The organism is Neobacillus sp. SuZ13 (assembly GCF_030123365.1).
Taxonomy (GTDB): Bacteria; Bacillota; Bacilli; order Bacillales; family Cytobacillaceae; genus Neobacillus.
In genome coordinates, this window is record NZ_CP126107.1 from 5,485,857 (window position 1) to 5,543,527 (window position 57,671).

Annotated in this window: 47 protein-coding genes (2 of these 47 cut by a window edge); 14 read left to right on the forward strand and 33 right to left on the reverse strand. The window is 38.8% G+C overall.

Features of this window, described 5'->3' with window-relative positions:
• Both QNH17_RS27080 and QNH17_RS27085 read left to right on the forward strand, forming a co-directional pair.
• Positions 1 to 861: the 3' portion of a DUF1835 domain-containing protein gene (locus QNH17_RS27080; RefSeq protein WP_283876416.1), read on the forward strand. Its footprint begins 192 nt before the window's first position; only the last 861 of its 1,053 coding nucleotides appear in the window; its start codon lies beyond the left edge, outside the window; it ends in the stop codon at positions 859 to 861.
• A 390-nt stretch (positions 862 to 1,251) separates the two neighbouring features.
• Complete coding sequence (locus tag QNH17_RS27085) at positions 1,252 to 1,428, forward strand: hypothetical protein (protein WP_283876417.1); 177 nt, start codon at positions 1,252 to 1,254, stop codon at positions 1,426 to 1,428.
• A 57-nt stretch (positions 1,429 to 1,485) separates the two neighbouring features.
• Here the strand turns inward: QNH17_RS27085 and QNH17_RS27090 are convergent, their stop codons facing one another.
• The 6 genes from QNH17_RS27090 to QNH17_RS27115 form a co-directional block, all read right to left on the reverse strand.
• Positions 1,486 to 2,052, reverse strand: a complete 567-nt coding sequence (locus QNH17_RS27090) for a DUF4256 domain-containing protein (protein WP_283876418.1) — start codon at positions 2,050 to 2,052, stop codon at positions 1,486 to 1,488.
• A gap of 356 nt (positions 2,053 to 2,408) precedes the next feature.
• On the reverse strand, positions 2,409 to 2,624 hold the full coding sequence (locus tag QNH17_RS27095; RefSeq protein WP_283876419.1) for a DUF3006 domain-containing protein: 216 nt from the start codon (positions 2,622 to 2,624) through the stop codon (positions 2,409 to 2,411).
• Between the two features lies 1 nt (position 2,625).
• Positions 2,626 to 3,468 carry a ComEC/Rec2 family competence protein gene (locus QNH17_RS27100; protein ID WP_283876420.1) on the reverse strand — a complete coding sequence of 281 codons (843 nt, stop codon included), beginning with the start codon at positions 3,466 to 3,468 and terminating at the stop codon, positions 2,626 to 2,628.
• A gap of 337 nt (positions 3,469 to 3,805) precedes the next feature.
• The gene (locus tag QNH17_RS27105; RefSeq protein WP_283876421.1) at positions 3,806 to 4,723 is read right to left on the reverse strand and encodes a VOC family protein; all 918 of its coding nucleotides are present in this window, start codon (positions 4,721 to 4,723) and stop codon (positions 3,806 to 3,808) included.
• A gap of 127 nt (positions 4,724 to 4,850) precedes the next feature.
• Positions 4,851 to 5,825 (reverse strand): GGDEF domain-containing protein, encoded by a 975-nt coding sequence (locus QNH17_RS27110; protein ID WP_283876422.1) that lies wholly within the window; start codon positions 5,823 to 5,825, stop codon positions 4,851 to 4,853.
• 340 nt (positions 5,826 to 6,165) lie between these two features.
• Entirely contained in the window at positions 6,166 to 6,570 is a 405-nt protein-coding gene (locus tag QNH17_RS27115; RefSeq protein WP_283876423.1) for a GNAT family N-acetyltransferase, read from the reverse strand.
• A gap of 592 nt (positions 6,571 to 7,162) precedes the next feature.
• Between QNH17_RS27115 and QNH17_RS27120 the strand changes: the two genes are divergently transcribed.
• Positions 7,163 to 7,777 carry a DUF421 domain-containing protein gene (locus QNH17_RS27120; protein WP_283876424.1) on the forward strand — a complete coding sequence of 205 codons (615 nt, stop codon included), beginning with the start codon at positions 7,163 to 7,165 and terminating at the stop codon, positions 7,775 to 7,777.
• Positions 7,778 to 7,942: 165 nt separating this feature from the next.
• Here QNH17_RS27120 and QNH17_RS27125 read toward each other — a convergent pair whose 3' ends face one another.
• A complete protein-coding gene (locus QNH17_RS27125) occupies positions 7,943 to 8,911 on the reverse strand; it encodes an SIS domain-containing protein (RefSeq protein WP_283876425.1) in 969 nt (322 codons plus the stop codon).
• Positions 8,912 to 9,133: 222 nt separating this feature from the next.
• Between QNH17_RS27125 and QNH17_RS27130 the strand changes: the two genes are divergently transcribed.
• Positions 9,134 to 9,862: a UTRA domain-containing protein gene (locus QNH17_RS27130; RefSeq protein ID WP_283876426.1), complete on the forward strand. Its 729-nt coding sequence runs from the start codon at positions 9,134 to 9,136 to the stop codon at positions 9,860 to 9,862.
• A 194-nt stretch (positions 9,863 to 10,056) separates the two neighbouring features.
• On the opposite strand, the gene QNH17_RS27135 is transcribed toward QNH17_RS27130, so the two are convergent.
• The 9 genes from QNH17_RS27135 to QNH17_RS27175 form a co-directional block, all read right to left on the reverse strand.
• Positions 10,057 to 11,025 carry an SIS domain-containing protein gene (locus tag QNH17_RS27135; protein WP_283876427.1) on the reverse strand — a complete coding sequence of 323 codons (969 nt, stop codon included), beginning with the start codon at positions 11,023 to 11,025 and terminating at the stop codon, positions 10,057 to 10,059.
• A gap of 53 nt (positions 11,026 to 11,078) precedes the next feature.
• Positions 11,079 to 11,921, reverse strand: coding sequence for a fructoselysine 6-kinase (locus QNH17_RS27140; protein WP_283876428.1), 843 nt, complete (start codon positions 11,919 to 11,921; stop codon positions 11,079 to 11,081).
• 13 nt (positions 11,922 to 11,934) lie between these two features.
• The gene (locus tag QNH17_RS27145; RefSeq protein WP_283876429.1) at positions 11,935 to 12,657 is read right to left on the reverse strand and encodes an amino acid ABC transporter ATP-binding protein; all 723 of its coding nucleotides are present in this window, start codon (positions 12,655 to 12,657) and stop codon (positions 11,935 to 11,937) included.
• The gene (locus QNH17_RS27150) at positions 12,644 to 13,306 is read right to left on the reverse strand and encodes an amino acid ABC transporter permease (protein WP_283876430.1); all 663 of its coding nucleotides are present in this window, start codon (positions 13,304 to 13,306) and stop codon (positions 12,644 to 12,646) included. The genes QNH17_RS27145 and QNH17_RS27150 overlap by 14 nt, the downstream gene beginning before the upstream one ends.
• Before the next feature lie 99 nt (positions 13,307 to 13,405).
• Positions 13,406 to 14,224: a transporter substrate-binding domain-containing protein gene (locus QNH17_RS27155; RefSeq protein ID WP_283876431.1), complete on the reverse strand. Its 819-nt coding sequence runs from the start codon at positions 14,222 to 14,224 to the stop codon at positions 13,406 to 13,408.
• A 350-nt stretch (positions 14,225 to 14,574) separates the two neighbouring features.
• The gene (locus tag QNH17_RS27160) at positions 14,575 to 15,804 is read right to left on the reverse strand and encodes a Zn-dependent hydrolase (RefSeq protein WP_283876432.1); all 1,230 of its coding nucleotides are present in this window, start codon (positions 15,802 to 15,804) and stop codon (positions 14,575 to 14,577) included.
• 17 nt (positions 15,805 to 15,821) lie between these two features.
• Positions 15,822 to 17,306, reverse strand: coding sequence for a sodium:solute symporter family protein (locus QNH17_RS27165; RefSeq protein ID WP_283876433.1), 1,485 nt, complete (start codon positions 17,304 to 17,306; stop codon positions 15,822 to 15,824).
• Complete coding sequence (locus QNH17_RS27170; RefSeq protein ID WP_283876434.1) at positions 17,306 to 17,506, reverse strand: DUF3311 domain-containing protein; 201 nt, start codon at positions 17,504 to 17,506, stop codon at positions 17,306 to 17,308. Before QNH17_RS27170 ends, QNH17_RS27165 begins: the two co-directional genes overlap by 1 nt.
• Positions 17,503 to 19,131 (reverse strand): amidohydrolase, encoded by a 1,629-nt coding sequence (locus QNH17_RS27175; protein WP_283876435.1) that lies wholly within the window; start codon positions 19,129 to 19,131, stop codon positions 17,503 to 17,505. Before QNH17_RS27175 ends, QNH17_RS27170 begins: the two co-directional genes overlap by 4 nt.
• 160 nt (positions 19,132 to 19,291) lie before the next feature.
• Between QNH17_RS27175 and QNH17_RS27180 the strand changes: the two genes are divergently transcribed.
• From QNH17_RS27180 to QNH17_RS27195, 4 genes are all read left to right on the forward strand, one after another.
• Positions 19,292 to 20,875 (forward strand): PucR family transcriptional regulator, encoded by a 1,584-nt coding sequence (locus tag QNH17_RS27180; protein ID WP_283876436.1) that lies wholly within the window; start codon positions 19,292 to 19,294, stop codon positions 20,873 to 20,875.
• 514 nt (positions 20,876 to 21,389) lie between these two features.
• Entirely contained in the window at positions 21,390 to 22,742 is a 1,353-nt protein-coding gene (locus QNH17_RS27185) for an aspartate aminotransferase family protein (protein WP_283876437.1), read from the forward strand.
• Positions 22,743 to 22,790: 48 nt separating this feature from the next.
• Positions 22,791 to 24,305 carry a CoA-acylating methylmalonate-semialdehyde dehydrogenase gene (locus QNH17_RS27190; RefSeq protein WP_283876438.1) on the forward strand — a complete coding sequence of 505 codons (1,515 nt, stop codon included), beginning with the start codon at positions 22,791 to 22,793 and terminating at the stop codon, positions 24,303 to 24,305.
• An 85-nt stretch (positions 24,306 to 24,390) separates the two neighbouring features.
• Entirely contained in the window at positions 24,391 to 25,275 is an 885-nt protein-coding gene (locus QNH17_RS27195; RefSeq protein WP_283876440.1) for a nitrilase-related carbon-nitrogen hydrolase, read from the forward strand.
• Positions 25,276 to 25,295: 20 nt separating this feature from the next.
• On the opposite strand, the gene pdxR is transcribed toward QNH17_RS27195, so the two are convergent.
• Positions 25,296 to 26,690, reverse strand: coding sequence for a MocR-like pyridoxine biosynthesis transcription factor PdxR (pdxR, locus tag QNH17_RS27200; RefSeq protein WP_283876441.1), 1,395 nt, complete (start codon positions 26,688 to 26,690; stop codon positions 25,296 to 25,298).
• Between the two features lie 124 nt (positions 26,691 to 26,814).
• Here pdxR and QNH17_RS27205 point away from each other — a divergent pair, with 124 nt between their 5' ends.
• From QNH17_RS27205 to QNH17_RS27215, 3 genes are all read left to right on the forward strand, one after another.
• Positions 26,815 to 27,426 (forward strand): FMN-binding negative transcriptional regulator, encoded by a 612-nt coding sequence (locus QNH17_RS27205; RefSeq protein ID WP_283876443.1) that lies wholly within the window; start codon positions 26,815 to 26,817, stop codon positions 27,424 to 27,426.
• A 421-nt stretch (positions 27,427 to 27,847) separates the two neighbouring features.
• Entirely contained in the window at positions 27,848 to 29,365 is a 1,518-nt protein-coding gene (locus QNH17_RS27210; RefSeq protein WP_349632554.1) for an MFS transporter, read from the forward strand.
• 446 nt (positions 29,366 to 29,811) lie between these two features.
• Positions 29,812 to 31,158 (forward strand): family 8 glycosyl hydrolase, encoded by a 1,347-nt coding sequence (locus QNH17_RS27215; RefSeq protein ID WP_283876446.1) that lies wholly within the window; start codon positions 29,812 to 29,814, stop codon positions 31,156 to 31,158.
• A 257-nt stretch (positions 31,159 to 31,415) separates the two neighbouring features.
• Here QNH17_RS27215 and QNH17_RS27220 read toward each other — a convergent pair whose 3' ends face one another.
• The 10 genes from QNH17_RS27220 to xylA all read right to left on the reverse strand — a co-directional run bounded on the left by QNH17_RS27220 (position 31,416) and on the right by xylA (position 47,337).
• On the reverse strand, positions 31,416 to 32,387 hold the full coding sequence (locus tag QNH17_RS27220; RefSeq protein ID WP_283876448.1) for a Gfo/Idh/MocA family protein: 972 nt from the start codon (positions 32,385 to 32,387) through the stop codon (positions 31,416 to 31,418).
• A 35-nt stretch (positions 32,388 to 32,422) separates the two neighbouring features.
• A complete protein-coding gene (locus QNH17_RS27225) occupies positions 32,423 to 33,595 on the reverse strand; it encodes a sugar ABC transporter permease (protein ID WP_481858553.1) in 1,173 nt (390 codons plus the stop codon).
• Positions 33,592 to 35,112, reverse strand: coding sequence for a xylose ABC transporter ATP-binding protein (locus QNH17_RS27230; protein ID WP_283876449.1), 1,521 nt, complete (start codon positions 35,110 to 35,112; stop codon positions 33,592 to 33,594). The genes QNH17_RS27225 and QNH17_RS27230 overlap by 4 nt, the downstream gene beginning before the upstream one ends.
• Positions 35,113 to 35,295: 183 nt before the next feature.
• Positions 35,296 to 36,384 (reverse strand): D-xylose ABC transporter substrate-binding protein, encoded by a 1,089-nt coding sequence (gene xylF / locus QNH17_RS27235; RefSeq protein WP_283876450.1) that lies wholly within the window; start codon positions 36,382 to 36,384, stop codon positions 35,296 to 35,298.
• 140 nt (positions 36,385 to 36,524) lie between these two features.
• Positions 36,525 to 37,238: a DsbA family protein gene (locus tag QNH17_RS27240; RefSeq protein WP_283876451.1), complete on the reverse strand. Its 714-nt coding sequence runs from the start codon at positions 37,236 to 37,238 to the stop codon at positions 36,525 to 36,527.
• 120 nt (positions 37,239 to 37,358) lie between these two features.
• Complete coding sequence (locus QNH17_RS27245) at positions 37,359 to 40,991, reverse strand: glycoside hydrolase family 3 C-terminal domain-containing protein (protein ID WP_283876452.1); 3,633 nt, start codon at positions 40,989 to 40,991, stop codon at positions 37,359 to 37,361.
• Between the two features lie 687 nt (positions 40,992 to 41,678).
• On the reverse strand, positions 41,679 to 42,719 hold the full coding sequence (locus tag QNH17_RS27250) for an aldose epimerase family protein (protein WP_283876453.1): 1,041 nt from the start codon (positions 42,717 to 42,719) through the stop codon (positions 41,679 to 41,681).
• 257 nt (positions 42,720 to 42,976) lie between these two features.
• Complete coding sequence (locus tag QNH17_RS27255) at positions 42,977 to 44,347, reverse strand: MATE family efflux transporter (RefSeq protein ID WP_283876455.1); 1,371 nt, start codon at positions 44,345 to 44,347, stop codon at positions 42,977 to 42,979.
• An 89-nt stretch (positions 44,348 to 44,436) separates the two neighbouring features.
• Entirely contained in the window at positions 44,437 to 45,936 is a 1,500-nt protein-coding gene (gene xylB, locus QNH17_RS27260; RefSeq protein ID WP_283876457.1) for a xylulokinase, read from the reverse strand.
• A 69-nt stretch (positions 45,937 to 46,005) separates the two neighbouring features.
• Positions 46,006 to 47,337 carry a xylose isomerase gene (xylA, locus tag QNH17_RS27265; RefSeq protein WP_283876460.1) on the reverse strand — a complete coding sequence of 444 codons (1,332 nt, stop codon included), beginning with the start codon at positions 47,335 to 47,337 and terminating at the stop codon, positions 46,006 to 46,008.
• A gap of 420 nt (positions 47,338 to 47,757) precedes the next feature.
• On the opposite strand from xylA, the gene QNH17_RS27270 reads away from it, so the two are divergent.
• Together QNH17_RS27270 and QNH17_RS27275 are read left to right on the forward strand one after the other, a co-directional pair.
• Positions 47,758 to 48,900: an ROK family protein gene (locus QNH17_RS27270; protein ID WP_283876461.1), complete on the forward strand. Its 1,143-nt coding sequence runs from the start codon at positions 47,758 to 47,760 to the stop codon at positions 48,898 to 48,900.
• Positions 48,901 to 49,279: 379 nt separating this feature from the next.
• Positions 49,280 to 49,537 carry an aspartyl-phosphate phosphatase Spo0E family protein gene (locus tag QNH17_RS27275; protein WP_283876462.1) on the forward strand — a complete coding sequence of 86 codons (258 nt, stop codon included), beginning with the start codon at positions 49,280 to 49,282 and terminating at the stop codon, positions 49,535 to 49,537.
• Between the two features lie 160 nt (positions 49,538 to 49,697).
• On the opposite strand, the gene QNH17_RS27280 is transcribed toward QNH17_RS27275, so the two are convergent.
• Together QNH17_RS27280 and QNH17_RS27285 are read right to left on the reverse strand one after the other, a co-directional pair.
• The gene (locus tag QNH17_RS27280) at positions 49,698 to 50,000 is read right to left on the reverse strand and encodes a hypothetical protein (RefSeq protein ID WP_283876463.1); all 303 of its coding nucleotides are present in this window, start codon (positions 49,998 to 50,000) and stop codon (positions 49,698 to 49,700) included.
• A gap of 213 nt (positions 50,001 to 50,213) precedes the next feature.
• Positions 50,214 to 51,176: a bile acid:sodium symporter family protein gene (locus tag QNH17_RS27285; RefSeq protein WP_283876464.1), complete on the reverse strand. Its 963-nt coding sequence runs from the start codon at positions 51,174 to 51,176 to the stop codon at positions 50,214 to 50,216.
• A 223-nt stretch (positions 51,177 to 51,399) separates the two neighbouring features.
• On the opposite strand from QNH17_RS27285, the gene QNH17_RS27290 reads away from it, so the two are divergent.
• The gene (locus QNH17_RS27290; protein WP_283876465.1) at positions 51,400 to 52,503 is read left to right on the forward strand and encodes a 5-methyltetrahydropteroyltriglutamate--homocysteine S-methyltransferase; all 1,104 of its coding nucleotides are present in this window, start codon (positions 51,400 to 51,402) and stop codon (positions 52,501 to 52,503) included.
• Positions 52,504 to 52,563: 60 nt separating this feature from the next.
• Here the strand turns inward: QNH17_RS27290 and manA are convergent, their stop codons facing one another.
• The 4 genes from manA to QNH17_RS27310 form a co-directional block, all read right to left on the reverse strand.
• The gene (gene manA / locus QNH17_RS27295; RefSeq protein WP_283879612.1) at positions 52,564 to 53,511 is read right to left on the reverse strand and encodes a mannose-6-phosphate isomerase, class I; all 948 of its coding nucleotides are present in this window, start codon (positions 53,509 to 53,511) and stop codon (positions 52,564 to 52,566) included.
• Between the two features lie 93 nt (positions 53,512 to 53,604).
• Entirely contained in the window at positions 53,605 to 55,425 is a 1,821-nt protein-coding gene (locus QNH17_RS27300; protein ID WP_283876466.1) for an ABC transporter ATP-binding protein, read from the reverse strand.
• A gap of 7 nt (positions 55,426 to 55,432) precedes the next feature.
• Complete coding sequence (locus QNH17_RS27305) at positions 55,433 to 57,187, reverse strand: ABC transporter ATP-binding protein (protein WP_283876467.1); 1,755 nt, start codon at positions 57,185 to 57,187, stop codon at positions 55,433 to 55,435.
• 283 nt (positions 57,188 to 57,470) lie between these two features.
• On the reverse strand, positions 57,471 to 57,671 hold the end of the coding sequence (locus tag QNH17_RS27310; RefSeq protein WP_283876468.1) for an ROK family protein. It continues 666 nt past the right edge of the window; only the last 201 of its 867 coding nucleotides appear in the window; its start codon lies off the right edge, out of view; it ends in the stop codon at positions 57,471 to 57,473.

A 57,671-nucleotide genomic window follows, 5' to 3' on the forward strand; every position in this document is an offset into this window, starting at 1 on the left:
CCCATTACCACTTTTAATAGTGAAGGGAATTATCAAAATGTACATATCACTTTTGGATACCAGTATTTAAAGCCAATTTTAAAAGAGATGGGGATACATGAAGAAGAGCCAATCATTTCGATTCATGACAACTTTGCCATCGCACCAATCATGAATTTACATAATGAGAGTGGTCAAAAAACAAGATATGAATGGATAAAAAGCAGCCTGCGTGGTCTCGAGGAAGAGATGGATGAATATATAGAAGAAGTTCAAAAGGCTTTCATTCAAATTCACTCTATTCCTAAAGATGTACCCATTACCATCTGGGTTTGTGACAATGCCCATGAACAAACCGGTCTCCTTTTTGTATTGTTCTTGTTAAAGGAAAGAACAAACAAAATTACCATCTTCAATACAGCAAAGCTTTATCGTGAATTGTTTAAAGCGAAAGCAAAAAGATATACCCCCTTATCTTCTGGGGAGATCCTTTCAGAAGAATTAAGCGCCCTATTCAAATATGGACAGGAAAAGCAACTGTTTTTAACAGAGGTGGAACGTAATCAATTTGAAAATCAGTGGGTATCTCTATCGGAACACGATGGCACGTTAAGATTATGGAAAAATGGAGAAATAAAGAGTGTTTCAGAAGATTATTTTGATGAAATTATCATTAAAATGGCCCAAAAAATACAGGGCAAGCGAAAGAAAAAAGTATTTATTCCAGCGATGCGAATAATCGGGGAAGTCTATGGACGTATAGAACAATATGTCGGAGATGACTTTTTGGAATACCGGCTTAGAAAATTAATCGAAAAAGGTGCTTTTGAATATGAGGGAAGTTTAGAAGCTATGCGATCCTACAGTATTAAATTAACTTGAGAAACGAATGGGGGAGCCTGTAGTTTCCTTTCGGATTATTTTCTAATTAATTTCCAGTAAATGTCGTAAGTTTTGTAAAATACGTCATAAGTGTCCTGAATTATGTCATAAATCTCAAAAAATATGTCATAAGCGCATCCCGTCCGAAGCGTTTTCCAGTTAATATCCAGCAAATGTCGTAAGTTCCGTGAAATACGTCATAAGTGTCCTGAAACATGTCATTAATCTCTTAAAATATGTCATAAGTGTCCGAATTTATGTCATAAATCTAAATAGTATGTCCTGTAACCAATTAGAATGCCACCAGAACCAAGTATAAAAAACAAAAATAGTGTCAATTCTTTTAGAAAAACATAAAAAGTTTGCTAGAGGAGTTGGAGTATCGGGGACATGAACAATCTAACAAATATTTATCATGATCTTACTGCCATTAAGTCGTTGGAATTAGAGAAATGCAACCACGAACTGAATAACAATCATAATGAAACCATAAAAAAAGCATTAATGGTTTATCGAACAGAACTGCTAGAATGCTTAGAAATGTACAATCGTTATTTAGATAAATAAACATCCCCAGGCTAACCAAAGCCTGGGGATGTTTTTAATTTAGCTGGCAGTGCAAATTTAAACCCTTAGCGCGCCGCGGAAACCCCTTGCAGCATAGTAGGATTCTGCTCCATTGTGGTATACAAAGACAGTATCGTAGCGGCGATCACAAAAGATGGCCCCTCCAAGTTTTCTAATATTAGCAGGTGTCTGCACCCAACTCGACGTTTTCAGATCGAAATTTCCAAGTGTCTGCAGCTCCCGGTATTGTTCTTCCGTTAAAAGTTCAATGCCCATGGCAGCGGCCAAATCAATTGCGCTATTTTCTGGTTTGTGTTGTTTCCTTGACTCCAGCGCTTCACGGTCGTAACAAAGACTTCTGCGGCCTTTAGGGCTTTCCGCCGAACAATCATAAAAAATGTATTCGCCTGTCTTTTTATCATGGCCAATAATATCCGGCTCACCGCCTGTTCCTTCCATTTCACTAAGCGACCACAATTTTTCAGGATTAACTTCAAGCCTAGCTTGTACTTCAGCCCATTCAAAACCTTCATGTCGGTTCATGTGCTTCTCAAAACGGGCTTTCAACGTTTTTAGTAGTACCTCACGTTGTTCTAGTGACAACTCCATATTTGTCTTTATCATATTAGTTCCCCCTTAATTTTACTGATCATTGTAATAAGGACTAGACAGCTCATTCGTTTAATTAATTCCACAAAAAGAGCATTGATCCTTCTTAAAGATTAACGCTCCGTTACCTAAAATACAAACTCATCTAAATCTGCCGCACTAGAATGGCCTAAAGCCGATCAATCTTAATATGTAGAAGTGAATGTCTAATTAAATAGAATGAAGCCAAAAGTGGACTATGGATAGGGACCATTTTAGGTTTATACTTCCCTTTTTTAGTATCTACCTTAAATAATCCTCCTTCCGCTAACATGCACGTTAGCACAAAAAGAAAAAAGAAGCCCTTCTCTTAATAGAAAAGGACTTCACCATTAATCTTCCCACACATCGTCCATAAGCTCTTCAATCTCTTGCCTTAGTTTATCAGTTTCGTCCTTTAGGACTTTAACTTTTTCTCCGTTAATTTCAACAACATCACCAACAGCTGCACTTTTAGGGAAAATGGATTTAGGAAAATCTTTAGTCTTTCCATCGATTTCAACCACTGCAAACTTTCCTTCAAAACGGTCAATGATACCTTTAACCATTTTATTTCACCGTCTTTACACTAATTTTCGAACCGTTAGTAGTAAAAATGATATGTCCACTTTTATCGGTCCGATATGTTTTTACCTTCATTGCATTTAAACGATTAACTACCGTGCTGGTAGGGTGTCCGTAACTATTTTTCCCTACACTTAGTACTGCATAAGATGGTTTGACAGCTTTTAGAAATGCATCACTGGTCGAAGTTTTTGCACCGTGGTGACCTACTTTTAATACATCTGCTTTTAAGGTTTGTTTAGATTTAATCATATCGGTTTCAGACTTAACTTCAGCATCACCCGTGAAAAGGAACGATTTTTTTCCATAAACCAGTCGTAAGACAGCACTCCAGTCATTCAAATCACTCTTACTATACGCTTTTACTGGAGCAACAAAGGTAGCAGATACACCTTTTAATGGGAGTTTCACACCTTTTTGAGCAGTCTTAATTTTGACACCTTCACGCTTCACAGCTGTTAAAAACTCTTTGTATGCAATGGATGTATGACTCACTTTTGGAGCGTATACTGATTTCACTTTAAATGCTTTCAGAACTTCATCCAATCCACCGATATGATCTGCATCTGGATGAGTTGAAATCATTACCTCAATGTCGTTTACTTTTTGCTTTTTTAAGTATGATACTACATCACTGCCATCTTTATTACCAGCGTCAATAATAATGTCATCACCAGCAGCCGTCTTAATATAAATAGAATCACCCTGTCCTACATTTATAAAGTGAACCTTCATATCTTTTGTTGCTGCCTCTGTTGATGAAACACCGTATAATAGACCGACTAATAATGTTAGTGCTGAAACGATTTTAATGATTTTTGTTTTCATCATCATGCCTTCTTTCTAATAAATTCTAGGTGAAAATAAAGTACTTTATGCTTAGAAAGTTGATTTCATTTCTAGTATGTTCTATTTGATGACAACATTATTTTAGCCAGCACCCCTACTATTGTAAGGTGAAATGATGATTCAATCATTGGTAATTTATTGTCATTTATGGAATAAGTAACTATCCATGTCAGCCATTCATACAGGACTTCACGAAAATGGTTCATGGGCGGTTGAAAAACAAAAAATCCGGCTAGGCTGCCGGATCTTAAAAGTTCAATAAACATCTTATGTAAAATTGTTATCCATTCAAGGAGGCATTTCTCTGAAATAATCCTCATTCTCCCTTGTATGCTTCCCGTAATTCCGCAAGATCAAATTTCTTCATTTTAAGAAATGCTTCCGTTAGGCGCGCAAGTTGCTCTGGAGTGCCTTTGCCCATCATCTCGTCCATCTCAGTCGGCACAATCTGCCAAGATAAACCAACTCTATCTTTCAGCCAGCCGCATTGCTCAGCTTCAGGAACAGCAGAGAGCCTTTCCCAGTAGTAATCAATCTCTTCTTGTGTGTCGCAGTAAACCATAAATGAGAATGCCTCGTTAAAATTGAATTTGTGCTCATGTGCGCTATCCATTGCGGAAAACCACTGATTTTCTAAGCTAAAATCAGCGAACATGATGGTTCCTTCTTTGTCCGGCTCCATGCCTTTAGGATATCGGACGATAAGTCCCTGCTTAGCGTTCTTAAATATCGATAAATAAAAATTAATTGCCTCTTCCGCGTTGCCGCAATTATCTCCGACAAACAAAAGTGACGGTACTAATGGAGGCCGCTCTTCCCCTTCTGGATTGGTAAGCATTAACTGCCAGGACAAACCAAACCTATCCTGAATCCAGCCAAATTTCTCACTGAACGGATACTTATCTAGTGGCATTAAGGCTGTGCCGCCTTCGGACAATTTGTTCCAAACCTCATCTAATTTTTCTCCCGCGTCCTTATCTCGCGATGGGTCAAAATTTACGATGAAAGATACCGATGGATTGAGTTTGAAATGAGGCCCTGCGCTAATTGCCATGAACTTCTGTCCCCAAACTTCAAACGAGACAATATCAGAGTCGCCTGATGGAGTATCGTGGATGGTGGTTATATTCGTAATTCTCGAGTCTGGGAATATGGAAGTGTAAAATTCGGCTGCTTCTTTTGCCTCCTTGTCATACCATAAATGCGGAACGATTTTTTGATTGGTTACCGTCATCGTTCTTCCTCCTTAATTTTATTTAATCCAAAATTCAGTATAAAATGGTTATCATTCCTATTCATTTTTACCATTTTCATCCTGTTGTTAAACCTTTCAAAAGCTGCTACCGCTCCCTCCATGTTAACTACCCAACATTTGAATAAACTATTTGATTTCTTCCATTATCCTTTGCCTCATAAAGCAGTTTATCTGCCATTTTTACTAACTGATCTGGACTTTCACCGTTTTGTTTACAACTTCCAAAACTCATGGTTAAAGAAAAGGGTTCTCCTTCACAGTAAAAAGTATGGTTAGCAACTGATTGTTTGATTTGAACTAGGATCCTGTTCACTTCAAATTGTTCCTTGGTATAAAGAATGATAGCAAACTCTTCTCCACCATATTGGAAAACTTTCCCATGATTTACTGGAATAACAGAAGTAAAAATCGCCCCAATTTGACGTAACACTTTATCTCCCATCACATGTCCATATTTATCATTAATACATTTAAACTTATCAATATCAGTAAGAGTAAGGTAAAATTCTAAATCATTCACTAAATCTTCTCGCAAACATTCCTGAAATGAACGGTGATTTAGTAAATTCGTAAGATAATCACGAGTTGCAACTTCGACTAACAAGTTTTTTTCTGAATAATGCTTCCTTTCTCTTGAAACAATAATTCCGCCTAAACCACCGATCAGGAACAAAAAGAGTACATGGCAGAAATAATTGATGATACTATCAAAAGAGGAGATATCTGAGACTTGTTTGAAAAAAATGATAGAATACACCGAGATAAATAGAATAGCAGCAATGATACCACCTAGAAATCTCCAATAAACAGCAATATGTAAAATAATTAAATACGCCAATGGAAACAGCGGGCTTTCGATTCCTCCCGTTAATGGAACAAGGGCAGAAAAAGCAATAAAGTCAAAGAACGGTCCACATTTAGCCATAAATGTGTACGCCCTCGACCCTTCAGGTGACTTATGTAAATAATAATCTGAAACACCCATATAGATGAATCCAAAAACAACCAAAGAGACAAATAAGGTAAGTTTTATATGATCTGGATTTTCAACATATTGAAAAGTGAAGACAGCAATTGACACTACTAAAAAAAACCAGCGCAAAGAAGAAAATATAATTTCAAGTGCATGGTCTGCGTGATAAGTCTTTTAATAAAAATTTCACTTCATCCACATCCTGCTAAACATTTTCTTTTTTCTTAATTATAAAGCAAAAGATGGAGTAATCTACTAAAATTTATTAAATATTTTGAATTTAAGACAAGAATGCCCTCCCTGATCGGGAAGGCTTTTTTATCGTTACACATCCTGTAGCTAAGGTTCCAAGTCAATTTAATTCATTGAGCTATTCGGTACACCTAAAGTTTTTTCCATTACAACAGTTTTCACTAAAAACCCATTTGGATTCGTTACAACTTCCTCTTTAGAAATTAAATAACCCAGAGACCGGGTACAAACTAATATTTTTAGGTAATGACACTCGAACACGGCAAGCCATTTTTCTTTTAGAATTGTCATAAGCATATTGTTCAAGCCAAGATAACATAGCCTTTGCTATTCCTTTACCTCTTGCTGAGGGTATCACAGATACTCGCGAAAAATATAAAATACCCTCTTTCATGGTAAACCTGCAGGAGCCTAGAGGCCTCCCATTTATCGAACATAGCAAAGCTTTCTCTGAATTACTCTTAACCATAATTTGTAATGCTTCTAACGATTCATTAATGGCACTCGAAGGAACTTCAAGTGATCGATATTCTTCAAATGCTTCTAGCATAATCCGGTATACAACAGGAACATCCATTTCTTTTGCGATTTTAATCTCCATTTTCATAACCCCTACTTAAGCTAAAGTTAGAAACTGTGTTTCTTATATTCAATTTTAAAAAAGTAACTGTTTTTCGACATCAACTATGTTAGATATCTTAACAAAGTAATTAACCAATCCTTAAGTAGGTCTTGTACTAGTTCACGTTTTCTAGAAAAAAACAGAAAAAAAATGTTGTTTATGCTACTACCGTCATTATTCGACACTCATTCGACTAAATACCATATAGGCTATACTATTCAAACGTTTGATTGAAAAAGCTCTAAGTATTGATTTATAAGAATCCCCCCTGCAATGTACGTACAAAGATTGTCGAAGAACTAATATATTTCGCAGGAAATAACCCATCTTTTTACAAAATAAGATGGGCTTCTCGTAAACTTTCAGTATTCTATTTAATTCCCGCCAATTCGAACCTATACAAACGTTTAATTAAAATTCACCTCAACCCGTGCCATTCCTATATATATCCGATCAAACGGATGAAAAGAATGTCGATGGATGACCATATTCAAATCATTTAACTTATAAATGTAATGACTTTTTAGCATTCTAATCATAGGACATTTAAAACTATAATAAGGGTGATTAGGTGGATCTTTCATTTATTTGGCAATCTTTCGTTTTAATTTTGGCCGGTATTTTACTAATCAGAATTTCCGGTCGTAAATCAATCGCACAGATGACACTTTCGCAAACTATCCTTATGCTATCGATTGGTACAATCATTGTTCAGCCGATTGTTGAAAAAAGTATGGTAAAGGCAATTGGAGGTGCAGCGGTTTTTGTGGCAACAGTCTTGGTTGTTGATTATTTACAACTCAAATTCAATGCCATTGAAAAATTTATCACGGGTAAAGCCAAAGTGGTGATTGCGAATGGGGAAATCAATCAGCAAAATTTAAAAAAGCTCCGCCTAACTGTCGATCAATTAGAAATGAGAATGCGAAATGTAGGGATATCTAAAATCGGAGATGTGAAATATGCAACGATTGAACCGAATGGATTACTTGGGTACGAATTGAATGATGATGCTAAGCCTTTAACTACGGGAGAGTTTAAACAACTAATGAACACCTTTTTTGCTAAATCCCTAGATTCAAACCAGATGATATCTCCTAAGAATCAAGAGGCCACAAGCAGCCCATCAAGCATTTTTGAGGAACTTGAGGGTAAGCATAAAATTAATCCTGAATATTTACAGTAAGCCAAAAAGATTTTCAAGAGAGTCCGTACTTATCGGTTGAGGGATCAGGTTAAGCACCTGTCCTGATAAATAGCCGGAGAAATTCCGCTTATTTTCTTTTATGTTACAAAAAAGCAAGATACTGGTATTAACCAGTATCTTAAATAATTATACAAACATATCAGATTAGTATTCTAATTTCCACATGTATCTTCTTTTTGTGAGTGGATGATTTCTAACTATAGCTAATTGTTCTGCATACACACGTAATACACCTGAAATTAAGATTGGGTTAAAGTAATCCACCACTTCTTTTTCAATGGCAGAACCTAAGCCAAAGTCTTTTGCATCTACGACAGTCGTTTTAGCATCGAATCTATTTAGGAACTCAAGTGCGCGGGAATCCATCTCCCTTGTTCTTCCATCATTCATCAATAAAATGAATGGCACATCTTTGTCTACGATTTCGAATGGACCATGGAAGAATTCTCCATCGTGGAACGTTCCAGAGTTAATCCATTGCATTTCCATTAGTAAACAGATGGAGAAAGAGTAGGCTACTTCATGAGTTGCACCGCTGCTCATTACATAAATGACTTGATCATCTTTATAAGCATCTGCGAATGCGACTGCTTGTGGAACCACAGAGGATACAGCCTTTTCGATTAAGTCATAGATTTTAGAGAATCCATCTAACATTTTGTTGTAGTGCTCATATCCCTCAAATTGATTTAGGATTTCAACCGCTAGGCCTAATACCTTGGTCATTTTCTCCATTTTTGCAGCATAATTAGCTGCCCAGCCGTGGTAAACTACATAATCCGCATCTTTTGTAATGGCAGAACCATTTTCATACGTAACAGAAATTACATGTGCACCTAATTCCTTTGCTTTTGTAGTAGCAGCAACAGTTTCTGGAGTAGATCCTCCTAATGAACAAGTAATAACAATGCTGGTGTCATCCACGGATACTGGAGTAGCATAATTGAACTCATTTGCAGTGAATAAACTTACACGAAGTTGTTTCGCATTAGCATCAAGGAAATATTTTGCAGGATATAATTCTGCTTTTGAAGCACCACATCCTACAAAAAAAACACTCTTTATTTCCGGTTGTTTTTCCTTAATTTCTGAGATGATATAATTTAATTCCATTTTCCATCCTCCATTAAGTTATATTATATAATATGACGTTATATAACATTATATTAATGCCCAAGTTTATAAATGTCAACAATAATTCTGAAAATTAGAATATAAAATTGGAAGGATATATTTTAAGAATATTAAGAAATAACAAATCAAATTTATACCATTAAAAACATTTTTGTTATATAATATTATATAATGACTTATCGTTTGAAAGGAACATATATAATGAAATTAAACAATTCCATTTCAACACCTTTATATGACCAATTAAAACAAATAATTAAGGATTCTATTTTGCAGGAAGTTTATAAACAAGGTGAGAGGCTTCCTAACGAAACAGAATTATGTGAGATCTATGGTGTCAGCCGAATAACAGTTAGAAGAGCTATTCAGGATTTGACGGAAGAAGGACTTTTAGAGCGCAGACAAGGAAAAGGTACATTTGTCATGCGGACTAAACTGGCAAGGGAACTAGTTTCAGTTGATGGCTTTACTGACTTTAACAAGCAACTAGGAAAAAATCCTTCAAAGCGGATTCTTGTTTGCGAGGAAATTAAAGCTAATCCTATCATTGCGGAATCCCTGAAAATTCCCATTGACACACCTGTATTAAGACTCGTCCGATTAATGTTTATTAATGACTACCCTTTTACCATTGATGAAACACATTACTCCTTAGAACGCTTCCCTGATTTAGCCAGTCACTTTCTTGAGAATGTTTCTACCTATGATGTCCTGAAAAAAATATATAACGTTAATCTGAATTCCAGTTCTACCCATAAAATCATTACAGTTGTCCCGGCTACAGGTCATGAAGCAGCATCTTTAGATTGTGAAATTGGTGATACATTATTTAATATCGATAAAATCGTTTACGATGAAAACAAAGTCCCTATTCATACTTCTAACTTTAAAACACGGACGGAATTAATTGCTTTAACCATCACAACTTAAATGGATCTGTATACTTCTCTGTCAATGGCAGAGAAGTTTTTTTATTACCAAGGCTTTAAGCTTGCCAGTTGATTTCCGCTCCAGCCAACATGTGGCGCAAAATCAAAAATCACAGCAATTACCAAAAAAAAATATAAACATGAACAAAACAGGTATCGTTTAATACGATACCTGTTTTGCTCATGTTATTTAGATTAATATTCAAGTTTCCACATATATCTTCTTTTGGTTAGTGGATGGTTACGGGCAATTGCCAATTGTTCAGCATAAACACGGATTACTCCTGTGATCAGCATTGGGTTGAAGTAATCGACTACTTCTTTAGCAATGACAGAGCCTAAGCCGAAGTCCTTCGCATCGACCACTGTTGTTTTTGCATCAAAGCGATTGAGGAACTCAAGTGCTCTTGAATCCATTGCTCTTGTGCGGCCATCATTCATCAATAATAGGAATGGTACGCCTTTGTCCACGATTTCAAATGGTCCGTGGAAGAATTCACCGTCATGGAAGCTTCCGGAGTTGATCCATTGCATTTCCATCAGTAGGCAGATAGAGAAGGCATAAGCTACTTCATGAGTTGCTCCGCTAGACATTGCATAAATGACTGGCTCATCTTTATAAGAATCAGCAAATGCCTTTGCTTGTGGAAGAACAGTCGCTACAGATGATTCAATTAGATTGTAAATTTTTGCGAAGCCATCCTGCATTTTGTTGTAGTGCTCATAGCCTTCATATTCGTTAAGAATTTCAACCGCAAGGCCTAACACCATTGTCATTTTTTCCATTTTTGCTGCATAGTTTGCTTCCCAGCCATGGTAAACAACATAGTCTGCATCTTTCGTGAGGGCAGAATCTTCAACATGTGTAACTGCGATTACGTGTGCACCTAATTCTTTTGCTTTCGCAGTCGCTGTTACGGTCTCTGGAGTAGTTCCGCCTAAAGAACATGTAATGACGATACTAGTTTCATCAACAGAAACTGGCGTTGCATAGTTAAATTCATTTGCTGTATATAGGCTTGTACGAAGATGTCTCGCATTTCCTTCAAAGAAATACTTTGCAGGATATAAATCGGACTTTGATGCACCGCATCCTACAAAAAATACACTCTTGATATTTGGCTGTTTTTCCTTAATTTCTCTTATGATGTAATTTAATGACACTTGTTTCTCCTCCAATAATCTTTTTTATACAAAAACTTTACATTAATGGTTCATCACACATATAACTTTCCGTATCCAAAGGAACCGTCAACCAGGCATTGCTGGGATGAGAAATCAGCTGCTTTCTCCAGGCTCTTTATAATGATTTGATCTTGGTTTAAAATTCCTTCTTTGATTTGGCTTAAGTAGTTCATCATAAAGCAAGTGATGAAAGAATCGCCTGCTCCCATTGTGTCAATTGCTTTAACATGCTTTGGTTCCTGCACGTAGAATTTGGCACCATCAAATAATAGAGCTCCTTTTTCACCCATGGTGCATAGCACCAATTTGCAGCCCATCTTTGTCACCTTTAACATAAGATTAAGCATCGCATCTGTCTTTAGATGACTGCAGGAAAAATAGGCATAATCCACAAATGGAACAATTTCATTTACTTGATTTTCGGTAAAATCGGAAGAAAAGTCGAAGCCGATGGGAACACCTAACTCTTTAATCCTTGGTAATTCCGGTTCTGTAAATCCATAAAGGCCCGTGTGCACTAAATCAAATTCTTTGATATAGTTTAAATCTTCAGCTGTTAAATTTAATCCATGTTCTCTTAATACACCACAGCGGTTGCTTCCTAAAAACACCCGATCACCGTCTTTTAAGGTAACTCTTGCACAGCCGTTCTCTCCTTCATAAACCTTACAATGACTGATATCCAATTCAATTTGCCGGATACTTTCCTGTACATGTGCTGCTTCTTGGTCCGTACCAAATGCTCCTAGAAAAGCCGCATCCACTCCAAGCCTTTTGGCATAAACGGCAAAATTCAATGCATTTCCTCCTGGATACATGGTACGAATGTGTTCATATTTATCTACGACATTGTCACCTAATCCAATTACTTTCATCATTAAACCTCACTTATAACACCTTTGATAAGAAATCAATCGTCCTGGGGTGCTTTGGATTTTCGAAAAATTCCTTCGGGGTATTTTCTTCCAAAATCTTTCCTTGATCAATGAACAGAATACGATCGCCCACTTCTTTTGCAAATCCCATTTCATGTGTGACTACGACCATGGTCATTCCTTCTTTGGCAAGGTCTTTCATAACAGCCAAAACCTCTCCAACCATTTCAGGGTCCAAAGCAGATGTAGGTTCATCAAATAACATAACCTCAGGCTTCATCGCAAGCGCTCTCGCGATAGCAATCCGCTGCTGCTGGCCCCCGGACAATGAAGATGGATAAGCATCAATCTTTTCCAGCAGGCCTACCTTTTTTAATAGTTCTACCGCTAAGTCCTTTGCTTCAGCAGGCTTCATTTTCTTTACTTTTATTGGAGCATGGCAAATATTTTGACGAACCGTTTTGTGAGGAAATAGGTTAAATTGCTGGAACACCATCCCCATTTTTTCTCTCACTTTGTCAATGTTGATATTTTTAGCTGTAATGTCTTTCTCATCTATTAAAATACTTCCACCTGTTGGAGTTTCCAAAAGATTAAGACATCTTAGGAAAGTACTTTTACCTGAGCCTGACGGACCAATTACAACGACTACTTCACCCTTATTAATCGTGACATCGATCCCTCTTAAAACTTCATTTTTTCCAAACTTCTTGTGCAAATCCTTAACGATGATCACTAGTCTTCAACCTCCTTTCCACAACTCCTAGTAATCTCGACAAAGTAAATGTCAGTACTAGATAGCCAAAAGAGGCAACGAGGATTGGTTCCAAACCTAATGCCGTATTTCCTCTAACGATGGTTGTTTTATACATAAGCTCTGCCACACCGATAACAGATACTATAGAAGAATCCTTGATACTTCCAATAAACTGATTGCCCAGGGCAGGTAAAATATTTTTAAATGCCTGAGGCATGATAATATCGAACATTGCGAGCCTTTGATTCATCCCCAAACTTCTTGCGGCCTCCATTTGACCCTTGCTAACTGCTTCAATACCAGAGCGAATCGTTTCAGAAATATAAGCAGCTGCATTAAGCGATAAGGCGATCGCACCTACCGCCAAATCAGGAATATCACTGCCGCTAAATAAAGCAGGTACTCCAATATAGATAATATAAATTTGGGCAAGAAGCGGTGTGCCTCTAATAAATTCTACATAGATGTCCCCAATAAATTTCACGGTTTTAAATCTGGAGCGTCTTAAAAGGGTTAAGGCAACACCCAGGATACTTCCTAAAACTACCGCAATCAGCGCAAGGATGATCGTTATGTAGATCCCTGTTAAAAAGAATTGATAATACGTTCCAAGGAATGAAAAATTCAATTGACTCCCCCCTTTGAATCTGGCTTCACGAGTGCCGAACCGATAGGGTACATGTGTTAGCAAAAACGATTATCCTTGTATCCTATCGGGGCAGCCATATTAATTTTGTTTTACTTTCGTCATTGCGTCTGTTAACCACTTTTCATAATCAGGTTTTGTTCTTTCAATCGTCTTATTAATTGTATCCATAACTTCCTTATCTGTACCATTAGGCATGGCAATCGCAGCTCCAGCTGTATCGTCATCAAATAGAAGTTCAGTTAGCGCTAATTTAGGGTTACTCTTAACAAGAAGTGTAGCAGTTGGGCGATCTACTAGGACTGCGTCGACTTTGTTAGCTGCTAAATCCATCGCTAATTCAGTTGATTTTCCTAATAATTTTAACTCCGCATTTGGAAATTCCTTTTCAACGATTTGCTGTTGTACAGAAGATTTAATCGCAGCAATTTTTGCTTTCTTCAAATCGTCATTTGATGTAAACTTGTCCAATTCTTTTTTACGGACTACCATTACGTGTCTATCCTTATAGTACACATTAGTGAAGTCTGCATTTTTTTCTCTTTCCTCGGTTGGACTGATAGCCGAAACAATCATGTCAATTTTTCCTGCTTGAAGAGCGACTAATAAACCATCGAAATCCATATCTTTAATTTCATATTTAACACCTAAATCTTTTGTTACTTCGTCGATTAATTTAATATCAGAACCAATAATTTTATCCTCTCCACCATCAACCGCATGGAACTCATAAGGAGGTGTAGCAGCCATCAAACCAACAACAATTTTCCCTTTTTCCTGTAGTCCTTCAAGTCCTTCCTTTGCCTTTGCTTTTTCAGTGGTTCCACAGCCTGCCAATGAAATAGTAAGAACTCCAGCTAATGCCATCCCTGTTATTGATTTCAAGATTCCTTTTTTCATATTCCTCTTCCTCCTTAGTATTCCACTTCAATTTTTTTACTATTATAAAATATTAATATATTCGCAAAAACTGATAACGTTATATAACATTATATTAATGACTCCATCGAATAAAGTCAACTAAAATTCTGAAAATTATCAATTAAAAGTTATGTAAGCGTTTGAATCAATATGTGTTTTCTCCCGAAAAAACATAATAAGTGCTCAAACAAAACTTCGATTGTAAGGGATAATCATAAATTCTTTGGATATAGAGAAAATATTAGTAAAATATATTATTTCTTACTTAATAACAAGAAAAAAAGGTTCAGTCCCCCGCTACAATAACTAGCAGGGGACTGAACCTTTTTTTAGAGGATATCTACTTTTTCACAGCTTAATTTTAATACACTATTAAGCAAAACATTAGCACCTTTAGCGCAGTCTTCATATGAAGTTAATTCATCTTCACGATGACTGTAGCCATTTACACTTGGTACAAAAATCATTGCCGTTGGTATATAAGAGGCGATAAATTGGGCATCATGGCCAGCGCCGCTATACATTCGATTTTCTTGATAGCCTAACTCTTTGCAAGTAGATTCAACAGCATTGATTACTTCTTCATTAAAGTCTACTGTATCTCGATCCCATAGAAGGGTTGATTTGATTGAACATTCATTTAAATTTTTTGGTAAATGCTCCACGATTCTACTTACTTCGGCAATAACCTCAGGAACCTGATGTCTTGCCTCTAAAGTAAAGGTTACCTCTGAAGGAATAACGGTATGGATATTTGGATAGGCATTGATCCTTCCGATTGTGTAAACAAGATCCGAATCCAGTCTTTGTAGTTGTTTTTGCATATCTGCAATCATATTTGCAGCAGTGAACATTGGATCTTTGCGCATGCTAATCGGTGTGGTACCTGCATGATTGGATTCTCCATAGACAGTGATTTCATAGCACACCATTCCTAGTACACCTACTACCACACCTATATCTAAGTTTTTCCTTTCAAGTACAGGTCCTTGTTCAATATGCAATTCGATATAAGCGCTAGCTTCTTTTAACCGATTCTTCTCAGAGCCTTCGAAACCGCTTTCATTTAATGCTTGAGCAAATGTAATGCCATTTTTATCTGTTGAAGCGAGCATTTTTGTTTTATCAAACTTTCCGGATAACACACCGGAAGCCATAAGAGATGGCTCAAACCGAGCTCCTTCTTCATTTGTAAAATTGACAATTGTAATTGGATAATCTAACTCGATATTTTCATCTTTTATCGTATAGACCGTCTCTAAAGCAGTTAGGACACCTAGCACACCATCGAAACGCCCGCCTTTGACAACAGAGTCTAAATGAGAACCAATTACAATAGGCGGCAAGTTTCGTTTTCCTGGTAAGGTCGCATACATGGTCCCCATATCATCGTAAGTTACGGTCATTCCTATTTCTTCACATAGTGTTTGGAATTTCTTACGTGCTGCGATATCTTCAGCAGATAATGATAGCCTTGTTACTCCGTTGTTATCTGTTTTGCCAAACAAACTAAATAAATCGATTAATTTTTCAAGTCGGTTCGCATTACACTTTATCACAAGGATTCCTCCTTTAATTATTTTGCCATTTCTTCTACTACCTTGGAACTTTCTCTTGCTACAAATGTGTTAGTTAGTAAACTTACACTTACTCCTATGAAAATATTAATAGCAATGGCTACAAAACCAATGTTGATATCATTAATGACACTTGGAATATTTGGGAAAATATTGACTAATTTAAATGCAGTGACTGAATTAAATAATACGATGGAAACACCTGTTATAATGCCGGCAATCGCTCCGTACGCATTCATGAACTTTGTATTAAAGAATCCGAAAATCAGCGCAGGCACTAATTGGGTAATTAAACCATATGACATGATGTTTAGAATAGCCAAAGCTTCTCCGCCGAAAATACTGAAAATATAAGCAGTTAAAATAATGAATAAAACAAATAATTTAGATACGGTTAGTTGCTGACGATCGCTTGAATTTGGCTTAATTAACTTATAAAAACCTGTCATTAACCCGACTGCACCAGACATGACCATCACGGATACCGGTACTAACGCCGTAAGTACGCCAGCCCCGCCAACAATTCCCACAAACCAAGGATCGAATGTTTGCATCGTGAGACGTAACAGTGAAAGGTCACCATCAGCACCTTCTAAACCAGGTACTTGAATAATCGCTGAAAATCCAATAAAGAAAGCAAATAAAATTAAAATCGTATACAACGGCAGCGTGATCGCGTTTTTCTTTAATGCACGCTCACTTCTAGCAGATAAGACTACACTAAACGACTGTGGTAATAGGTAAAAACCAAATGCATTTAATACGATGGTAGAAATAAACCATGACTTACTGAAGCCTTCAGATGCGAAGGTTAATACTTCCGGTTTAGCGGTTTGAAGGGCTTCGAATAAAGGCTTGATTCCGCCAAAATAGTGATAAGGAATATAGATACCTAAGAATACAATCACAAATAAAATCATGATATCTTTTAATACGGCATTCCAAGCAGATCCATGGATACCAGAGACCGTAACATAAATCGTCACAATCGCTGCACCGATTGTAGAAGCCATTAATGGTGAAATAGTTCCATAAGAAGCTTCTGATACGATGATTCCTAATCCTTTTAATTGGATGACGATATATGGGATGAGCGCGATTAAACCGATGAAAGCGACGACCAAACCAAGTGCTTTACTGTTATAAGTTTTCATAAAATATTGAGGCTGTGAAATAACCCCATGCTTGTTCGCAAAACGCCAAATTTTAGGAACCATCCAATAAGAAAGCACATAAGCCAAGCAAATATAGGCTGGAACATAGTAAGCTGCTGCACCTTTTGAATAAGCCCAGCCGCTGCCCCCTAAAAAGGTAAAGGTTGTGTAAACTTCACCTGCAATGAGCAGGAATACGAAGAGTGTGCCGAATCCTTTATTCCCAACCGCGAATTCATTGACGTTCATTTCTTTTCCACGGGTTGCTCGAATTCCTAAGTATAAAGCGACGATAGCTACAAGAAAGATAATGACCAAAGCACTGTTCATTACACTTCACTTCCTTTATTTGCAGGATCTAATTTATACACGATGAGCAGAACAACCGATGATAGAATCATCCATAATACAATCCAAAATAGTAAGAATGGTAACCCTAATATATACGGTTCAATACGATCAGCTACTGGCAAAAGGACACACATTCCAATGAAAGGAATAATCAGTAAAAGCTGCGCATACTTTCTCACTTAATTCCCACTCCATTCCTATTCTTGTTTTTTTCATAAACCATTTCACCATCTAGCATCGTTGCATCCACTTTAATTTCGGTTATCTTTTCGATAGGACTGTTTAATAGAGAAGTATCTAATATCACTAAATCTGCCAATTTACCTTCTTCAATGCTGCCTTTACTCTTTTCATCAAAGCTTGCATAGGCCGCGTTATACGTATACATTCGGATCGCATTCATTAGTGACACTTTTTGTTGCTGTCCAAAAGCAGTACCTTGTCGGGTCAACCTGGCAACGGCCGTGTAAATGCCTACGAATGGGTTAACGGTTGTTATCGGTGCATCAGAGCCTGCGGCGGTGATGATGCCTTGGTCCATTAAGTCCTTCGCTGCATACATATAATCAGTTCGTTCACCATAATTGCGGATATAACTTTCCCCAAATTCATATGGGAAGGAAGGATTGAGAATTGGAATAACATTTAGTGCCCTAGCTTTTTCTTGCAAGTCGGGCGGACATATTCCTAAATGCTCTACACGATGGCGATGATCATCATGCGGATGTTCATCTAATAATCGTTCAATCACACCCAAATATTGCTCAATCGCCTTATCTCCCTGGGCATGTACGGTAATTTGATAGTCATTTTGATGGGCTTCGGAGAGGATGGAATACAGTTCATCTTCTGTATACATCAAGTAACCGTAATTGTCCCCATCACTGGTATAAGGCTCACGCGTAGCGATGGTCGGTCCTGTACTGCTGCCATCAGTAAATAGTTTGGCAGGTCCAATTTTGAAAAAGTCATTGCCAGTATGAGTCATGACACCAGCCTTTATCATGTTTTTCGTAAAGTTTTCGCAATCGTTTAGACTAGCAATCACGGCATAAGTCCTGACTTTTAGCTGCTTTTTATTTGAAGCCTTTTGCATGATTCTAAAGGTGTTTTCGTCAAATCCTCCTGCATCATGGACACTTGTAATTCCATAAGCAAATAATTGTTCTTGCGCTTTTGTCAGCGCATCAAACAATTCTTCATCACTATAAGTCACATATTGATTAAATTGTAAAAAGGCATTTTCGATAAGGCGGCCTGTAAAACTGCCGTTGTTGTCTTTTTCTATGGTTCCGCCTTGAGGATCAGGTGTAGCGGCATCAATATCGGCTAACTTTAAGGCAGCTGAATTAACAATGCCGATATGCCCGCAGGTACGGGTAATGACGATCGGGTGTTCTTCTGTTAGTTGATCAAGTTCCTGAATGGTGGGATAACGTTGTTCTTCTACCATTAACTCATTGAATCCAAAAACGCGTATTACTTGTCCACTTTTCGCCTTTTGAACAATGCCTGCTAGTTTTTCTAATAGCTCTTGAATCGAATGAATCGAGGGTTCTTTACAGTTGAGGTGCATTAATGTATTGCCGTATAAAAATAGATGCATATGAGCATCAATCAGACCTGGTAAAACAGTCCTTCCATGCAAATCAATGACTTTTGTTGAGGAGGTAATACGTTTTTTAATTTCTTCTGTTGTTCCTACTGCTGCAATTTTGTTATCTTCTATCAAACATGCTTCAAAAACTTCGTTTCTACTATTCACTGAAATGACTTCACCGTTTAATAGAGCTGTCTGATTCATTGGTTCACTCCTTTTTTTTAATTTTTAGATAATAACAAAAATAAATATAACATAGCTTTTTAGCCGCTCGGTATGAACATAATGTAAAGAAGTTTTCTTAACCGTTTTACATTATGTTATATTATTCTTTGTAAGCGCTCTTTTTTAGGGGAGGTTTAAAATGTCTTATTCGCTAACGGTTCAAGATTTATTTGATAAAAAACATTTTCAAAACGTGGAAATGATAGCAGGTCATGGCGGGGTTTCGAATACAATCAAGTGGGTTCATATACTAGAATCGAAAGAGATCACTAGTTTAATAAAGGGCAACGAATTAATTTTAACGACTGGAATTCAACTCATAGAGGAAAAGACTCTATTCAATTTTGTAAAACAACTGATTGAAAAAGAAGCAGCCGGATTATGTATTGAATTTGGTGAACATATTCAATCCGTACCACATCAAGTAATCGAACTGGCTAATTTACATCTTTTCCCCATTCTTGTGTTTAGCGAAGTCGTTCCCTTTATTGAAATAACACAAGAAATACATAGTATATTAATTAATCAACAGTATGAAATGATCAAACGGTTGGAGAATTATTCTCAAGAAATCAACAAATTAACCTTAAAAATCACTCATTATGAACATATTTTATTGAGACTTAATAGATTTTTAAACATGAATGTTGCCTTTATCATAAACGGTCAGCAGCCATTTTTTATTCCAAATGAAAAACACCAGGTATATAAGAACTTAAGAGACAATTATGAAACAAAGGGGAGTTCAAGGCATTTTGCCAAATGTGAAGTAAATATATTAGAAGAACGTTATGGGGAAGTCTGTATTTTCACCGAGGATCGCACGATCAATGAATTTGAATTGTTAGTATTAGATCGAACGGTTATTGCCCTATCACAATATTTGTTACGCAGTTTATATATAGAAGAGAAACAAAATATGCACTCTCGCATGTTATTAGAGGCTTGGTTAGGTGGAACGGTTGAAGATTCCGTAATCGCTTCATTCCTAAAGGAACAGAGTTTTCACCATTTATTAAATTGCTCTTACTTTGTATTAATCGATCAGATAAAGAAATCAAAAAAAGAAAATGATTTAAATTATTACAAATTATACTCCCGGAATGTTTTTGAAAAAAAAGGATTTGTCTTATTTCTATTAGAAGAAAAACAACGGCTCATTTATATTATTGCGGATATCTATGGACATGATCTAAAACACCGGATTATCGAATGCATTGAGAAAATCAAGGACTTTAGAAAGAATCATAAATATATAGATATGTCTGTCACTACGGCGGTCGGGCAGATTGTAAAACAATATAAATTAGTCCATCAAAGTTACGAAACGGCACAGGATACCATGTTAATCCGAAGTAATGCTGCCCATCTTTCTTATTTTTATGAAGATCTGTACTTACATCAATTAGTTCTTCAGCTGCAAAAAAATAAAGCCATTATGGATTTAGCCAAAAGATATTTAGAGCCCCTTTTTGAATACGATGCTAAAAATAATGGGAATTTGATTACAACATTACAGGTTTATCTACAGAATAATTGTCAGAAAAATGAGACTGCTGAGAAGCTATTTATTGTTCGTCAAACCTTATATCATCGTTTGTCTAAAATTGAAAGCTTAATAGGCAGTGATTATATGCTTCCGCCTAAGCGGCTTGTTGTTGAATTAATGCTGCTCGCTACTCAATTTAATTTCCAGTCTGCAGATGTAGAGAATCTCTCTTAAGAAAGAGGGATTTTTTTCGTACAGGCTCTGTTAAAGTTGCCTGTTGATTTCCGCTCCAGGCACGAGCGGTTCGCGGGCGGTCCGGCGAGCCTGTCCAGCGACAGCGCCTAGCCCCTCGAGGTCGCTTCGGTCCTGTCGCTGAAGTCAAAGAACGACTTCAACGTCAAGCCCTCCAGCGCTTGTCGGGGCTGAACAAGGCGCTTCCGCTTTTCCTTCTCCTCGTGGCTGCGCTCCTGCGGGGTCTCCCCTGCCCCGTCCTCCCGCAGGACATTGAATTTACTTCCTCGAATCCGCCCACGCACGAAGGAAATGCGATAGCATTTTCGAGGAGTCTTCGTGCCTTCCGCTCCAATCAACAGGGTGCCAAATAAACACTTTGACACAGCCTTTTAAAAAAAAGTTGTCAATATGTGAAACATCTTTCGAAAACGTTTTACATTATGTCTGATGATAATAGGAGCGTAACCCTTCACAATAAAGACAGACGAAACAAATTGTAAAGGAGTGACTCAGGATGGGTAATGTTCAAACGGGTGAAAATTTAGTCACGAAAGATGAGAAATATCTTTGGCATTCAATGAAGCCGTATAACCCGCAAGCTACTTCTATCATTCAAAAAGCGGAAGGTGCTTGGCTGACAGATATTGAGGGCAAACGTTATTTAGATGCCATGTCGGGGTTATGGTGTGTAAATGTTGGTTATGGAAGAGAAGAAATAGCAAAAGCGGCCTATGACCAACTTCTAGAGAACAACTATACACCATTAACAAATGGGCATCCTACAGCGATTTTACTTGCTGAAAAAATCAGCGAATTATTAGGTGGAGATTATGTAGTATTTTTCTCCAATAGCGGCTCTGAGGCAAATGAAACAGCATTTAAAATCGTTCGGCAGTATTACCAGCAAAAAGGTCAAGGCAGCCGTTATAAAATTGTATCTCGTTATCGCGCCTATCACGGGAATTCCATGGGAGCACTTGCGGCAACAGGGCAAGCAGAACGGAAATATAAATACGAACCATTAGCACCTGGATTTATTCATGTAAAAGCGCCCGATCAATATCGCTCCAATGAAGATGGATTTAAGAATCCAAGCGATTTACCTTCTGTTAAAGCAGTAGACGAAATCATGACATGGGAACATTCAGAAACCATTGCGGCGATGATATTGGAGCCGATTATTACAGGCGGCGGGGTTATTATGCCTCCGGATGATTACTTAAAGGGTGTAAAAGAAGTTTGCGAGAAGCATGGTGCCTTATTAATTGTCGATGAAGTCATTTGTGGCTTCGGACGGACAGGAAAAGCCTTTGGCCATCAACATTATGGGGTTCAGCCAGACATTATTACCATGGCAAAGGGACTTACCAGCGCGTACATGCCACTTTCAGCAACGGCAGTAAAGAGAGAAATTTATGAGGAGTTTACGAAAAACGGCAATTATGACTTTTTCCGGCATATCAATACATTTGGAGGCTCTCCAGCAGCATGCGCAGTGGCGTTAAAAAATCTAGAAATTATGGAACGCGAAAACTTATTTGAACAATCTACTGAAATGGGTGCGATTTTAATAGAAGAATTAAAAGCTAGAATTTCGCAGCATTCTCATGTTGGTGATATTCGCGGAAAAGGATTGCTTGTTGGAATCGAGCTAGTCGAAGACCGTGAGACAAAAGATCCTTTAGCTGTAGAAAAGGTCAATCAAGTGATTGCTAAGTGCAAAGAGCAAGGATTAATTATTGGAAAAAATGGTGTAACTGTTGCAGGATATAACAACGTGTTAACCTTATCTCCACCATTAAATATTACGTTAGAGGAAAAGGATTTTATTCTAGCAAAATTAGTTCAAGCAATTGAATCATTATAACCAAACGAATCAAGGAATAGCTTTTTAAATCGAAAGGAGAACGGATAGATGACAAACATTACTGATGTGAAAGAACTTACACATTTTATTGATGGAAAAATGATCAAAGGTGAGAGCGGCCGTTTTTCAGATGTGTTCAATCCGGCAACGGGCGAAATCATTGCGAAAGTACCATTAGCTTCCTCCAATGAAGTGAAAGATGCTATAAAAAAAGCAGAAGCCGCCTTTCCGGCATGGCGTGATCTCTCCGTAGCAAAGCGTGCAGAAGTTGTCCTGAATTTCCGAAACCTACTAATGGAAAATAAGGATAAAGTAATCCAATTAATTTGCACCGAAAGCGGGAAAACAGAAGAAGACGCAATGGGTGAAATTACTCGTGGATTAGAATCAGTAGATTTAGCAATTAATGCGCCACATTTTATGAAGGGTGAATATTCAGTGAATGTAGGCGGACAAATTAATGCCTATTCAGCTAAATATCCACTTGGTGTAGTGGCCGCCATCTCTCCTTTTAATTTTCCAATCATGGTGCCATTAGCGCAAACAAGCATGGCAGTAGCCGTTGGAAATGCGGTGATTTTAAAGTCGTCTGAGCGTGTACCTATGACCGCTTTATATATTTGTGAATTATGGAAAGAAGCAGGACTTCCAGATGGTATTTGGACAGTAATCAATGGTGATAAAGAGGCAGTAAATGAACTACTAGAAAACCCAGCAGTCCAGGCCATTTCCTTCGTTGGGTCTACACCAGTAGCACACTATATTTATGAAACTAGCGCTAAATATGGCAAACGTGTGGTTGCCCTAGGCGGCGGAAAAAATAATATGGTCGTTATGCCAGATGCTGATTTAGAACAAGTAGCGAATGCTTTCATCAGTGCAGGATATGGTGCGGCTTCACAACGGTGTATGGCCATTTCTACCTTAATGCCGGTCGGACAAGAAACAGCTGATCGCTTGGTAGAAATTTTAAAAGAAAAGGTTGACCGCTTAAAAGTAGGAGCTTTTACAGACGGCGCAGATTACGGCCCAGTTATTTCCTCGCAAGCAAAAGAAAGCATCCTAAAAGCAATCGATCTCAGCGAAGAAGAAGGTGCAACACTCGTTTGTGATGGACGTAATAAAGAGATTACCAAAAATAGCGAAGGATTCTTCCTCGCCCCAACGTTACTTGACCATGTGAAACCAGGAATGAAAATTTATGAAGAAGAAGTTTTCGGTCCTGTTCGTAATATTGTACGTGTTGATAATTTAGAGGAAGCAATCAAGTTAATTAATCAGCAAGAATTAGCAAATGGTGTAACCATCTATACCAATAATGGGCTGGCAGCTAGAAAATTCACTACTGAAATTGATGTAGGAATGGTCGGTGTAAATGTACCCATTCCAATTCCAGTAGGCTTTCACAATTTTGCTGGTTTTAAGGGTTCAAGATTCGGCGACGGGCAAATGTTTGGCCCAGACCAAGCACGGTTCTATACGAAGACAAAAACAGTTTCAGAACGCTGGTTATCATCAAGTGATAATAGTGATCTATCTTTTGCATTCCCTAGTAATAAATAAGAATAGTGCCTGTCACTCCCGACAATATGCGGGTGGTGTCAGGCACTTTTGTTAAAAAAACACAATCTTCCCAGGGGGGCTAAAGTTGAAACAAGTAAAAATTAGTGCATGCCAATTCCGTGTAGAAAAAGTAGATTCCTTTGAAGCATTTGAAAAACAGGTGCTGGAACTGATTGATCAAGTTCCTGCCGATACAGATTATGTCCTATTCCCAGAACTTTTTACAGTAGGACTCCTCGCAAGTTTCCCGGATGCAGATCAGTTAACCGCCGCTGAATTAACCAAGATAGATAAGTACACAGTTCAGTATAAAGAATTGTTCCGTCGTCTTGCACAAAGCAGACAACAAATCATCATTGCCGGCTCTCACCTGGAAAAGCGGGAAGATAAATATTTTAATATCGCCTATATTTTTGATCAAGATGGGTCTTATGTAGAACACAAAAAAACGCACATCTTTCCTGCTGAGGCAAATTGGCAAACATCCGAAGGCGATACTCTAGAGGTATTTTCTATTGGTCCTGCTAAAATCGGGCTGGCGGTTTGCTATGAAGCGGAAATTCCTGAAGTGTCCCGAATTTTAAGTGTAAATGGAGCGGAAATCATTTTCTGTCCATCATACACATTTACGGAAGCAGGATTCTGGCGGGTACGCCACTCGGCACAGGCACGCGCAATCGAAAATCAAGTATATTTTGTTCACTGTCCGACTGTAGGTGAGCCTGGAGCTCCCCTGCCCAATGGCTTTGGCCGTTCCTCCATACTAAGTCCCTGCGACCTGGCTTGGACGCCCAACGGAATTGTGGCAGAAGCCGAGACAAATAAACATACCGTAGTCACAGGTACCGTTGATATTGATGAACTCTATAAAAATAGAAAAACTGGTGCCGCCACTACCTTTGTTGATCGCTCCCGCCGTGAAGATGTTTATTCAAAATATGAGCCCTACAAATCCATGAGTCTAATCTAATGGGTCTGACCCCCACTGCTTTAACATGATGGGGGTCTGACCCAAGCCTTTTTTAAAAGCTCTACACCTAATTGTATTTCCTCACAAGTAAGATTACTGAAACCGAGCTTAATTATTGCTTCATCAGAATGATTTTTTATGAAATAGATGGAGGTAGGATACACTTTAACCCCATAAATGGAAGCTTGCTCGATTAACCACTCTTCAGAATGATTTAGACGGACCTTAACTAAAACGTACAAACCAGACTGTTCCCCAATAATGGAAATAGTTTTGTTGAAGTGCTTGATTAATTCTGAAACTAAGCACTGCATTTTCCGCTTATACACCAGCCGCATCCGTTTAATATGGCGATTCCATTCCCCCTCCTCCATAAATTTAGCCATTGTCAGCTGGCTAATAAGGGAAGTGGTACTCTCGAAATGTTTAAATCGGTGTTTATAACGGTTTAAAAGTTTCTGTGGCAGCACCAGATAACTTAGACGGATTCCTGGAAGAAATGACTTTGAGAAATTCCCTAGGTAAATAACCTTTGTTGAATCAATGGAAGCCAGTGCTGGAAATGGCTGCTGTGTATATCGAAATTCACTATCATAATCGTCTTCGATAATAAATCCATGTTTCTTATTAGCCCAATGAATAAGCATTTGCCTTTGTTGAATAGACATACTTACTCCAATTGGACTGTGATGGGAGGGTGTTACATAGATTAACCTTGAAGTCATTTCTTCTAATTTTGAAAAATCAGCACCTGATTCATAAACTGGTAAAGTTTCAAGCGTGAAACTATGAAATTGAAAAGCCTCCCTTGCCCCATCATAACCTGGGTCCTCTACAATAATGCTAGTGAACTCCTCCTTCAGGATTTGTCCGAGATAAATCAGCATTTGTTGGGTACTGCTGCCGATAATGACCGCATTTGGATCTGTTTTTACCCCACGGGATTGGAGTAAATATGTGGAGATTTGTTCACGCAAGCACAGTTCACCAAAGGGTTCCCCGTATCGAAAGCTCTCCTGTAAGGCTAAAACTCGATTGGCTATTCTCCTCCAAATTTTCAGGGGGAAATGGCTTTGATCTACGGCTCCTGCTCGAAAGTCAATTAGGCCTGGTGTCACCGACTTTGTCTGTTCTTTATTAGGAAGAACGATGGCATCTTGAAATAAAAGAGGCTCTAATTCATTCACAATATACCCTTTTCGACCCTCACCACGAATATATCCTTCAGCTACAAGCTGCTCATATGCCATTAATGTTGTATTCCGACTTACTTGCAGGGAGTCTGCGAGCCCGCGAATGGAAGGCAGCGGGTCACCAGCTGGTATGTCGCCACTCTCAATAAATAATTTAAACTGCTCGTAGATTTGTTTGTATTTGGGCGAATCATCCTTAAAAGCAAAAATGGTATTTTTCATTTACAATACACCCTTGACATGTTCTTTTATTCATAATTGTACCTTTTTATATGTCAGTTGGCATTATAAAATATTTTATATGAATACCGCCAATTACAAAGCAATAATGAAGGAGGAGCTAATCGTGTATATTCCTAAACATTTTAAACTAGAAGACGAAGAAATGATTTATGATTTTATCGAAAAATACGGCTTTGCGACTTTATTTTCCCAGCATAACGGAGAACCCTACGCTACCCATCTTCCCCTCACATTAAATAAAGATGAGCGTTCCTTATATGGTCATTTTGCCCGTCCAAACGAACAATGGAAGGATATTGAGGGCCAACAAATTCTTGCGGTTTTCCAAGGTCCTCACTGTTATATTTCACCTTCTTGGTACGAAACGATGAAGGCCGTACCTACTTGGAATTATGTGTCTATTCATATATATGGAAAGATGGAGATTGTCGAGGAACCAAAAGTAATATTTGACTCTTTAAATGACATGGTAAATAAATATGAAAGTCCAAATAGCTTATACAATTTAAATGATGTAGATTCTCAATTTATCGAAGGAATGAGCAAAGGGATTATAGCATTCAGAATAAACATTTCAAAAATTGAAGCAAAAGCTAAATTAAGTCAAAATCATCCCGCGGAACGACAAGAGTTAATTATTAAGCAACTAGAAAGAACTTCCCAACAAGATAATATACAAGTTGCATCTCTTATGAGGAGAAATCTACAAAAATAAAAGTTAATTTAAGTGATTGCGCCGATTTCAAATTGAATCGGCTTTTTTAATATCGATAACAGCAGTCTTCAGAATTTAGGCTGTTCCCTCACTTAATTATTTTTATTATTTCGAAAAAATTTTTAAACTTGTATATTGTTCATTTAAAAAACATGTGTTAGTATTGATTCAAGCTTGGTTTATCCGGTAAACAAACTAAGTTTATATAATTTTTTTTAAAATACTTCTAGATAGGTAGTGAAAGCAGCAATTCACATTAAAAAGGGTATCCAATTTTCTAACCATCTCTGAAAGCGGTTAACGCTAATTCCTTGGCTAAAAAAGATTTAAAAGACTTAATTTTTCCAGAGACTATATTACCAATATCTACTAATGTAAGCGGATAAGTGATTTATAATTTGGCTAAAAAGGAGATTGTGACATGGCTTTAATGGAATCAACAGTTAAACAAATGAACAAAAACACACAAAACATTCAACATAACGAGTACCATAAGCTCAGCCTTTCTGAACGGATTGGCTACGGTCTTGGGGACTTTGCCCAAAACCTAGTATTTGGTACAGTCGGAGGATTCCTAGCTCTCTATCTGACTACCGTTAATGCCATTGGTACGGCAGCAGCTGGATTCATCTTCTTGTTTGTCCGTATCGTCAACGTATTCTGGGATCCGATGGTTGGTACCTACGTCGATAAACATACATTCAAGAACGGAAAATATCGTCCTTGGCTTCTGATTGCGGGTATTCCACTTATTATCTTATCAGCGATGCTCTTTGTTCCAATTCCAGCAATTCGTGGTTCAGTACCAATTGCCTTTATCACTTACTTCCTGCTTGACTTGGTTTATTCCGTCGTTAACATTCCTTACGGTTCGCTGAATGCTTCACTCACACGTGACCCTGAATCCGTAGATAAAATCACAACTACTCGTATGATGTTGGCTAACATTGCTAACCTTTTGGTTTACACACTGTTTCCAATGTTTGTCCAAATGGCAGCCCCTTTAGATCGTTCGGCCAAGGACACAGGTTTCTTTGGTCTCAAGCTTAACATGGGTACTTATACGGATGTTTCTGCAAGTCACGCTTGGTTTGGCGTTTACATGATTTACATGGTACTTGGTGCTGTGGCGCTGTTCTTCTGCTACCGTCTTACAAAAGAACGTGTTGTCGCAACTGCGGAACAATCTGCAGAAGTGAAAGCTACCGACCTGTTCGTTGAATTGAAGAACAACAAACCACTCGTTATTCTAGGTCTATTCTTTATGCTTGCTTTCACATTCATGTTCTTCATGAATACAGTGAATGGCTTCTTTAACCAATATACGGTCAATCACTCAGACTGGATGGGTGCAGTAGGTCTCATTGCCTCCATTCCTGGTATCGCTTTCCCACTCTTCTGGCCAAAATTGAGGAAAATCTTTGGTAAAAAGGGATTCTTCCATTTCTTCCTTGGTATGTTTGTTGTTGGTGAAATCCTTACTTGGGTATGGTCGTTAGATGGCATGCATGATTCACTCCTACTTGCCTATGTTTCAACCTTCATCAAACAATGGGGTCTTACTTCAGCAACTGGTTTCATGTGGGCACTCGTTCCTGAAGTTGTCTCTTATGGCGAAATGAAGTCTGGCAAACGTAACGCTGCTATCATCAACGCAATCATGGGTCTCTTCTTTAAGATTGGCTTCACTCTTGGTGGTGCCGTTCCGCTCTGGTTCCTTGCGGCTTACGGTTTTGATGGAAATGCGGCGAAGCAAACGGCAAGTGCGCTTTCCGGGATCAATATAACAGCTATCTGGATTCCAGCAGCACTTGCTATTGTTTCGATGATTGTTATGGCTCTTTACCCGCTTTCAGATAAAGACGTGGAAGATATCAATAAGCAACTCGATGCTTCTCGTGCCAAAGCAAAAACTATCAGAACTGTGAGTCACAAATAGATACTATTAAAAATACAAACCCACTCAAATGAAAAAGAGTGGGTTTGTTGTGTTTACCGACCCTTATAGCGAGAATCCCTCCGCATTAAAACTATCCTTTCAAGACCCATTTGCTTTTACCAAATCAAAGTTTGCAGAACCATGATCCTCTATTTATTTTACCTTGGCAACTAAACTCAAATCCTTTGTAATATTTCATCTAGCAGCACTTCTTCTATTCTAATATTTTCCAGACTTTTAGACTATGAGAATTCCAAAGAATATGATTCGAACTTCCCATTGATAAAAAGATTCAGAATTATTAAAATGATATAGTACTTTACTTAGTTTATACATTATACAAACCAAGTAAAATGAAAGCGTTTTTGTCGGAGGTGATAGTTTACATCATTCATATTTAAAACCTAAATTATTTTACAAATAAAAATTTTATGGAGGTGTTTGGCGTGCGTAAGATAGCCAAAATAGGTGTTTCAATTCTTTCAGCAGCTGCTTTACTTGTCCCTACAAATGCATTTGCATCAGATTTAACCACAGTACAAAAAACATCCTGGGGAATCGGAAACAATCCGCAAGGAGCTTATCAAACCGGAGTGTATCCTAATTTGCTTGCCCAAGCAGGATATACACAAAAAGAAATTGACGCAAGAATTAATGCCGCTTGGGAACAGTTGTTCAATGGCAATCCTGGATCAGAACCCAATCGCTATGATGGTCAAGCTATATACTACCAACTTACTCCTGACATGGCGTATGTGGAGGATATCGGAAACCAAGATGTCCGTACCGAGGGAATGGGCTATGCCATGATGATTGCATTACAGCTCAATCATCAAAAAGAATTTAACGCCTTATGGAACTATGCGAAAACATACATGCAAATTAAAAGTGGACCGACAAAAGACTTTTTTGCCTGGCACACGAAACCAGATGGTACCATCCTCAGTAAGGGTATTGCCCCCGATGGTGACCAATGGATTGCTGCGGCACTAGCTTTTGCTTCAAGTCGTTGGGGAAATGGAGAAGGGATATACAATTACAAAAAGGAAGCAAAACAAATTTTGCATGCAATGTGGCATAATTCCGACACCGATGGAGTGGATATGTTCGACAGAAAAACATACTTGTCTACATTCTCACCGCCAGGTGCAATCGGATTTACAGATCCATCATACAGTTTGCCGGCATTCTATAGGATCTTTGCTTCAGTAAATCCGAATGACAAAGATCTCTGGGAGAAAGCCTATTTAGCAGGTGAAAAACTCCTAGAAAATGCGGCAGACCCGAGGACGGGGTTGGCTCCATGCTACTCTAATTTCGACGGAACACCTTTTAAGGCGCCTTGGGAAGGGCCAGGCCCCGATGGATATAGTGACAACTTTAACGAAGACGCTTGGCGCGCCATTGCAAATGCAAATGTTGACGCAGCGTGGTTTGGAGTAAAGCCTTGGCAGACTAAATATTCCAACACACTACAAAACTTTTTTGAGAGCCAAGGAATGGACACCTATAATAGCCGGTACCATCTCGATGGGACCCCTATAAATACAAATTTGGTCTGGTATGAACCACAGGTACACTCACCGGGTCTCGTGTCAATGAATGCAACGTCTGCCATCTCAGCAACGAATCCCAATAAGATGGAATTCGTTCATCAGCTCTGGGAAACTGATATTCCATCCGGTACCGCACGCTATTATGATGGACTTTTGTACATGCTGGGAATGTTATACGATAGTGGCAAATTCCAAATTTGGTGGTCCCCAGTTGATCACCGGGATTCATCCAACTAGTTATTTATTTTCAACAATCAAAAATAATCTTTTAAAGAAAAAATCGTGTGGAATGTTTTTCATTCCACACGATTTTTTACTATATACTTCCCCTCTTTTACCTTAATCTATTTCTATGCTCTATTTTGGCTGACATAAAAAATGATTTTAAAAACAAAAATACTCACTTTTTGGGGATACCAAAAAGTGAGTTCCGCATGTTGATTTCGTGACCACCATGATAAATAATGGCTGTCATAGTAACGAAAATCAGCATCTTAATTTATTAGGGCTTGGTAACATGCATCAATCACACGCATATTTCCTATCATACTTTCTCCGGTATACATAATAGGCGAATCTTCCAATATGGCATTGGAAAAATGCTCGATTTCCGTCAAATATAAATATCCATGAATTCTTTCAATTGTTTCAACTGAATCGTTTTGAACAATAATGATACCTTCGCCGCCATTAATATCCGGACGGAAAGCTCTCGGGACACTGATTCTACCTTTTGTTCCGATAATTTCATATTCATTTCTAAAAGCCATGTCAAAGCTGCAATCAAAAATCGCTTTAACCCCATTTTCAAGCTTTAATACACACAACGCTGACAGATCAACCCCAGTTTCAGAATCCATTTCTCCATGGACTTCGACTGCTTCTGGTTCTGAATCTAAAATAAAACGAATCGCGTGAATACAGTAGCTTCCAATATCATATAGGCTTCCTCCGCCCTTTTCCTTATCCATTCGAATATTTCCGTCTTTTTGTTCCAGAAGAAAGGAAAAGGATGATCTCATGAGTTTAACTTCTCCGATTTTCCCCGAAGCAATAATTTCCTTAACCCGTTGATGCTGTGGATGAAACTGATACATAAACGCTTCCATGAATTTAACATTGTTTTCACGGCAAACATTGACCATTTCGGTTGCATCTTCAGCATTTAAAGCTGCCGGTTTTTCACAAAGAACATGTTTTCCTTTCTTTGCTGCTTCAATTACCCAATGTTTATGTAAGTGATTGGGAAGAGGGATATAAACAGCATCAATTTCTGGGTCGTTTAACAGTTCCTCATAGCTATTGTATAATTTGGGAATACCGAATTCTAATGCTGTTTCACTTCCGCGGCCGCTGGAACTTGAGATTGCTGCCACTTCAGCATTTTCAGCTTGAATAATAGCTGGAATTACCTGCGTTCTGGCAATTTCAGCCGTACTTAAAATCCCCCAACGAACTTTTCGCATGTCCACCCCTCCTAAAAATATTGTTAAAAAATGAATTATCTTTTTTGGTTGGATACATCCATCCATACTGCAAAAATTAAGATAAGCCCTTTCACAATATATTGCCAAAACGCCTCGATGTTCATCATACTCATACCATTATCAATACTTGTCATGATTAGCGCACCAATAATGGCACCAACGATTTTTCCTTTACCACCCATCAAGCTTGTACCACCAATAACACAAGCTGCAATGGCATCTAATTCATATGATGTTCCTGCACTAACAGTTGCTGCATTCAATCGGCTTGTTAGTAATACTCCTGCTACACCAGCCAAAGCTCCCATTAAAATAAAGACATATAAAAGATTTCGTTTTATATTTATTCCTGATAGTGCGGCAGCTTCCACATTACCCCCAATTGCATATGTGAATCTACCAAATGATGTCTTATGGGATACAAATAGAAATATTCCAGCTAAGATAACAACAATTAACATTGGTACAGGAATTCCAAGGTAGCGGTTAAGCATATAAGTGACGAATAAAATACAAACGGAATAAACCGTGATTTTTCCATAATCAAGAAAGGCAGGAGAAAGATTTAAACCTAAGGATTGCCGCTTTGCTCTTGAGCGTATTTTTGAAATGAACAAAAGAACAACTCCAATGATGGCTAAGATATAACCAACAACATATGGAATAAAACTGTTCCCAATTTGACCAAAACTGCTGCTTAATGGTGCAATTGTTTGTCCTTTACTGATTCCAATCAAGATCCCCCGGAAAATCAACATGCCACCCAGTGTAACAATAAACGCAGGTACATTACGAAAAGCAACCCACCAGCCCTGCCATAATCCGATGACAGCACCCACAATAATTGCTGCTAGAACAGCAGTTACTGTATTAGAACCGTGCCATACTTGTAACATTGCTGCAATACCACCGGTTAAACCTACGATTGAACCAACGGACAAATCAATATGACCGGCAACTATAACCAATGTCATTCCAACGGCCAGAACAGACATAACAGCCATTTGGGTAAATAAGTTTGAAAGATTTCGTGATGATAAGAATTCACCACTGGTAAAAGCTCCAAAGATTATCGCTATCACAACAAGCGCAATGATTAATGTGTAGGATTGAATATCAAATTTCATTTTAATTCCAGCTGCTTTTTTTACTTGTGGTTGATTATTTACAGATACTTGACTGTTCACAGCTTTATCCCTCCAGTAGCACGAGCCATTATTTTTTCTTGTGTAGCTTCATCACGGCTGAATTCTCCCGTGATTTCTCCCTCAGACATGACAAGAATTCGATCAGACATTCCAAGTACTTCCGGCAATTCAGAAGAAATGATGACAATACCTACTCCTTGCTCGGCAAGTTCATTGATAATTTTGTAGATTTCGTATTTGGCGCCAACATCAATTCCTCTAGTTGGTTCATCCAGAATAAGAATTTTAGGATCATTTAGAATCCACTTACTTAAAACTACTTTTTGCTGGTTTCCTCCACTTAATTGACTTACTTTTGCCTCAAGATTTGGTGCTTTCAGCTTCATTTTTCTAGTAATTTCATCTGCTTTCTTAACCTCGAGTGCGCTATCAATAACATTAAGTTTTATAACTTTATTAAGAGCGACTAATGTAGAGTTCTTCGCTATATCCATTCCCAGAACAAGTCCATATCTTTTTCGATCCTCTGAAACATAGGCTAAACCAGCTTGAATCGCATCGGCAGGTTTTTGGATATTGGTTTCTTTCCCATTGATCACTACCCGGCCCTGCTTTTTACCTGGAAGACCTCCAAATAAACTTGTAAATAACTCCGTCCTTCCGGCACCCATCAATCCTGAAAAACCAAGTATTTCACCTTTTTTCAATTTAAATGAAGCATTATTTATTATCGTTCTGTTTGTATGTTTATCAAAAACTGAATAATTGTCCACCTCTAACACTGTTTCGCCAATCATGCGCGGCTCATAAGGAAACAATTCAGTGAGTTCTCTTCCAACCATTTTCGCGATAATTTTATCTTCATTCATCTCTGAAATTGGGTATGTACCGATTGTCTGACCATCGCGAAGGATTGTTACACTATCTGCTAAAGCCATCACTTCCCCAAGCTTATGTGAGATATAAATACATGTAACACCTTTAGATCTTAAGTCCATCAAGATTCCTTTTAATATTTCAACATCGCTTTCTGTCAGCGCCGCAGTCGGCTCATCCAAGATCAAAATATCAGTATTGTGAGTTAATGCTTTAGTAATCTCGATTAATTGCTGTTTTCCAACCGTTAATTGATTTACCTTGGTTTCAGGATCGATATCCAAACCAATATATTGGAGCCATTTTTGGGCTTCGGTATTAATCTTGTTCCAATCAATTACTTTTCTTCTCATTAAGTCATGACCAAGGAAAATATTTTCCGCTACAGACATTTCTCCTACCAGTGCCAATTCCTGATAAATAATGGAAACACCGGCCGATTGTGATTCTTTAATCGATTTAAATGAAACTTCTTTTCCACTTATCAAAATCTTGCCGCTATATGTTCCGTTGGGATATACACCGCTTAATATTTTCATTAATGTTGATTTCCCAGCGCCATTTTCACCACATAAAGCATGGATCTCTCCTTTACCCACTGAAAATGTTACATTGTCTAACGCTTTAACACCTGGAAACTCTTTCGTAATGCCTTGCATTTGGAGCGCAAAAGCTTCCATACCAAGTAACCTCCTAAGAAAAGCACAAACGCCTTTTTCAAAACCTCTTTTCAAAAACCTGTGTCAACTGATTAAAAAGAGAAAGACGCTCTCAGCTAGATAGTTTCTTCAAAACTTTAAATCTATTATTCTTTAATAAGAAGAAGGGGGTTATAGCTCCCCCTATCTTCTTTTTTCACAGGATTATTTTTTTTCCGGACGCTCATTTTCTGGAACGTTTTTGTAAACATCCTCATAAGGATGGAAATCATCTTTAATAATTGTGTCCATGACGTTATCTTTATTGACCATAATTGGATCAAGCTTGATAAATGGAACATCAACTTTCCCATTATTTACTGTACTGTCTGTACTAACTTTTTCACCCTTAGCAAGTTGAACAGCAACATCAGCACTCTCTGTTGCGATGGTTTTGATTGGCTTGTAAACAGTCATTGTTTGTTTGCCTTCTACAATACGTTGTACTGCCGCTAAGTCGGCATCTTGTCCTGAAATAGCAACTTTTCCGTCTAAATGTTGAGCTGCTAAAGCCTGGATTGAACCGCCGGCTGTGCTGTCATTTGAAGCGACAATTGCATCAATTTTATTGTTGTTTGCAGTTAAACCATTTTCAATGATTTTCATTGCTTCATTGGCATCCCAATCTTTTGCCCATTGGTCGCCGATCACTTTAATATCACCTTTATCAACAAGTGGCTTAATGATGTTCATTTGACCGTCTCTGAACATTTTTGCGTTGTTATCTGTTGGAGATCCTCCAAGTAGGAAGTAGTTGCCTTTAGGTACTTGTTTAACTAACGCTTCAGCTTGCATTTCCCCTACGCGAACATTATCGAAGGAAACATATGCATCAACATCAGCGTTATTGATTAAACGGTCATATGCTAAAACAGGAATACCTTCTTTTTTAGCTTGGTCAACAACTGGAGATAACGAATCCGAGTTGATTGCAATGATAACAAGAGCATCAATGCCTTGTGAAAGCATATTTTGAATTTGCGATAATTGTTTCGCCTCATCACCGTTTGCGGATTGTACTACAACATCTGCACCAAGTTTGTTTGCCTCATCAACAAAGATATCTCTGTCATGCTGCCATCTTTCCAGCGTTAAGTCTGAAACAGATAAACCAATTTTAATTTTACTGCTTTTGTTCCCATCCTTGTTGCCGCTTACATTTTTGCTGCCAAGATCCTGACCACCGCAAGCAGCCAGCATTCCAACTAGCAATACTACCAATAAGCTAGTGATAATACCTTTCAACTTTTTCATTTTGTTACCTCCTTAGTTAACTTTTGTTATTTACAAAAATAATATATCATTACTCCGTTAGTTTGTCCATTGTATAAACTAAGTATTTAAAATTTTTTTATTTCTTCTTTCCTTCCTTTCTTGTCTTCTATTAATTCAGCTCATTGCTCTTTTGCCGCCTTCTCCACCATATTTAATAAATCATCCATTGTCTTTGCCAACTTACCATTGACGAAAATGGTAGGAGTACCGTTTACATTTAGGGTTTTTACAAGATCCATATCCTTTTGCCAAGCAGCATCCGCTTTTTTCGCTGCAAAATATTGAACAACCTTATTTACATCCCCATCACTGACAATTTCTTTTAATGTCTCCGTAAGAAATTTTTCATCATATATTTCCACTTTTTCATATTTGCTGTCCTCAGGTTGTTTTTGATAAAGAAGATCATGAAATTTCCAAAACGTCTTATTTCCCAGTACAGCATAAACGGATTCCGCAAATTTTGCCGCTCGAGTCGAATCAGGATAAATAAAGGAATAATTGATAAAGTATAATTTCGCTTCGCCCTTGTCTACTTTTTGTTTAATGATCGGTACTACCTTTTCATTAAACATTTTACAGTAGGGACATTTATAATCTCCAAACTCAATAATCGAAACAGGCGCAGAACTTTTGCCTATGTAAGGCTGATTTGTATAATCAATCTGTGCTGAACTTCTTCCTTTGTTGGCCTCAACTTTTGGACTTGTTGGATTTTGACTTTTATGAGGAGCTAAAAAAATAAAGCCCATCATGATGACTGCCGCTAAACCGACGATCCAAAATAAAACCTTCGCAGAAGTATTGTTAGAACCTTGTTTTGGATTAGCCATTTTTGGAACACCTCAACTGCCTGGGTTTCTATTCTATTAATTTACACTTAAATGAATCAGCTATTGGAAGATAATCTGCCAATAGCTGATCAATCGACGTAATACTAGTCTACCTGCGCATTAATAGTTTTTAAGATATGAGAATACTGCATTTATAGGACTAGCTGCATTTGATGATCCGTTGGCAGCGATTAAGCCGATCTTTGGATTGGCCAAAGATAATGGTGCAGTATTCAACAATCTAAAAGTAGTACCATCAGTAGAGTAATAAGCAGTATATTGGTTGCCTGTCTTAACAACACGTAAATAAATATTTGTTGCATTTAGATTTGTTGTTTTAAACAACATCTGGCCTCCATCGATAGACCTGATTAGATTGAGAGATGTCTGGCCTGTATATGATGTTCCGTAGGTTACCTTGAGATAATTATTCTGATCATCATATACTCCAAGTCCAACCTCTTGTGTGCCTGTAGGTTTGGCTGATAGTTTGATATTCGTCTCATACTGCCAATCACCTCCAGCCTGCTGATGGAACATATTTTTAATCGATCCATCTGCAATATTGCCTGCCTGTGTAGTGACCTGCAATCCGTCAGTGGTCAAGCGGTAATTATTATTATCTTCATTTAGGATCGACCACTGGTTTCCTAGTGCACCGGACTTAAAATCAGCAGAAATCGGTGCCCGTCCGAAGCCGATTTTATAGGTTTGTGAATAATCACCCTCCTGAGTAACGATTGTAGCCGTACCCGAAAGGGAGGTTGCCTGAGTTACTTTTACTTTCACATCCGGATCATGACTGATTGCTGAAATTTGCGGAACAGCATTCGTTCCATCCGGTACTTTTACTGAGTAATTGTAATTATTACCGGAAAATCCAGTTAACGGTTTACCATCCACATTGATTCCATCTAACTCTCCTTGCTTAACATACACAACAAATTGAGTGGACTTTTTAACGCCATGATAGCTTGCAGTAGCAGTAATGGTAGCTGCACCGCCATTAACAGTTCTAATTACCCCATTACCATCAACGGAAACGACATCAGGACGGTTACTGCTGTATTTTACTGTCAATCCATTAGGTAATGACTTGCTGTTATTCTTGTAAATATATCCATATAGACTATCATCGTTCATAGCTACAGTAACTTGAGGAATGACTACTTTGCCTTTTTCATACATTACACGGCTAGGAATATCAGCCTCTTTGTCACCTTCCTGAATAGGCTTTGCGGTAACAACACTGAGTTCAGGCTTCAAGTCGCCATGTACTTTTACGAACTCTTGCTGTTGAATATCTGCATCAGCACTTGATGTACTAATCTGAATACCATACCGGCCCTGGTCAATGACATATTTATTCTGAGCTTCATCAAAGAAAGCAAGATTAGGAACTTTAACAGTCATGGCAACCGTCTTTGTTTCTCCAGGATTCAATGAAACCTTCTGGAATCCTTCAAGACGCTTGTTTGGACGTTGTAATTCCGCTTTTGCGTCAGGGGTGTTCACATAAAGCTGAACAACCTCATCACCTTTTGTCTTGCCAGTATTCGTAACATCAACTTTTACATCAAATGTGTCGTTAGCCTGAAGATTTTTCTTGCTAATATCAAGATTTGAATACTTAAAGGTTGAATAGCTGAGACCATGTCCAAATGGATAGGAAGTCGGACCGTTAAAATACATATATGTCCGGCCAGGATTATCTCCTGTTGGTCTTAATGTATAATCAGTTATTGCTGGAAGTTGTGAACTGCTTTGATACCAAGTGAATGGTAAATGTCCACTAGGGTTATGTTTGCCTAAAAGAACATCCGCCAGACCTTCACCTTTGCGCTCGCCATTATAAGAGCTCCAAATCATGGCAGAAAGATCCTTTTCAAATGAATTAATTTCTACTTGACCAATTGTTTCCATAACCGCAATTGTATTTGGATTCGCTTTAGCAACTTGATCAATTAACGAAGCCTGTGCTCCAGGAAGATTAAGGTCGTGACGATCCCCAGCCTCGTCAGCAGTAGTGTTGTCAGTTCCACCATATACAATAACAACATCAGCATTTTTTGCAGCCTCTACAGCGGCTGGATCTACATTTTTAAGGTCTTTTGCGGTAGTCCCTTGATCAGTAAAGCCCTTGTAGTAAGTGACTTCAGCATTAGGGTTAGCAGCTGTTATAGCATTTTTGATACCATTATAAGCATTTACCATTTTGGCGGTACCTGCACTGCCCTGATCACTTGAATACCCGCCAAGATACATTTTGTCAGGATTAGCAAAATAACCTACTACAGCAACCTTGAAACTGCCGGAAGCTGGAACTTTAAGAGGAAGAAGCTTTCCTTTACTTCCGTCTTTCTGTGTGGTTTCACTATTTTTCAACAGAACTAATGAGTTACCAGCTACTTTACGGGCCATGTCTAATCTTTCTTTAGTCTTCGTAATGGCGTTATTGTCATTACTGTTCGTCCATGTACCTTCTGGAACACGTTCACGTGCTTCTTTAACCCATGGAACACTATTTGGATCATCAAATTCTCCAAGCTGCATACGAGCAGTAAAGAGACGGATTAAGGCTGTATCAACATCGTTTTCTGAGAATGTGCCAGTCGGAGTGACAATTTTCTGTGAAATAGCAGCTGGTACAGTGTTACCAAAGCTGTAGCCATCACTGTAGCCTGCGTTACAGTTGAGATCTTCACCAGCTCCTATCGAGAAAGCTGTTCTTTCTATCTGATTTACAGGACGCGTCCATCCTGGCGGAGTCCAGTTATGGCCGGTAGGATTTGAAACTTCATAAACGGCGTCACAGTCAGAAACCTCATAGCCAGAGAATCCAAACGTTTGACGAAGGAGCGTATCCATTGTGTGAACATTGGCTGATCCAGGTACACCGTTAATGCTATTATAAGATGTCATGACTGAACTAACATTGGATTTCTCCACAACCCCTTTAAAAGGTGCAGAAAAGTACTCTCTTAATGAACGTTCATCTACATTTGATGAACCGTTCAAACGGTTAACTTCACTGTTATTAGCTACATAATGCTTTATTGTGGTTACCGTTTTGAGATAGCCGTCGCCCTCAGGCAGCAACTTTCCATCCATGTCCTTACCTTCCATACCATTAACAAACTGAGAAGCGATTTGTGTTGTTAAGAATGGATCTTCACCATAAGATTCATCATTTCTTCCCCAGCGCGGGTCACGAGCTAGATTGATAGTTGGTGACCAGTAATCGAGCATAAGAGTGTTTTCTGGCGCTACTTCACGGGCCTCATCAGAAATCATTGTAGCTTCCTTATACATTAGCTGCGGATCCCATGTAGAACCCAGGGCAAGGTCCATAGGATAGGATGTTGTGTTATTCAATACCGTGGCGTTACCGGTTGGATTGTATTGAGTACGGGCTACACCATGAAGTGCCTCATTCCACCATCCATAGGCTTTAACACCAAGTCTTGGTATAGCAGGTGCTGAGCTGCTATTCATCTGGGAAGCCTTCTCTTCCAGCGTCATGCGGGAAACTAAATCCGCAGCTCTCTCATGGAAAGAGTAAGATTTGTCCAGATAAATCGGCTGTTTTGATACAACCTTAGAAGCCTGAACTGAAAAATTCTGTTTTGTACCTGCTGATCCATCATTAGCTGCCTGAACTGGTAAACTACTAAATAAGCTTAGACCAAGGCCGGCAGTGAGTAGCAAGGATAAGGTTTTTTTTCGCTTACGCATTTTTTTTAGCTTACTCATACACTAATTCTCCTTTTAAAAAATATATCAACCTGGTTAACGGAGTATCCTCCAATTGACCGGGAGATTCCTAATGCAGGTCTTTCACTTTGACTTCTTGATTCTTTGTCATGTTCCAGCTATCAATACCATCAAGTTGGATACATCTTCATAGCCTCCAGTCCAAGTAATCCTGTGGAATAGTAGAAAAGATTATTGAAGACGTTTACAAAAATATCAAATTTAAAATTGTTGCCTACTAAGGCTACTCGATAATTAACTAAAAACTTAGTATATTTATTAAATAAACTAAGTTCAAAAATAGAAAAGAAAGACCAATTCTAAGTTTTTCATCTGAATTACGGAACTATCAACGCTTTCATTTAAACTCGAAGCAAGATGTTCACATGCACAGGTAATGCTAATACTACTAATAAAAGTTTAGTAATCCCTTGCATTTTTCACATTTTAACAGACCTTCTAAATATTCAGAATTTATATTTTTATATTATCACCCGAAAGTTAGTATGTCCACTGCATAAACAAAGTTTAGGAAAAAATACCTAATAATTACAGGTTTAGGTAAAAGAGCTAACCCACATAAGTGAGGTAGCCCTTCTCATCCTTAACCTTTTACAAAGCCTGTTGCAATCTTTTCGACAATTCGATTTCCACTACTTGTGGATTCATATTGGAATCTCCCATTTTTTATTCCTTTTCAACCCCAAACTTATATACTGTCGCCTTGGAATACAGTTTATCCTTATCCAAAATCACTGATGGAAAATGAGAATGATGAATCGCATCAGGCAATGCCTGTGTCTCTAGACAGATTCCTAGATATTTAGTGGATTGAACGCCCCGGAATTCCCCTTCTGAATGTAAAGAATTTCCCGAGTATACCACAACCCCGGCCTCATTTGTTTCAATTGTTAGCGTCCGCCCGCTTTCGGGGTCCTTTAAAACAATTTCCGAATCATGATGTGTATGTAAAAGAAACGGGTGATCGTACCCTTCGCCTACCAGTATGTTTTGTGGATGGCATGATCTTGTTCCGGTGCTTATGACCCTTTCATTTCGAAAATCAAATGGTGTGTTTTCAACTTCAATAAAATTGCCAGTTGGCATGAATTCATCATCTAGTTCAAGAAATTTATCGCTTTTTATTGTTAATGTGTGGTGCAAGATATCTCTCTTAAGATTGCCACTTAGATTAAAATAAGAATGATTCGTTAATGTGACCAATGTTTTCTTATCTGTCCTTGCATTATAATGCACCGATAATTCATTCTTATTGTTAAGAATATAAGTGACTTCAATCGTAAGATTCCCTGGATAACCTTCTTCTCCATCGGAACTCGTATACGAAAATCGAACCCCGCTTTCGATTATTTCTGCATTCCATACGACCTTGGAAAACCCTTTTATGCCTCCATGCAGATGATTGTTATTTTCATTTCTTGCAAGCGTATACGATTCTCCATCCAGTTCAAAAGAGCCGCCTTTAATTCTTCCGGCCACACGGCCAGCAATCGCTCCAAGAAAATTGGGATCATTTACATATTCATTGAGCGTATCATGCCCAAGTACGACATTTTCGAAATTTCCGTCTTTATCCGGAACAACAATTTTAGTGATTATACAGCCATAATTAATGGCTGTCACTTCAACACCATGATCGTTTTGAATCGTAAACGAAAAGATCGTCTGACTGCCGAGTTCACCTACGTACTCTTGTATGACATTCATTTTCATCTTCCTTCCGTCTCCATAATCTATTAATTTTTGTCCCTAGATTATAAAGAAGACTCGCCAAGAGGCGAGTTCATTGAGATTTAATAAGAAAACTAAAAAGTTAGCTGCGTTAAATGGAATCATTGCATTTTAAGTGCAAGGAGCTGAATCAATGGCTAAGGTACGAATGGTGTTAACTGCTTTCAACTGCTATTTTATCTATCGTTGGTTTCAATAGGATGGCCTTCCATTATCAAATACTAAAATCTATCTTAAGAAGAAATTTTGACCTGATTATGAACCAATATTTTTTTCTCCCAAGCCCTGCCTTTCCATCTGAAATACATAGTAATTCCTCTAAACCATTCGTCTACAATAAAGGCAATCCAAATTCCCGGCAATCCATAATCAAGGTGAATCCCTAAAAAATAGGCTAATGGCACACTTATTCCCCACATGGAGATAAAAGCCATTATGAGGGAAATGTTTGCATCACCAGTAGCACGTAACGCATTAATGACGACTAAATTAAATGTTCTGCCCGGCTCCAGGATGAGACAGAGCAATAACAATGTACTTCCCATTGAAACAATTTCTTCATCTTTCGTGAAAATACTTAATAATGGCTCTCTAAAAAAAGCTATTAATATAGCGATTCCTACCGTCATAAGTAAACTGTACTTCAAACTTTTCAATAATTGACGATAAGCACCATCAAAGTCTCTTGCCCCTGTCTTGTAGCCAATTAGAATTTGCGTCCCCTGGCCCACTGCAAGGCCGAACAATAGAATATAAGACATAATATTTTGTGCGTAAACACGAGTTGTTATTGAAGCAGCTCCGAGAATGGCAATGATGGCGGTTATAGCTAATTGGCTGGCATTATAGCATACCTGTTCCCCTGCAGCTGGAATACCAATTTTTAATATTTTTCTAATTTGCACAGTATCAATTGTTGTATAATCTTTCCATAGTAGTTTGATAGGAATTCGATCATACATTAATTTAATAATAATCACTAAGGCTATCGTTCTGCTAACGGCCGTTGAAATCGACACTCCCATCACACCCATCTCCGGGAATCCCAATAAACCGTATATTAAGATCCCATTTCCGGCTAAATGAATGACATTCATGAAGATGGAAACCATCATCGCATCCCGGGTGTATCCATTTGCTCTTAAAATGGAGGATATGGTGATTAACACTGCTTGAATAAATAATGTTCCTCCTACAATCAAAAGATACTGTTCCCCTAATACGGCAATTTGTTCCGGCAGGTGAAAAAGTAGTAAGAGTTCAGTTTTAAAAATGACCATTAATAAACTAATAAGCAAGCCAATTAAAAAGTTTAGGGTAATGGAAATGGCTGTCACAGTTCGGACATCCTGGTTTAAACCCGCACCTAAGTATTGCGAGAGAACAACAGCGGTACCCGACGAGACAAAATTAAAAATGAGAATACATAAAAAGATTAACTGATTTGCCACCCCCACAGCCGCGACAGCATCATCAGAAATATGCGACAGCATAATCGTATCGGTACTGCCCATAATTACTTGGAGAAATAATTCGACAAAAATGGGCCAAGTAATGGTTAGTAGACTGAATTGAGGAGAAACGTTATTTTTGGATTTATTCATCTGTAATCTTTCCTTACACTTCGTATAGAAATAAATGGAAACCACTAAGCAGCGGCTTCATTTTGCTCATTAGCCTTATTAAGAAATATTTACTTTCTAAATTCTCTTAATTGCTCATTAAGTTCTTTTGTTTGCGTATAAACCTGTTGGTAGATTTTAAACAGTTTCTTGTAGGCTTCCACGTTTTCCGGAATTGGTTCATAAGTTTTATCGGTTTGGATAAAGACTTCCGCACATTCTTGAAGGGATGGATACCAGCCGCAGCCGTATGCCGCCAACATCGCGGCACCCATACCAGGGCCTTGCTCGCTTGTAAGCCTTTCAATTTTTACATTGAATATATCTGCCTGCATTTGCAGCCATGTTTCGTTTTTCGCTCCTCCGCCAATCGAAATAATCGAATCGATGGTCTTGCCGCTGCTTCTAAAAATCTCAATGGATTCGTTTAAGGAGAAGGTAATTCCCTCGAGAACCGCGCGGGCAAAGTGCTTACGTTCATGGGCAGCATCAGCCCCAATAAAGCATCCCCGGATAGTAGAATCAGCATGCGGCGTTCTTTCCCCCACGATATACGGGGTAAATAATAATCCGTTGCTGCCTGCCGTTACTTCCTCCACACCAGCTAAAAAGTCATCAAACGCTTCTTCCTTCGCAAACGTGTCTTTAAACCAGCTTAAACTATAACCTGCAGCCAAGGTCACACCCATTGTATAGTATGTATTTTCTTCACTATGATTAAAGTAGTGAACCTTTCCTTCGAAATCGAGGTCATTTCTTTCTTCATATGAAAGTACGACGCCAGAGGTGCCGATACTGCATAAGGTTTTCCCTTCCGATAAAATCCCTGAACCAATCGCGCCGCAGGCATTGTCCGCACCGCCTGCAAATACTTTTACGGCTTCGGATAATCCCGTTTCTTGGGCAAATTCAGCCGATACAGAACCAACAAATGCATGAGATTCTACTAATGGCGGGCAGAATCCCCCTGAAAGATCAAAAGCTTCTAATACTTCATTGCTCCATTCCCGCTTTGCTACATTTAATAGTAAAGTTCCTGCTGCATCAGAGTACTCCATATGGATATTCCCGGTAATCCGATAGCGTAAATAATCCTTTGGCAGTAAAAAAACGCTCGCACGTTCAATAACCTCAGGTTCATTTTCTTTTACCCAGAGAATTTTCGGTAACGTAAAGCCTTCTAATGCAGGGTTTTTGGTTACCTCTAATAAACGTTCACGACCGACTACATCATAGATTTGCTGACATTGTTTTGTAGTTCTTGTGTCATTCCACAAAATCGCGTTTCTTAATACTTGATTGTTTTGATCTAATAATACCAAACCATGCATCTGCCCAGAGAAGCTGATGCCCTCGATATCATTAACATCTCCATCAAATTGCTGAATGAGTTCAGCTAAGCCTGCTGTGGTTTTTTCCACCCACTCTTCCGGATTTTGTTCACTATAACCAGACTTCTCTATGATAAGAGGATATGATTTGGATACTTCCTGACAAACTTCACCATTCTGGTTTACGAGTAAGATTTTTACTGCGCTCGTTCCGAGGTCAACACCAATTACGTATTTCATCCCTGATCACCCTTTTCTAAAAAAAGTGCTGGAGTAATAGGCCGCCAGCACTTTTTTTCATATTTTTAATTAAACTGTTACAGTTGAAAGTGTTTCTAATAAATATTGGTTAACGATTGCTTTAAGTCGTTCCGTTCTGCCTGATGTATTCTTAATTTCATTTAATTGAAGGGCATATGCTTCAAGCTCGCGGAAGTTGGTTCTTCCTTCTACGATATCCAAGCCAATGCCATTAGTATAGCTGCTGTAGCGTTCTTCAATGAAGCTATCTAAAGCTTTGTCTTCAATTAATTTATTGGCAACCTTTAAGCCGATGGCAAATGCATCCATACCAGCGATGTGTGCATGGAAAAGATCTTCTGCTTCAAATGATCCACGTCTTACTTTTGCATCGAAGTTCAAGCCGCCTTTTCCTAAACCGCCATTTTTTAGAATTTCATACATTGCTAATGTGTTAGTGTAAAGGTCAGTCGGGAACTCATCTGTATCCCATCCAAGCAATGTATCACCTTGGTTGGCATCGACTGAACCAAGCATTCCATTGATACGAGCTGTTCTTAACTCATGCTCAAATGTGTGGCCGGCCAAAGTTGCGTGGTTTGCTTCGATGTTGAACTTGAAATAATCTGTTAGGTCATATTTTTGCAAGAATGCCAAACCAGTTGCTACATCGAAATCATATTGATGTTTGGTAGGCTCTTTTGGTTTTGGCTCAATTAAGAACGGAACGTCCAAGCCGATTTCTTTCGCATAATCTACTGCCATATGGAAGAAGCGTGCTAAGTTGTCTTGCTCAAGCTTCATATCTGTATTTAGAAGTGTTTCATAACCCTCACGGCCGCCCCAGAATACATAGTTTTCAGCGCCAAGTTCTTTTGCGACTTCCAACGCTTTTTTCACTTTCGCTGCAGAGTACGCAAATACGTCAGCATTTGGAGAAGTTGCAGCACCATGAACATATCGTGGGTTTGTGAACATATTCGCCGTGTTCCAAAGTAATTTCGTCTTGCTTGTCTTCATGTATTCTTTGATCATGGCAACTATAACATCTTGGTTTTCATTAGTTTCCTTTAACGTGCTTCCTTCTGGAGCAATATCAACGTCATGGAATGCAAAGAAAGGAACATTTAATTTTTCAAAAAGTTCGAATGCTGCTTCGACACGAGCTTTTGCTAAATCTAGGCCTTGAAAACGGTCCCAAGGACGAATCGCAGTTCCTACTCCAAACGGATCTGTTCCGTCAGCTGTGAACGTGTGCCAGTATGCAATAGAAAAACGAAGAATATCTTCTACTTTTTTGCCATTGATTATTTCTTCAGGGTTATAATACTTAAATGCGAAAGGATTTTTTGATGAAGCCCCTTCAAATTGAATTTTATTAACTGTTTCAAAATACGCCATTCATGATTCCTCCTACTGGGTATATGGTTAAAATAACTATAAGTGTAAGAGCTTACAATAAGGGTATTGGAGTCTCTTAACCTTTGATAATCAAATAATAGCATGATAATCTTAGTTTGTCTACCCGATAAACTAAGATACTGAAAGTTTTTTGAAATGCTGACCGTTTTTTACGAACAACCTTTGCTCTGCCTTATGCCTGTAGTACAGACGTGAGTATGATTGGGGGCTTTTTCGCTTATTTAAGCCATAAAATCTTGCTTTACTCCACGAACATAGGACTTACGGATAAGGTTCGCAATAATCACCCCTAAATGTGTGATTGAGTATTATACCATGCTTAAGTACGTTTGTATAATCGATAAACAAAGATTTTTGTGTTAAAATTGATTTACAACGAAATAAGGAGTTTATTATAAAGTGGAAACCATTACATGGAATCATCAAACTGTAAAAAAAAATAACAAAGCCCTTGTATTACAAATGATTATTGAAAAAGAGCCGATATCAAGGGCAGATATTGCCCAAATAACAGGGTTGAATAAGGCAACAGTGTCCTCTTCAGTAAATGAGTTATTGGAAGAGGAACTTATTTACGAATCCGGAACCGGAGAATCCAGCGGTGGTCGTCGACCTGTTATCCTTCATTTCAACAAAGCGGTCGGATATGCAATTGGCATTGATATCGGTGTTAATTACGTTCTATGCGTGATGACGGATTTAAAAGGTACCATTTTGTTGGAGAAACATGAAAGCGTCAACCGAACCCCTTACCCTGCGATTATGAGCAAAATCCAAAATATGATTGGGTCGATATTGGATGAGATACCTAACAGCAGGTATGGACTAGTTGGGATTGGTGTAGCTGTGCCTGGTATCGTAAACAAAAATGGGACTGTCCTGCTAGCTCCAAACTTAGGCTGGACCAACATTGGATTAAAAAAGGACCTTGAGGACTTATACCATGTTCCCGTTATAATTGAAAATGAAGCGAATGCTGGGGCTATTGGTGAACAACAATTCGGTGCAGGTCAAGATTACCAGAACATCATTTATATAAGTGCTGGAATCGGAATCGGTGTTGGGATTATTTTAAACAAAGAATTATATCAAGGAAAAAATGGATTCTCCGGTGAAATGGGCCATATCATTATTGACATCAACGGAAAACCTTGCAGCTGTGGCAGCAGAGGCTGTTGGGAGGCATACGCCTCTGAACATGCACTGCTGGAGAATGCTGACTTTGAATCACTTGAGACATTGATTAATTTGGCTGAAGGTCGTAATGAAACTGCCAAGAGTCACTTTGAAAAAATCGGCCAGTACCTCGGTTATGGGATTAATAATATTATTAACACCTTTAACCCCGATCAGGTCATAATCGGAAATCGATTAGCGTTGGCAAAAGAATGGATTGAGTCGCCAATACGGACTACGATTGAAAGACATACTCTTGCGCTCCATCAAAATGGGTTGCACTTAGATTTTTCACGGCTTGGAAAATATTCGAGCGCATTAGGTGTTTCTGCTTTTGTTGTTGAGAACTTTATCAAAGCCCAGTAAAAAAGGGTCAGTCCCCCGCTGCGTTAAAGGCGGGGGACTGACCCTTTAGTGCAAATGGAGCGGAATTCATTTTCTGTCCATCCTACACATTTCATTAAATAAAGCTGAGCTTGCTTTCATTCCATGCTGGAGAACAGCATGGTTTTTTATTTCTTACTCCTTTCCCCTGTTAGTTAGGAAGACAAAATAACAAATCAATAATTTTAATTCACGAACCCTTTTGTCGAAAAACTGAAAGCCTCGTCTATTTTTGTCTCCTTTTATCTTGTTTTATCGAATCTATTCCATATCAGTTAATAAATGCTATAATTCATTTTAATTCTATTAGATATTAAATTTACTGAAAGTTTTACTAAAAGTTTACGAGGTGTAATCGGTAATGAGACTTGACCTGTGTGAAGCTGCTATTAAAGAGAAAAAAAACGAAATGATTAAATTAGGAATGACAAAAGGACTTCAAAATGAAGAAACCATCTATTGCAGCCAAGAACTAGACAAACTTCTTAACGATTATAATAGGATATTATCGGACAATAAACATTCTAAACCTATTAATCATCACGATGACTATTACTCTTTACTTAGAGAACACGTATTTAGGATTTTATTGCTGCCTTACAAATATTTTTTAATTTAATTGCAATAGTGGTATACCTCCACTTAAGTCCTTTTATAAACATTTCTAAAATGTGTTTAGGTTCGTAAATAATATAGAGAGAATGCACACATGGCATTCTCTTTTTTTGTCTATTTTTATCAAGGCTTTTTAGGTGGGTGAAATAGGGGTTCTGCAATTATCAAATGGGATATATGGGAATTTTTTTCTTTTTTTTTACCCTTATTGTTGTAATTAGCAATTGAACTGTAATGACTAACATTAAAATCAAAATTACAGCACTCATATAATATTGAATATTAGGTTTATATCCGTACATACCGAATAGAAAAAAAGATAAGATAAACAAAAAAGATAAAAACAGCTCAAAAATTAATGTAATGATAAAAAATAGGATATAAGGAATAACAATCTCTTTGTGAGAAACGTGTTTTAAAGTTAATCCCTCCCAACATAAGTCTGCTAGTTTATTTATTTTCCTCATTGGTACCACTCCTATTAATCCCAACTCAATCAGGGCGTCAATTAAATAGGACTAATTATTTCCTTATTGTCGGAAGAATAAACTATTATTTTTTTTATTGTATTTGCATTGGTTTAATATCAGTACCTCACTGGGTCCCTGTTCTTTGTTTCAGAAAACAAAATCCCAGAACAAAAAAAACCTCAGCCCGATTAGGCTGAGAGATGATTCAAATTAACCCACACGCTTCATACTTTCCTCGTTTAGCCCCTTCTCCTTCATCCGGCTAAAAATATTCGCTAGAACCGAACCAGATAAATTATGCCAAACGCTGAAAATTGCACTTGGTACTGCCGCTAATGGCGAGAAATGAGCGGTAGCGATAGCGACTCCCAAACCGGAGTTCTGCATGCCGACTTCCATTGCGACAGCCTTCTGTTTCGCCAGATCCATCCCGCATAAACGGGCAAAGAAGAAACCAATCAAGAATCCTAACAGGTTGTGAAGAATGACAACGCCAAAAATTAACAAACCGGTTTCCGCAATCTTCGCCGCGCTGCCCGCTACAACTGCAGATACAATTAACACAATCGCAATAACGGAAACAAGCGGCAATGCTTTTGCACCGGCTTGTGCCTGTTTTCCGAAGAACTTTTTAATAATAAAGCCAAGTGCCAACGGAACAATGACAACTTGTACAATTGATAAGAATAAAGATGCCACACTGACATCCACCCACTTACTTGCAAATAAAAGAATAAGTAATGGTGTGACAATAGGTGCGAGAATCGTAGAAACAGAGGCAATCGCAACCGCCAGCGCTACATTTCCTCTTGCTAAAAACACCATGACATTCGAAGCTGTTCCGCTTGGGCAGCATCCAACTAAAATGACCCCTACCGCAACTTCCTTCGGTAAATCAAGTCCAATTGCCAAGATAAACGCTAAGAGCGGCATGATGATAAAGTGACCAATGACCCCAAGTGCTACTTCCTTTGGTCTTCTAAACACTTCTTTAAAATCTGATAATTCCAGCGTCAGCCCCATGCCAAACATAACAATTCCTAATAATGGAACAATATATCCTCCTAACCACACAAAGTGAGCTGGAAAATTAAAAGCAACAACAGCAAAGATTAATACCCATACTGTAAAGGTCTTTCCGGCAAAGCTGCTGATTTTCTCGATGACTCCCATAATAGTATCCTCCTAAATTATTTCGTTTTACCAAATAATGAATATTTTAATATATTAGAATAAATATTTTAAAAAATCAATATTTTCTGCACAATAAAAATCCCACTAAAAAATGCAAGGGCTTACATGTTTAAAGAGAATTTTTAGTAGGTCTTTCCTCTATGCATTTTTTGAAAATTATCTATATAATTAAAATTATATTTTTTAAAGGAGCAGACAAATAATGACAAAAACACTTACTAGAGCACCGTTCAAAGCCGATCACGTCGGAAGCTTCCTTCGTCCCGAACGACTAAAACAGGCACGTCTTCAAAAAGAAAACGGAGAAATCAAAGCGGAACAGCTTCGTGCTATTGAAGATGAAGAGATTATTAGATTAGTAGAAAAACAGAAAGAAGTAGGTCTTTCCGCTGTAACTGATGGAGAATTCCGCCGTGCTTGGTGGCATTTCGACTTCCTAGCAGGACTAGAGGGCGTCGAGCTTTATGAAGCAGAGTCAGGTATTCAATTTAATGGTGTTCAAACAAGAGCACACGGAGTAAAAGTAACTGGTAAACTAGACTTCGGTCAGCATCCATTTATCGAAGACTACAAATTCTTGCACAGCATCAAAGGTGACCACGTTGCCAAATTCACGATTCCAAGCCCAAATATGCTTTTCTTTAGAGGAGTTATTGAGGAAGCAGCTTATCCAAACAAAGATGAGTTCTTTGATGATTTAATTAAAGCTTACCAAAAAGCGATTCAGGCTTTTTACGAGGCAGGCTGCCGTTATTTACAGCTAGATGATACTTCCTGGGCAGTGTTCTTCTCTGAGAAAGGCCGCCAGCAAATTGCCGATAAAGGCTATACCCCAGAAGAATTAATTAAAATATTCACTCGTGCCATCAATGAATCGATTGCCAACAAACCAGAAGATATGGTCATCACCATGCATATCTGCCGCGGAAACTTTAAATCAACTTACACAGCTAGTGGCGGTTATGACAACGCATCTGAATTTATCTTTGGCGAACTTAAGCTTGATGGCTTGTTCTTAGAATTTGATGATGAGCGCTCTGGTGGCTTTGCGCCGCTTCAACACGTCAATCGCAAAGATTTACAAATAGTTCTTGGACTGATCACTTCGAAATTTGGTGAGTTAGAAGACCCTGAGCAAATCAAAGCGCGGATTGCAGAAGCAGCAAAGTATGTAGACTTAGACCAACTCTGCATAAGTCCGCAATGCGGATTCTCTTCTACCGAAGAAGGAAATCTATTAACAGAAGAACAGCAATGGGATAAAGTTAGACATGTGATTTCGATTGCTAACGATGTGTGGAACTAAGAGAAAATGGAAACGTGGGGGACGGTTCTAGCACAAGAACCGCCCCCTTTGTTTTAAAAATTAAGTATGCGAAACAATGATCTCGCATTCTCCATCCAACTCAAACTCCCCAAACCCAACAGGAATAATAAAATGGGTTCCCTTCCCTAATTCATATTTTTCCCCATTATGGATGAGTGATCCCTTGCCCTTAATCACACTGAACAGCAAGTATTGCTCATCAAATGAAAAGGATACCTTCCCATGGATATCCCATTTATAAACAGAGAAAAATTCCGATTCCACAAAAGTCGTAACCATGGCATTTTCGACTTTCTCGACTCGCGGCGAGCTCATGGCATTTTGATGAGGAACGGTCGTTACCTCAATCGCCTTTTCTAAATGCAAATCACGCAGGTTCCCTTCCGCATCCTTGCGATCAAAATCATAAACCCGATAAGTAGTGTCAGAACTCTGCTGCGTTTCCAATACGAGCGTTCCTTCACACAAAGCATGGATCGTACCACTTGGGACATAGAAAAAATCACCCGGCTTGATTTTAACACGGCGCAGCAGGTCGCTCCATTTCCCCTCATTAATATGCTGGATTAGTTCTTCCTTTGATTGGGCGTTATGTCCAAAGATGATCTCCGCCTCTTCTTTGCAGTCGATAATATACCAACATTCTGTCTTTCCAAGCTCACCGTTTTCATTCACCTTTGCATAGGCATCATCAGGATGAACTTGTACGGATAAATCCATATTGGCATCCAAGATCTTGGTAAGCAGCGGAAATACCCCTTTCTTTGGACTTCCAAATACCTCAGGATGCTCACTCCAGAGATTGTCCAAGGTCATGCCGGCATATGGACCGTTTTCAATGACCGAAGGGCCGTTTGGATGGGCGGATATAGCCCAGCATTCTCCTGTTAGTTCGGATGAAATTTCATATCCAAATTCATTTTGTAATGCCATCCCGCCCCAAATTCTCTCTTTAAAAACAGGTTTTAATAGTAATGGCTGCAAAATAGCCTCCTCCTAATGATGTAAATTTGACACCTCGGGGACGGTTCTCCCGGCCCCGAAAAAGCCATAAGAACCGTCCCCATGGCTCACTCAAAGTCACCCATGGTCAAGCATTTTATATTGGGCTTTCACTAATTCATAATAGATTCCTTGTTTAGCCATAAGATTTTCATGATTTCCCTGCTCCAGGATATTACCGTGATCAAGAACCAAGATGTTGTCGGCTTCCCGGATTGTTGATAACCTGTGGGCAATCATAATTGCTGTTCTCCCTTTTAATAACGTTCTTAATGCCTTTTGAATCTTGACCTCTGATTCCGTGTCAATACTGGCGGTGGCTTCATCCAAAATAAGAATTTTTGGCCCAGCGAGAAGGGCCCTGGCAAAAGAAAGGAGCTGGCGCTCACCCACCGACAAGATATTGCCCCGCTCTTCCACCTCGGTTTGATAGCCATTCGCAAGCTGGTTAATAAACGAATCGGCTCCTACTACCTTCGCAGCAGCGATCACTTCCTCGTCACTGGCTCCCGGATTTCCAAAACGAATATTTTCCATAATCGTTCCTGAAAAGATAAACGTGTCCTGAAGGACCACACCTATTTGCGAGCGGAGACCCGCAATCGACAATTCATGAATGGGATGGCCATCTATTTTGACAACACCTGAGGTAGAATCATAGAAGCGGCTGACTAAGTTAGCAATGGTCGTCTTCCCGGAGCCTGTATGGCCGACAAGCGCAACCGTCTCTCCCGCTTTTATCGAAAAAGAAATACCATTTAACGCCTTTCTTGATCCATCATAGGAAAATTCCACATTTTCAAAATCAATCTGCCCTTTAATAGAAGAGAGAATCATAGGTTTGGAGGCATCCGACACAAGCGGTCTTTCATCTAAAAACTCAAAAATCCGCTCCGAAGAAGCCATTCCGATTAACAGCTGATTATACAGCTGGCCAAGACGCGAAATCGGCTCCCAAAACATCCCTAAATAAAAAGCAAAGGAGACAAATTCCCCGATTGTACTTTCACTTCCCGAAACAAGAAAGGCCCCGTACCAGATGAGGATGGCCGTCCCCAAAGCATTGGTGATCTCGACAAACGGTCCAAACATGGCATTTTTATGGACTGCTTGTTTCCAAGTTTCAAAGTTTTCCTGGTTGACTCCCTTAAAAAATTGAATGTTTTCTTTTTCTTGGGTAAAGGCCTGCGTGACGCGGATGCCTTGAATGCTTTCATTTAAATGGGAATTGAGCTTCGACTGGACGAGCCGAACCGATTGCCACTGCAGCCGGATTTTTTTTCTCAGGCTGGTGGAGATGAAAAACATGATCGGCAAAATCACCATAATTGCAATCGTTAATTTTGCATTCAAAGAAAATAAGATAACAATAACCGACAGCAATAGGAGAAAATCGGTTAATAGATTAATAACACCGCTTGTAAACAGCTCCTGCAGAGAATTAATATCATTCATAATCCTCACAAGAATCGACCCGCCCGAACGCTGGTCGAAGAACCTGTGTGATAAAGACTGTACATGTGTAAACAAATGCTGCCGCAAATCATAAATGACATTTTGCCCAAGCTGATTCATCCAGCGGATTCTTAGTAAATTGACAAAATAGGATAAAACATACAACCCTGAAATGATAAAAATCAGCTGGAGCAATAAGGTTGTATCTTTTTCAACAATCGCCTTATCAAGGGTATAGACGCCAATTAAAATCGGAATGATTAAACGGATGGCTGTTGAAATGATCACTGTCATAAACGAAAGTGGCAGTAAATTTTTTGTATAGGGCTTTAAGTATTGCAGCAAGCGCCACATCTGTTGCCAGTTAAACGATTTATCAATCACTTCATCCTGAGAGTAATGAAACCGCTCGAGGATGAGTTGTTTCTTTCGTTGTTCCTCCATGTTTCACTTATCCTCCCGCCTTTTGCATAATCGCTGCCTGATCCTGATATTGGATATTGTAGATACGCCGGTACGCTCCACCATAGGCGAGCAGCTGTTCATGTGTGCCGCGTTCGATGATACTTCCCTGATCCAGCACCAAAATTTCATCGGCATGCTTAAGAGATGAAATACGATGGGCAATAATAAACGTCGTTCTCCCCTTCATGACTTCTCGGAGGGCCTTTTGAATATGAAATTCCGTTTCCATATCGACCGCACTAGTGGAATCATCTAATATGAGAATCGCCGGATTCATGCACATGGCGCGAGCAATCGCAATCCGCTGTTTTTGCCCCCCGGAGAGCCCCATTCCCCGTTCACCCAGCTTCGTGTCATATCCATCAGGCAGCTCCATAATAAAATCATGAGCCTGTGCCCGTTTGGCCGCATCGATAATTTCCTCCATCGCTGCATCTGGCCTTCCGTAAGCAATATTCGCCTTGATAGTGGATGAAAACAGAAAGGTTTCCTGTAAGACAACGCCAATTTGCGAACGCAGCATTTTCAACCCGTATTCCTGAATAGGTTGATCATCAATCACAATCGTTCCTGCCGTCGGTTCATAAAAACGGGACAGAAGCTGAATCATGCTGGTTTTTCCAGAACCTGTTGCGCCAATAAGCCCAATGGTTGTTCCTGGAGGCGCGGAAAAAGTGATTTCCTTAAGTGCGGCCGCCTCTTCCGATTGATAGTGGAACGTGACCTGATTGAAGTTCACCTTTCCTGCCATTCTGCCGGTATTTCTGTTGCCATCGCCATCCATAATCGTTTCATCTGCTTCCAATACTTCAAGAAGTCTTTCGCCAGAAGCCTTTGCCTGTGAGAACATATTGATGGTGAATCCCAGGTTCATAATCGGCCAAATAATATACCAAACAAGACTGTAGAAGGCGACAAGCTCCCCGGGCTTTAAAGCTCCACTGATCACTTGAAATCCGCCATAGGCCAGCAAGGCGACAACGGAAATATTGCCGATCAGCTCCATCAGCGGAAAATATTTCGACCATACCACCGACGTAGCCAGCTGCTTGGTCCTGTACTCCTGATTGGAGGAGTTAAAGCGCTTCGTTTCCTCCTTTTCTTTTGACAGGGCTTTAACCGTATGGATCCCGTTAATGTTTTCCTGCACCATAGTATTTAAGCGCCCGAACGATTCGCGAATCCCGCGGAACGCAGGATGAACGGCCCTATCGAACTTATAAACCACCACACTTAAAAAAGGCAGGGACATCATCGTGACCAAAGTCAGGGAAACGGAATAATAGAACATCACACAAAGACTCGTGCCCACGACAATGACAAAGCGAAGGACCTCGCTAAAGCCGAAGGATACAAAGAACCGAAAACCTTCCACATCCGCAGTCAAACGAGACATTAGATCCCCTGTCTTTGCGTTATCGTAATAGCTAAACGATAGCCGCTGCAGCTTTTCATATAGAGCATTTCGGAGCACATACACGGATTTAATGCCGAACATATCAGCCAAATAATGTTGGATGAAAGTAGAGAAGGCTTTTACCCCCATGACCACGATAAACCCTAAGGCAATCCACGGGACCCAGTCATATTTCCGCCCAAGTACGACATCATCAATGGTTACCTGCAAAATGACTGGATAGATGACGGTAATCGCAGCGACAAGCAGCATAAAGAGCAACGACCAGATAAAATCCTTTTTAAAAGGAAGATAAAACGACTTTAACTTTTTAAAAACGAACATTTTTTCCTCCTTATGTACCTAAAAATTTACATACCTTACATTTATATAGATTTAAGTTAGAAATATTTCGAAAATCGTTTAATTAGGTTGTCTAAATTTTGATAAATTCCACCTCCTTTAGTGCCATAAACCGGCATCTATGTAAGCCTTTCCATTATTTTAGCAGTACGATTCCCACCATCCTATTGGCAAAACCATAGATTCATTGGTTAAAATAAAGTCTTTTGACAACAAAAAAAACGTACCACCCTTCGACGTGGCACGTTTCTTCTATTAGTATTATTTATTGCTCTTTAGTCAATGCCTGATGGGCCAGTAAAAGCGCCCCTGTAATCCCGGCATCATTGCCTAAACCAGGGCTTACAATATATTCTGACAGCTCCGGCAATGAAACATAATCACGGAGAAACTCCTTCAAATGCTTATAGATAGAAGGAAATACCTGTTTCTGGTTCATGACGCCGCCGCCCAGGATAATCTTCTT

What these genes read in the sequence shown, in the direction of transcription:
- QNH17_RS27085 (WP_283876417.1), top strand. Translation starts at nt 1,252, where the DNA reads ATGAACAATCTAACAAATATTTATCATGATCTTACTGCCATTAAGTCG.
- QNH17_RS27090 (WP_283876418.1), bottom strand. Translation starts at nt 2,052, where the DNA reads ATGATAAAGACAAATATGGAGTTGTCACTAGAACAACGTGAGGTACTA.
- QNH17_RS27095 (WP_283876419.1), bottom strand. Translation starts at nt 2,624, where the DNA reads ATGGTTAAAGGTATCATTGACCGTTTTGAAGGAAAGTTTGCAGTGGTT.
- QNH17_RS27100 (WP_283876420.1), bottom strand. Translation starts at nt 3,468, where the DNA reads ATGAAAACAAAAATCATTAAAATCGTTTCAGCACTAACATTATTAGTC.
- QNH17_RS27105 (WP_283876421.1), bottom strand. Translation starts at nt 4,723, where the DNA reads ATGACGGTAACCAATCAAAAAATCGTTCCGCATTTATGGTATGACAAG.
- QNH17_RS27115 (WP_283876423.1), bottom strand. Translation starts at nt 6,570, where the DNA reads ATGGAGATTAAAATCGCAAAAGAAATGGATGTTCCTGTTGTATACCGG.
- QNH17_RS27125 (WP_283876425.1), bottom strand. Translation starts at nt 8,911, where the DNA reads ATGGAATTAAATTATATCATCTCAGAAATTAAGGAAAAACAACCGGAA.
- QNH17_RS27130 (WP_283876426.1), top strand. Translation starts at nt 9,134, where the DNA reads ATGAAATTAAACAATTCCATTTCAACACCTTTATATGACCAATTAAAA.
- QNH17_RS27140 (WP_283876428.1), bottom strand. Translation starts at nt 11,921, where the DNA reads ATGAAAGTAATTGGATTAGGTGACAATGTCGTAGATAAATATGAACAC.
- QNH17_RS27155 (WP_283876431.1), bottom strand. Translation starts at nt 14,224, where the DNA reads ATGAAAAAAGGAATCTTGAAATCAATAACAGGGATGGCATTAGCTGGA.
- QNH17_RS27165 (WP_283876433.1), bottom strand. Translation starts at nt 17,306, where the DNA reads ATGAACAGTGCTTTGGTCATTATCTTTCTTGTAGCTATCGTCGCTTTA.
- QNH17_RS27175 (WP_283876435.1), bottom strand. Translation starts at nt 19,131, where the DNA reads ATGAATCAGACAGCTCTATTAAACGGTGAAGTCATTTCAGTGAATAGT.
- QNH17_RS27180 (WP_283876436.1), top strand. Translation starts at nt 19,292, where the DNA reads ATGTCTTATTCGCTAACGGTTCAAGATTTATTTGATAAAAAACATTTT.
- QNH17_RS27185 (WP_283876437.1), top strand. Translation starts at nt 21,390, where the DNA reads ATGGGTAATGTTCAAACGGGTGAAAATTTAGTCACGAAAGATGAGAAA.
- QNH17_RS27190 (WP_283876438.1), top strand. Translation starts at nt 22,791, where the DNA reads ATGACAAACATTACTGATGTGAAAGAACTTACACATTTTATTGATGGA.
- pdxR (WP_283876441.1), bottom strand. Translation starts at nt 26,690, where the DNA reads ATGAAAAATACCATTTTTGCTTTTAAGGATGATTCGCCCAAATACAAA.
- QNH17_RS27210 (WP_349632554.1), top strand. Translation starts at nt 27,848, where the DNA reads ATGGCTTTAATGGAATCAACAGTTAAACAAATGAACAAAAACACACAA.
- QNH17_RS27220 (WP_283876448.1), bottom strand. Translation starts at nt 32,387, where the DNA reads ATGCGAAAAGTTCGTTGGGGGATTTTAAGTACGGCTGAAATTGCCAGA.
- QNH17_RS27230 (WP_283876449.1), bottom strand. Translation starts at nt 35,112, where the DNA reads ATGGAAGCTTTTGCGCTCCAAATGCAAGGCATTACGAAAGAGTTTCCA.
- xylF (WP_283876450.1), bottom strand. Translation starts at nt 36,384, where the DNA reads ATGAAAAAGTTGAAAGGTATTATCACTAGCTTATTGGTAGTATTGCTA.
- QNH17_RS27240 (WP_283876451.1), bottom strand. Translation starts at nt 37,238, where the DNA reads ATGGCTAATCCAAAACAAGGTTCTAACAATACTTCTGCGAAGGTTTTA.
- QNH17_RS27245 (WP_283876452.1), bottom strand. Translation starts at nt 40,991, where the DNA reads ATGAGTAAGCTAAAAAAAATGCGTAAGCGAAAAAAAACCTTATCCTTG.
- QNH17_RS27250 (WP_283876453.1), bottom strand. Translation starts at nt 42,719, where the DNA reads ATGAATGTCATACAAGAGTACGTAGGTGAACTCGGCAGTCAGACGATC.
- QNH17_RS27255 (WP_283876455.1), bottom strand. Translation starts at nt 44,347, where the DNA reads ATGAATAAATCCAAAAATAACGTTTCTCCTCAATTCAGTCTACTAACC.
- xylB (WP_283876457.1), bottom strand. Translation starts at nt 45,936, where the DNA reads ATGAAATACGTAATTGGTGTTGACCTCGGAACGAGCGCAGTAAAAATC.
- xylA (WP_283876460.1), bottom strand. Translation starts at nt 47,337, where the DNA reads ATGGCGTATTTTGAAACAGTTAATAAAATTCAATTTGAAGGGGCTTCA.
- QNH17_RS27275 (WP_283876462.1), top strand. Translation starts at nt 49,280, where the DNA reads ATGAGACTTGACCTGTGTGAAGCTGCTATTAAAGAGAAAAAAAACGAA.
- QNH17_RS27280 (WP_283876463.1), bottom strand. Translation starts at nt 50,000, where the DNA reads ATGAGGAAAATAAATAAACTAGCAGACTTATGTTGGGAGGGATTAACT.
- QNH17_RS27285 (WP_283876464.1), bottom strand. Translation starts at nt 51,176, where the DNA reads ATGGGAGTCATCGAGAAAATCAGCAGCTTTGCCGGAAAGACCTTTACA.
- QNH17_RS27290 (WP_283876465.1), top strand. Translation starts at nt 51,400, where the DNA reads ATGACAAAAACACTTACTAGAGCACCGTTCAAAGCCGATCACGTCGGA.
- QNH17_RS27300 (WP_283876466.1), bottom strand. Translation starts at nt 55,425, where the DNA reads ATGGAGGAACAACGAAAGAAACAACTCATCCTCGAGCGGTTTCATTAC.
- QNH17_RS27305 (WP_283876467.1), bottom strand. Translation starts at nt 57,187, where the DNA reads ATGTTCGTTTTTAAAAAGTTAAAGTCGTTTTATCTTCCTTTTAAAAAG.